At 58.9% G+C, this 57,671-nt stretch carries 24 protein-coding genes and 2 pseudogenes (1 of these 26 running past the window's edge); 19 read left to right on the forward strand and 7 right to left on the reverse strand.

The genetic code is table 11. The features are described from left to right. Window positions 1-42 precede the first annotated feature (42 nt). Window positions 43-477 (reverse strand): hypothetical protein, encoded by a 435-nt coding sequence (locus tag FBZ99_RS23865; RefSeq protein ID WP_246661188.1) that lies wholly within the window; start codon window positions 475-477, stop codon window positions 43-45. Window positions 478-1,637: 1,160 nt separating this feature from the next. Here FBZ99_RS23865 and FBZ99_RS23870 point away from each other — a divergent pair. Genes FBZ99_RS23870 through FBZ99_RS23885 form a run of 4 tightly spaced genes read left to right on the forward strand, consistent with a single transcriptional unit; the run spans window position 1,638 to window position 7,131 of the window. Continuing rightward, window positions 1,638-2,993, forward strand: coding sequence for a TolC family outer membrane protein (locus FBZ99_RS23870; protein WP_246661194.1), 1,356 nt, complete (start codon window positions 1,638-1,640; stop codon window positions 2,991-2,993). A 21-nt stretch (window positions 2,994-3,014) separates the two neighbouring features. Then, window positions 3,015-5,168 carry a type I secretion system permease/ATPase gene (locus FBZ99_RS23875; protein ID WP_113420544.1) on the forward strand — a complete coding sequence of 718 codons (2,154 nt, stop codon included), beginning with the start codon at window positions 3,015-3,017 and terminating at the stop codon, window positions 5,166-5,168. Continuing rightward, window positions 5,168-6,469 carry an HlyD family type I secretion periplasmic adaptor subunit gene (locus tag FBZ99_RS23880; RefSeq protein WP_442966509.1) on the forward strand — a complete coding sequence of 434 codons (1,302 nt, stop codon included), beginning with the start codon at window positions 5,168-5,170 and terminating at the stop codon, window positions 6,467-6,469. The genes FBZ99_RS23875 and FBZ99_RS23880 overlap by 1 nt, the downstream gene beginning before the upstream one ends. A gap of 41 nt (window positions 6,470-6,510) precedes the next feature. Beyond that, window positions 6,511-7,131 (forward strand): ribbon-helix-helix domain-containing protein, encoded by a 621-nt coding sequence (locus FBZ99_RS23885; protein ID WP_246661189.1) that lies wholly within the window; start codon window positions 6,511-6,513, stop codon window positions 7,129-7,131. Between the two features lie 57 nt (window positions 7,132-7,188). Here the strand turns inward: FBZ99_RS23885 and FBZ99_RS23890 are convergent, their stop codons facing one another. Together FBZ99_RS23890 and FBZ99_RS23895 are read right to left on the reverse strand one after the other, a co-directional pair. Next, window positions 7,189-8,139: a transglutaminase-like cysteine peptidase gene (locus FBZ99_RS23890; RefSeq protein WP_145635302.1), complete on the reverse strand. Its 951-nt coding sequence runs from the start codon at window positions 8,137-8,139 to the stop codon at window positions 7,189-7,191. 259 nt (window positions 8,140-8,398) lie between these two features. After that, a complete protein-coding gene (locus tag FBZ99_RS23895; RefSeq protein ID WP_145635304.1) occupies window positions 8,399-9,610 on the reverse strand; it encodes a hypothetical protein in 1,212 nt (403 codons plus the stop codon). Window positions 9,611-9,851: 241 nt separating this feature from the next. Between FBZ99_RS23895 and FBZ99_RS23900 the strand changes: the two genes are divergently transcribed. After that, window positions 9,852-23,234, forward strand: coding sequence for a beta strand repeat-containing protein (locus FBZ99_RS23900; RefSeq protein WP_145635306.1), 13,383 nt, complete (start codon window positions 9,852-9,854; stop codon window positions 23,232-23,234). A gap of 345 nt (window positions 23,235-23,579) precedes the next feature. Here FBZ99_RS23900 and FBZ99_RS23905 read toward each other — a convergent pair whose 3' ends face one another. Next, window positions 23,580-25,835, reverse strand: coding sequence for a bifunctional diguanylate cyclase/phosphodiesterase (locus FBZ99_RS23905; protein WP_145635308.1), 2,256 nt, complete (start codon window positions 25,833-25,835; stop codon window positions 23,580-23,582). An 850-nt stretch (window positions 25,836-26,685) separates the two neighbouring features. On the opposite strand from FBZ99_RS23905, the gene FBZ99_RS23910 reads away from it, so the two are divergent. The 9 genes and pseudogenes from FBZ99_RS23910 to FBZ99_RS23945 form a co-directional block, all read left to right on the forward strand. Continuing rightward, a complete protein-coding gene (locus tag FBZ99_RS23910) occupies window positions 26,686-27,363 on the forward strand; it encodes an invasion associated locus B family protein (protein ID WP_145635310.1) in 678 nt (225 codons plus the stop codon). A 13-nt stretch (window positions 27,364-27,376) separates the two neighbouring features. Continuing rightward, the gene (locus FBZ99_RS23915; RefSeq protein WP_145635313.1) at window positions 27,377-29,122 is read left to right on the forward strand and encodes a ShlB/FhaC/HecB family hemolysin secretion/activation protein; all 1,746 of its coding nucleotides are present in this window, start codon (window positions 27,377-27,379) and stop codon (window positions 29,120-29,122) included. Window position 29,123: 1 nt separating this feature from the next. Then, on the forward strand, window positions 29,124-29,726 hold the full coding sequence (locus FBZ99_RS23920; RefSeq protein WP_246661190.1) for a hypothetical protein: 603 nt from the start codon (window positions 29,124-29,126) through the stop codon (window positions 29,724-29,726). A gap of 48 nt (window positions 29,727-29,774) precedes the next feature. Beyond that, window positions 29,775-42,473 (forward strand): hemagglutinin repeat-containing protein, encoded by a 12,699-nt coding sequence (locus tag FBZ99_RS33625; RefSeq protein WP_145635315.1) that lies wholly within the window; start codon window positions 29,775-29,777, stop codon window positions 42,471-42,473. A gap of 571 nt (window positions 42,474-43,044) precedes the next feature. Next, the gene (locus FBZ99_RS23930) at window positions 43,045-43,392 is read left to right on the forward strand and encodes a DUF7674 family protein (RefSeq protein ID WP_145635318.1); all 348 of its coding nucleotides are present in this window, start codon (window positions 43,045-43,047) and stop codon (window positions 43,390-43,392) included. 64 nt (window positions 43,393-43,456) lie between these two features. Beyond that, window positions 43,457-45,619 (forward strand): annotated as a pseudogene (locus tag FBZ99_RS23935) (hemagglutinin repeat-containing protein); the annotation flags it as partial. A gap of 34 nt (window positions 45,620-45,653) precedes the next feature. Next, a complete protein-coding gene (locus FBZ99_RS23940; protein WP_145635323.1) occupies window positions 45,654-46,148 on the forward strand; it encodes a hypothetical protein in 495 nt (164 codons plus the stop codon). Between the two features lie 25 nt (window positions 46,149-46,173). Then, complete coding sequence (locus FBZ99_RS33810) at window positions 46,174-46,308, forward strand: hypothetical protein (RefSeq protein ID WP_267903983.1); 135 nt, start codon at window positions 46,174-46,176, stop codon at window positions 46,306-46,308. Between the two features lie 148 nt (window positions 46,309-46,456). Next, window positions 46,457-47,236, forward strand: a pseudogene (locus FBZ99_RS23945) (IS5 family transposase); the annotation flags it as partial. A 21-nt stretch (window positions 47,237-47,257) separates the two neighbouring features. On the opposite strand, the gene FBZ99_RS23950 reads toward FBZ99_RS23945, so the two are convergent. Continuing rightward, window positions 47,258-47,485, reverse strand: a complete 228-nt coding sequence (locus FBZ99_RS23950; protein ID WP_145635325.1) for a hypothetical protein — start codon at window positions 47,483-47,485, stop codon at window positions 47,258-47,260. A gap of 224 nt (window positions 47,486-47,709) precedes the next feature. Here FBZ99_RS23950 and FBZ99_RS23955 point away from each other — a divergent pair, with 224 nt between their 5' ends. Next, window positions 47,710-48,048 carry a helix-turn-helix domain-containing protein gene (locus FBZ99_RS23955; protein ID WP_145635327.1) on the forward strand — a complete coding sequence of 113 codons (339 nt, stop codon included), beginning with the start codon at window positions 47,710-47,712 and terminating at the stop codon, window positions 48,046-48,048. A 240-nt stretch (window positions 48,049-48,288) separates the two neighbouring features. On the opposite strand, the gene FBZ99_RS23960 is transcribed toward FBZ99_RS23955, so the two are convergent. Further along, a complete protein-coding gene (locus FBZ99_RS23960; protein ID WP_145635329.1) occupies window positions 48,289-48,552 on the reverse strand; it encodes a sunset domain-containing protein in 264 nt (87 codons plus the stop codon). A gap of 137 nt (window positions 48,553-48,689) precedes the next feature. Further along, window positions 48,690-48,974 (reverse strand): hypothetical protein, encoded by a 285-nt coding sequence (locus tag FBZ99_RS23965; protein WP_145635331.1) that lies wholly within the window; start codon window positions 48,972-48,974, stop codon window positions 48,690-48,692. Between the two features lie 727 nt (window positions 48,975-49,701). Here FBZ99_RS23965 and FBZ99_RS23970 point away from each other — a divergent pair. From FBZ99_RS23970 to FBZ99_RS23990, 4 genes are all read left to right on the forward strand, one after another. After that, on the forward strand, window positions 49,702-54,678 hold the full coding sequence (locus tag FBZ99_RS23970; protein WP_186450344.1) for a fibronectin type III domain-containing protein: 4,977 nt from the start codon (window positions 49,702-49,704) through the stop codon (window positions 54,676-54,678). Between the two features lie 1,276 nt (window positions 54,679-55,954). Then, window positions 55,955-57,253 (forward strand): bifunctional sulfur transferase/dioxygenase Blh, encoded by a 1,299-nt coding sequence (gene blh / locus FBZ99_RS23980; protein ID WP_145635336.1) that lies wholly within the window; start codon window positions 55,955-55,957, stop codon window positions 57,251-57,253. After that, the gene (gene bigR / locus FBZ99_RS23985; RefSeq protein ID WP_145635338.1) at window positions 57,244-57,591 is read left to right on the forward strand and encodes a sulfite-sensing transcriptional repressor BigR; all 348 of its coding nucleotides are present in this window, start codon (window positions 57,244-57,246) and stop codon (window positions 57,589-57,591) included. The genes blh and bigR overlap by 10 nt, the downstream gene beginning before the upstream one ends. Further along, window positions 57,588-57,671: the 5' portion of a YeeE/YedE family protein gene (locus tag FBZ99_RS23990; RefSeq protein WP_145635340.1), read on the forward strand. Its footprint extends 327 nt past the window's final position; the window shows 84 of its 411 coding nt (coding positions 1-84); its start codon is at window positions 57,588-57,590; the stop codon falls past the right edge of the window. Before bigR ends, FBZ99_RS23990 begins: the two co-directional genes overlap by 4 nt.

Here is a 57,671-nt window from a genome sequence, read left to right on the forward strand (position 1 = left end):
CGATCTCCAACCATTCCATTCCGCTCCTATCGATGAAGAAGCTTATCTCGCGGCCTCAATCTCAAAAGGAAAGGTGGGGTCTTCGTCGCGCTCACGGACGATCAAGGCAAGTGATTGCATTACGGTGTCAGCCCATTGTGGCCCGTAGCGGCGGCCAATGTCGTCGAGCGTGTCGACGATGACGGCGATGACAATGCCGCCGGCATCGGTGGCAGCATGCTTGCGCCGGTCGATAAAATGCTCGACGGCCGCGGCAAAGGCAGTTCCGTTCAGCGTCTTCGTCACGCTGTCGTAGCGAGCCGCCTGGGTGACCCTTTCCTGCATCTGGCGGAGGGCGCTGTTGTTGAGCTGCAGGGAAAAAAGCAGCGGAAAGGCCACAAAAGCGGCAATAAGCGCTGCACCGACAAATCCGACCAAAAATGGCCGATCTGGGATCAGTAGGTATAATAGAAGTAAAAGACCAACGGAGCCGACCACGGTGCATAGCGCACCGAGTGTGGCCCTCTGCAGGGCTTTGAAGATGGTGGCAGAGGGATGTCGCTGTTGTAGAATCATGTCGGAGTTATCCCCCTCCTCTAATGCTAGGTCAGCTAAGCAGAGGCTCGAAAAAACCGGCTTAAGAAATTCTGTAAAATTTGTTGCTTTGCACAGTATGTTGATTTGCGCTTAGAGCTGATCGAGGTGAGCTCTCTGCGCAAATAAAAACGCCGGCCCTAAGAGCGGGTTGACCGAGAGTTGTAGCAACAATTTCCAGGAAATATTATTCACACTTCCGAATGCCGGAACACGATAGATCCAAAAATCGTAGTCCGATCAAAAATGGACGGCGACAGTCAACGTCAATGGCCTTAGCCTAGGGCAATCGAAGGATCGCGACGATGAAAGGTGGTAGGACAACTCGGTCTATCCAGTTCTTTCAGTGTCAAAGGAATCTGTACCATGGTTGCCATTCCCCCTGTTGATCGACCTGATCTGGTCCTCAGTAGATGGCATCTCGCTGCAAGTTGTTCACGGAACAGCGCGACCCAGCGCGCTATGAGACAGGTTCGAAGAAACAATGACAGCCCGTGACGGCGCTTCACATTTGCAGACGAGTCTAACCGCAGTAAACCCCGACACCAATTATCATGGATTGTGCTTCGGCACCGCCGCTCCTGCGGACAAGATGGGCCTCCTCAGTCTTCGAAGATTTGTCAATCTCGCTTTAACGTCATCCGTGCTTCCGGAGGGGACTGCCCGCCAGTAAGTTCTTTCTGATATTACTAGTGTTTACGCGTAATCGTGGCGGCGCATGGCTGCAAAAAATTATGTAAATTCTATGTTTGTTGAATAATATGTTTGTTGCGAGCATGCAACACATAAGCTGTGATGGTTAATATCCCAAAAATAGTCAATGACTTTGCAGTGCAAAGGCTTGCGCTCTCCGATATTAACCGTTTCAGGAGAATAAGTATGAATCCGTTTTACAAATAAACGTGATTTCGTCTACATCATGTAGATGAATAAGATTTATAAATGGTATCTACGAAGTATAGTTTGGGGAAGGGATATTAGGCGTGGCTTATAAGACGCGATTGATGGCGGCAATCGGCATTTCGATGGCCATGAATTCTTTATCGAGTGGCTCTGCTGGCGCTATGACATTGCAGCAGGCGATCGACAAGACAATGAAAACCAACCCCCAGATCATGCAGGCCGCGCAGGATCGGGAGGCAACCGAGTTCCAACTGCGTCAGGCGAGAGGGCTTTACCTGCCCTCGGTCGACCTCGAGTCCGGTTATGGTCGACGTAGACTGTCGGATGTCACATCCGGAGCCTTGTCGCGTACTCGCGATTACCTGAATCCTGCTGATGTAAGCTTGACTATTACTCAGACGTTGTTTGACGGCGGTGATCGCAAGGCACAGAAGGACAAGCAGGCAGCTCGTGTCGACGGTGCATCCTTTCGGGTCCAGCAGCGCTCGGAAGCCTTGGCGCTGGAAGTGACCCAGGACTATCTTGAGTATCAGCTGCAAATGGAGATCGTTGCGGCTGCGGAAAAGAATGTCGCCTTCCACAAGCAGATGGTTGGCAACATCGAGGACAGTATCAAGGGTGGCGCGCTCACGGATGCCGATCGTCTTCAAGGTCGCGAGCGCCTGCAGGCGGCCAACGCCCGCCTTCAGGAGGCAAAGAAGGAACTCGACGCGACGAAGATCCGTTTCCTTCAGGTCGTCGGTGAGCCGATTAGCAATGCGAATCGTCCCGCTTCCGTTGCGCGTTACCTGCCTAAGACGTTGGACGACGCAGTCTTCATCGCCCAGAAGAACAATCCGCAGATCTCGTCGGCCAAGGCTGATGTCAATGCTGCCGATGCCGACGTCCGCGGCTCCAAATCTGCGTTTCTGCCGCGGCTCGACCTCGTGGGAAGCGCCCGCATCGGTGACGATGTCGACGGCAACAAGGGTAACACAAGCGACGTCCAGGTCGGTGTCGTCGCCAAGTGGAACCTCTACCATGGCGGCATCGATACCGCCCATCAACAGGAGCTAGTTCGTCGCGCCGCCGAACAGCGCTTCGCACTGAGCCAGACTTACCGCGAGGTCGATGAATCTGTCCGCTCAGCGTGGAGCGAGCGCGCCAACCAGGGACAGCTGGCTCATATCCTGGACGGCCAGGAAAAGACCAATGCTCAGCTCGTAACGTCCTATCGCGAGCAATTCAAGGTCGGTCAGCGCTCGTTGCTGGATCTGCTGGATGCCCAGAACACTCGCTTCAACACGGAGGTGTTGGCCAAGACAGCGGAAGTTGCGTCGCTCTTTGCCGAATACAAGATCCTTGCAGCGTCGGGCAGCCTGTTGTCGACGATGAAGCTGAAGCCGGTTGATCAGGCGACGCCTTATGCCCGTGATCAGTTCGCTGTTTCGTCGAATACGGCTGATCCCGGATATACCAAATACGACTCGCATCAGAAGCCCGGCTTGCCGATGGATCTGCTCGAGCCGATTCGTTAATCGTTACGAATTGGATAGTCCATGTTGAACGTAGCACCTGACGTGTCTGCGAGCGTCTCGCTGCAGACTTTCAAGTCGGCATTCAAATCGGTCGCTGCGTTTTACGGTCGCCCGAACTCGGATACTGTACTGTTTTCAGGCGTTCCGGACGAAATCCTGGAAGCGATGGAGCTGGACGATGTCGAACGGTTATCGGAACGGATCGGTCTGCAAGTCCTGAAGCATACGGAACGAGATTGCCGGCTCGGCAATTTCGACTGTCCCGCCATCGTCACCTTTGCTGATGGTGGCGTTCTGCCATTGCTCGAAATGACCGACGGCGGTTCTTATGTCACCGATATTGTACCGGTCGCCGGCACGGCAACCCGTTTGACGCGGGAGGAGCTTACCGCGCTTAATCCGCAAGCGGCATTTGCCTTCACCCTCTACTATCAGAATTCGTCAGAAGAAGCGCGCGTCGGCCATGCCATGGAGATCGAGAAGCGGCACTGGTTGGCAACGGCGTTGGTACCGTATTGGCGCACCTACGCCCGCGTCATGCTCGCGGCACTGTTCATCAACGTCATCGCGTTGGCCTCACCGCTTTTTACCATGAACGTCTATGATAGGGTCCTGCCGAACAAGGCGTTCCCAACGCTCTGGGTGCTGACCGCCGGCATCTCATTGGCCTATCTCTTCGATTTTCTGTTGAAGACAGCCCGTGCATCTCTGATCGACTATGCCGGTCGAAAGGCGGACCTGCGGCTGTCGCATCTGATCTTCGACAAGATCCTGAATTCGACGCTGGCATCCCGCCCGATGTCGACCGGAGAATATGCCAATCGCGTGACGCAGTATGAATTCGTGCGTGAATTCTTTACCTCGAACACGATCGGCGTGCTAATCGACAGCCTCTTCGTCGTGATCTTCCTGATCGTCATATATTTGATCGCTGGCTGGCTCGTGATCATTCCGGCTGTTGCTTTCGTCCTTTCGGTGACGATCGGTCTTGTCGCCCAGGCCCAAATTGGCAAGCGCATGGCGACGGCGACGAACGAAGCCTCTCGCCGCCAGTCCCTGCTTGTCGAGACCATTTCGACGATCGAGACGCTAAAAAGCTTGCGCGCAGAGGCAACAATGCTGCGCCGCTGGCAGGAGCTAACGAAATATTCGAGCCGGACCAGCGAGGACATTAAGCACATCTCGTCGAATGCCATGAACATGACGATGTTTTTGCAACAGATGGTCAGTGTACTCATCGTGGTGGCAGGCACTTACGAATTCGCCGACGGAAAAATCGCCATGGGCGCGATCGTCGCAACCGTCATGCTGGCGAGTCGCGCGGGAGCGCCCTTCGGACAGATTGCGATGACCCTGGCGCGCTTCCGCCAGGCCACCATGTCGCTGCGGATTCTCGACAAGATCATGGAGCAGCCTGATGATCGACCGTCCACCGTCGGTTTCGTCAACCGGGAGATTCGCAGCGGCGCATTCAGCTTCCAGAACGTTTCCTTCCAATATCCGGGCTCCGATCAGGCTGTCATCAATCAGCTCTCCTTCACCGTTGCGCCCGGCGAAAAGATCGGGATCATCGGCCGCATTGGTTCGGGCAAAACGACTCTCGGCCGGCTTCTCGACGGGCTGTTCCAGCCGGCCAGCGGCCGTGTACTGATCGATGGCGTCGACATCCGCCAGTATCACGTGGCGGAGGTGCGCTCCGCCGTCGCTGTCGCCGGCCAATCGTCGGAGCTGTTTTCCGGTACCGTGAAGGAAAATCTGCTGCTTGGCCGAGCCGATGCCACCGATGATGAGCTTCTGGCCGTATCCCGAATGACCGGCGTAGATGAATTCGTCTCCACGCATCCCCGTGGTTTCGATATGCCAGTTGGCGAGCGCGGCGCGAACCTGTCGAACGGCCAGAAGCAGGCATTGACCATAGCCCGCCTGCTCCTGACCCAGCCGAAGATCGTCTTCCTCGACGAGCCGTCGGGCGCGATGGATTTGGCAAGCGAGCGTCATCTGATCAACAAGCTGACCAATGCATTCGGCCCGCAAACGACACTGCTAGTAGCAACCCATCGCCATAGCATGCTGGAGCTCGTTGACCGGCTGATCGTCATCGACAAGGGACGCATTATCGCCGACGGGCCGAAAAACGCCGTGATCGAGGCGATGCAGCGCAAGGCGGTGCAATGATGCGTGCCTCTCACCGCAATACTCCCGACACTCCTCCGTTATTCGCCCGGCTGATTCTTGGCCTGTGTGCCTCGATGATCGTTGCGTTCGTTGCCTGGGCGGCCTTCGCTGACATTGACGAGATCGCGCGCGGCGAAGGAAAGGTGATCCCGGTATCGAAGACGCAGATCGTGCAATCGTCCGAGCCTGGCATTGTCCAGCAGATCAATGTCAATCTCGGACAGGTCGTCCACAAAGGCGATATTCTGATCCAGCTTGACAATACGACGACGGCATCGACTCTCGGAGAATCGGTTGCCAAAGCTCGAGCGCTCGGTGCCAAAGTCGAGCGTCTGGCCTTGGAGGAGGCGGGCGCTTTCGACGCGCAGTTCGTCTGTCCGGCTGATATTCTTGCTACCGCAAAAAACGTTTGCGACAACGAGGAAAAGCTCTTCGAGGCGGATAGGGCTTCCTACAAGAACAAGCTCGATGTTCTCGATCAGCGCCTGAAGCAACATCAAAACGAGCTGGATGAAGCCCACGCCAACATAGATCGCCTAACGCAGAATATCGCTGGCGCCCAGAAGCAGTATGATCTGCTGAGACCGCTCGGTGAAAAAAAGCTTGTTGCTCAAACGGAGGTTCTCAAGGTCCAGCGAGACCTTGTCGACCTGCAAGGACAGCTCAAAGTCTATGTCGAAAGTCTCGATCGGCTGCAGGCGGCCGTCAAGGAGGCGACATTACAGGCTACCGACCTTGGGCTGCAACTGCGCCAGCAGGCGTTGACCGATAAGGGACAGGCACTGTCGGAACTTTCCGTCGTCGATGAGACGATCCGCGGTGCGTCCGATCGGGTCAAGCATACCGATATCCGGTCTCCGGTCGATGGCATCGTCAATACGTTGGAGGTCAACACGATCGGCGCCTACGTTGATGCCGGAAAGGTCATCGCCGGTGTCGTCCCGACAGCGGACACTCTTCTGATCGAGGCAAAGATTTCGCCGCGCGACGTTGCTTTCGTACGGATCGACCAGCCGGCGGTCATCAAGATCTCGGCTTATGATTTCTCAATCTTCGGGGCCCTGGACGGTAAGGTCGTCAATGTCTCCGCCGACAGCCTTGTCGAAAAGGACAAGAACGAGACTTACTACCTCGTACGCATCAAGACCGACAAATCGGCGCTGGAGCGTGACGGCAAGCACTATCCGATTATTCCCGGCATGGTGGCTTCCGCCGAGATCATGACCGGCCGCAAGACCATCCTGGCCTATCTGATGAAGCCGATCAACAAAGCGCGCTCCGAAGCGCTGACGGAGCGGTGAGGGTGGTCATGCGCAAAGGAGGCGGGAAAGACGAAGCCGCTATGATAACACGAGAGGAGGCGTTGCCATCGGTCGATGGTGATGAACTGGAGCCGCGTTTCCGCGCCGTAACCGGCGGCGGCGAGCGTCGCGGCATTCGTCTGGAGCGTATCTATTGGGATGGTCTCGGGCGGATGTCGGAAGCCGGTGGCATCAGCATCGGTGAACTGGTTTCCAATACGGCGGCTGAAATGCCGGAAACCGGCAATCTCACATCCTTGCTGCGCGTACTGAGCTTCAAATGGGCGCTGAACCGGCTTGATGCCGTCGAGCATGTGGCATCGTTGACCAATCTCAACGCCGTCCTTCAGGCGTCGCCGACACCGGCAGTGGTGTTGACGCAAGAGCGCGGGATCAAGCTCTTCAACGATGCCTTCCTGAAGATGTTACGCCATCGGCTAACGCTGATCGACGATGTTCAGCAGACGGCGCGCACGTTGCGCCTGTCAATTGACACTCAGGTTCAAGAGGTACTCTCCGTCTTATCGATCAATCGCGGCAAGACGCTGAACACTGGCTTCAAGATCGGGTTCGGCTCGCAATCGCTGACGGGCCAGATCAATCTGGCGTTGGCACCGACGCACGAGGCGTTGATGCTGATCGGTTATCTTTCCGTCCACTGAGGCGCCATCCCTTTCGCTATGCGTGACGCTCGGCCCTGCTAAACTGGGTGGACTCGGTTAGTTGACCTCGCCTTCGCCGGGAACCACCTTAGCGAGCGGCATCGCGGCGGCAACCGCCTGCGCATGGGGATCGCGCGAGCCATGCAGATAGCCGCGGCCAGCCACGATCGAATAGAGCGGCAGATATTCTGCAATGCGCTTGTCGGACAAAACCTCATCGCGCATGTTGTCGAGGATGAGGTTGTTTCCGTTGACGGAGACCGACAGGACGGCGTGATAGAAATGCCGCTGCTGATCGAAGAGAACGACCAGCGCCATTTGGTCGAGATCGACGCCAGCATTGTAGAGTGCTGCCATCTTCAATATCGCATAGTCCTCGCAGTCGCCCTGCTGGTGCGACAGGGCCTCGCTCGGTTTCGCCCAGTAATCCGCCACGTGATAGGTTTCCATGTCGCTGGCGTAGCGGATGGCATGGTTGACCGTGTAATTGATGTTATTGATCTTGTCGCGGATCGAGGCGCTAGCAATCTTTGTTTCAGCCGCGGCTATGGCGGTTTCGGCTGCGTTGCATCCACCCGCACCGCAATCAAGCGATTTACCTGACCGGATTTCGGCGAGCGGGGCGGCGAAATTGTTAAGCGCGGCAAGATGTTTGAAGGGAATGGCGACGGTTCCGAATACCGAGTCGCCTAAAGGAACGTTGCTTGGCTTTGCGGGACGTACCGGCTCGGATGCGGTCAGGTCATTATGCGGAAGACCACCTGGCGCAGCGACAAGACTCTGGTTCAGCGTGGCGAGGTCGATGCCACTAATCGCCTTTGCGGCGTTTCCTATGGTGGGCGCAAAGAGATCGATGGCCGTATCCACCAGAGGGCCCTGAAGCAGCTTGACGACTGGGCGCACGGTATCGCCTGTCGCCGCCATGCTAGCGGTCGGTGATGATAGACCGAGAGCGAAGGAGACTGCAGCAAGCGCTGCAAGTATATTTTTTTTGTTCTTGCGTTCCATTGGTGCACTATTTCCCCTGTTTGAGAGAATAGTGCGCGATACTTCTGAATATGGCGTTCGGAAACGTAGATAAATTAAATATAAATTAAGCGATCAAATAAGTATAAAGTTCTACAAGATCCAGTTAGAAAGTATTAAGGCTGATGCAGCCAAGGCTGCCAAGTAAGTTCAGTCCTAAGACCGCATCGGTGAAGTGGCGCCATCGTGATGGTGACCGCGCCGCAACGACGTGCAATGTGCTCTATGGGATTGTCCGGCTTCAGAACGATTGCGAGGGCTGTGTGGAAATCTTCAATTTGCCGCCCTCTATCGTATTGATCACCATCTTGCGCTCCACCATGCCGGAGGCATTAAAGCGGAAAAGTCCGGTGGTGCCGCGAAAGCCAACCTTGTTTGTCAGATTGGCGCTAGTGATGGCTTGCGGCCCCTGGGAACGGACGAGGCCGGAGGCGATCGCCATGGCGTCGTAGCCATAGGAGCCAGAGGTCGTCAGCGGGTGATTGAAATGGCGCTGGTAACGCTCGGCAATGAGCCCGCCGCTCTGCGTATCGTCGGTCGCGACGAATGCGCCTGCAACAGCCGGAGCCGCATATGCTGCTTGCGGCCAGTTGTTGGTGCCGACCAACGTCTGGCCGGGAATGGCGGCGCTGCGCACGGCACTTGCTGCCACGCCAACTTCCGACGTGTTTCCGAGAATGACTACGATTTCGGCTGACTGGATCAACGGCCGGTTCTTGGCCAGGATATCGGCGGCCTGATCGCTTGCGCCGTAACGACCTAGCCCCATGAACGTGTTGCCGCTGTTCCAGATGGCGCTGCCCAATCTCGTTGTTTCGGATTGAGAAAAATCTGCGGGCACCAGCGCCGATACCTTCTTATGACCCCCGGGACCTGCCGCCTTGACGCCCTCGGTCGCGCTGTCGATTTCGCCCGAGGCGAGATTGAAGACGTCGCCGCCCGTTGTCGCCGTCGTACTCGCAAGGTTAAGCAATGGCGGGCGCTGTGCGGGAGGAATGGCGGCAATGGCCGCAGTCTCGGCCGGCGGCAAATAGCTGACGATCAAAGCGGCATTTCGGCCTTTGGCCGCCGCGACCTGTGCGGCAACGCCAGCAAGACCCGGACCAACATCCTTGACGCGCAGCCGAACCTGATTGTTGCCGAGTTCGCCGACGCCAAGCACCGCCCCATCGCGTATGTCGCGGGCTGGACCTTCGTAGAGACCGGCCGCGCCCTTGCGCAGCAGCAATGTGATTTCCGTGCCGCTGTCGCCACCATAGGTCTCTTCAATGGCGGTGGACGGCATTTTTATGTCGTCCTTCTTGCTGTTGTTCTCAAGTCCGACACCGTCCATCTGACAGCCGGCGATGCCGGCACAGAGGATGAGGGCCGCACCGCGTGCTGGTCGCCGATGCAGTCTGCGCGCTAGCCGCTCGGTCAAAAGGTCCAACGAAAGGCTGATCGCAAACGGCACAACTACTCCCCCGATTCTCCATGGCAGGCCGAAACAGCCTATCGGGCCGCATTTGCACACCGCAGCTGACGTAAAGTCAAGCGGTATACTTAACGACTTGTTCTTTGGTTAAGTTAACCATCGGTAAAATAATTCTGCAGTGCTGCATAACCGGCTATATCGATGAGGTTAAGGAAGTATTGCAATCGTCCTGATCCCGTAATTGATTGCGGCAAATTGATAGACACCGGGAGCCAGACCCATGGACGACTTGCGCATTTCGACCGTAGACCACGAAGCTGCTTCGCATGATTTAGCATCAAGCGGTCGGGACGAGGGCATTGCAGCCGATGCTGGCCCCGGTTATTCGCCGACGTTGTCGCAGAATGCTGATGTCGCTGCATTCGAGGTGGCACAAGCCGAGGAACAACAGGCGAATGGCAAAACGGGGCGACTAGCCGCGAACGAGCCGCAAAATGCTCCCGCCACGGCGCCGATCCAGATCGTGCCGGATCAGGGCAACGTCGTTCATCTGCCGCCGAACACTTCTATCGACGACATCCATGTCGAGGGACGCAACCTTGTTCTCATCCAGGCCGACGGAACGCGCATTGTCATCATCAACGGTGCTCTGCATGTTCCGACCTTCCTGATCGGGGAAGTGACGCTGCCGCAGCAGGCCGTCGTCGCGGCATTACAGCAGCAGGGCATCAATGTCGCCGAAGGTCCCGATGGTTCGGTTCACGCCGGCAATGGCGCGGACTCCGGTCACCAGTTCACGGACAGCCAGGCCGGGAATCCGCGCACTCCGCTGAATCTGATCGGCCTTCTCGGTCCTGGTGACTTAATCGGAGGCGGCAACGGCGGCAATCTCTCCGGCACCCAAACCCGTGTTCCCTTCATCGATCCGCAGGCGACTGAAACGGCCTCGTTGGTCGAGCGCGGCAGCAGCACCGGCGCCTTCCTTACCTCAAGCAGCACCGGCCGCTTCGGCTTCGGCGGCAACAATGCCTCGATCACCACTGTCACGCTGGTTGGCGAGGCAGAAATCACCAGCAGCGGCACACAGCAGCTGTCGGGCCTGACCTCCGGCGGCGTTGCGGTTGTTGTCACCCAGAACGGCCAGACCGTCACCGGCGTCGCCAATGGCGTCACGGTCTTCACGCTGGTATTCAACGCCTCGACCGGCGAGTACACCTTCACCCAGCTGGCTGCCCTCGACCATCCACGCGGTGCCAATTCGGCCAGCGATGTGCTTGAACTGCAATTTCGCTACACGGTCTCCGACACGAGCGGCCACACGGTTTCGGCTGTCGCGAGCGTCGACATCACCGATAGCGTGCCGGTTGCGGCCGTCGGTACGGCGGGTTCGGTCACCGAGGCGGCGCTGGCTTCCGGCAACGCAGTCCTGACCCATGATACCGGCGCCGCGACGGCCACCGGCTCGCTCAACATCTCCTGGGGCGCCGACAGCGCAAACACTGACAAGGGCGGTCTCGGCGATCGCTCGGTCGCCTTCACCAATGCCACGGTTGCGGCGACGGGTGAGGACAACGGCGTGCTAACCTCACATGGCCTCGCCGTGCACACAGTGATTTTGGCCAATGGTACGCTGGTGGGTTACACTGGTGAGGTGGCTCCGACGGCAACCTCCGCATCCAACGTCGTCTTCTATGCGACGGTCTCCGACACCGACAACGGCCACTATAATTTCACGTTGGTGCAGTCACTCGACGATGCCAAGGGTTCTAACGCAATCACGCTGACCTTCGGCTATACTGCCACCGATTCCGATGGTGATACGGCCACGAACAGCTTCACAGTCACGGTCGCCGACGACAAGCCCGTCGCCTCGACCGGCGATGTGGGCTCGGTCACCGAGGCGGCGCTGGCTGCCGGCAACGCAGCCCTGACCCATGATACTGGGGCCGCAACGGCCACCGGCTCGCTCAACATCTCCTGGGGTGCTGACAACGCCAATACCGACAAAGGCGGAGCCGGCGACCGCTCGGTCGCCTTCGCCAATGCCACGGTTGCGGCGACGGGTGAGGACAACGGCGTGCTAACCTCACATGGCCTCGCCGTGCACACAGTGATTTTGGCCAATGGTACGCTGGTGGGTTACACTGGTGAGGTGGCTCCGACGGCAACCTCCGCATCCAACGTCGTCTTCTATGCGACGGTCTCCGACACCGACAACGGCCACTATAATTTCACGTTGGTGCAGTCACTCGACGATGCCAAGGGTTCTAACGCAATCACGCTGACCTTCGGCTATACTGCCACCGATTCGGATGGGGACACGGCCACGAACAGCTTCACCATCACGGTCGCCGACGACAAGCCCGTCGCCTCGACCGGCGATGCTGGCTCCGTCACTGAGGCGGTGCTGGCGGCCGGCAACGCAGCCCTGACCCATGATACCGGCGCCGCGATGACCACCGGCTCGCTCAACATCTCCTGGGGTGCTGATAACGCCAATACCGACAAAGGCGGAGCCGGCGACCGCTCGGTCGCCTTCACCAATGCCACGGTTGTGGCGACGGGTGAGAACAACGGCACGCTCAGCTCACACGGTCTTGCAGTGCACACGGCACTGCTCGCTGACGGTACGCTGGTCGGCTACACCGGTGATGTTGCTCCGACCGCTGTCACAGATGCAAAGAGTGTGGTCGGTTCGAATATCGTCTTCTATGCAACGGTTTCCGACACCGACAACGGTCATTATAACTTCACGTTGGTTCAGTCGCTCGACGACGCCAAGGGCTCGGACGCCATCACACTGACCTTCGGTTACACGGCCACCGATTCCGATGGCGATACCGCCACGAACAGCTTCACCATCACCGTTGCCGACGACAAGCCTGTCGCCAGCGACGTCACGGTCGGAACAGGTAGTCTTTACGACACAACACCGACTGAGCAGATGCCGCTCCGCCCACTCGTCGAGTCGAGCGAGGGGTCAACCCCGTCGGAAAGTGCTACCGACAGCGTCAGCGGCGGATCGGGCAGCCTGTTCACTGCCGGTGCTGACGGCTTCCAACAAATCAGCTTCACGGATCCGACCGGCCTCAAGGGCATCTATATTGATGCCAACGGAGTCGCTCACAAGGAGGGCCTGTCCTATAGCACAACGACGGACAATCTGGGCAATACCGTCTACACCGCAACCGGCAAGGAATCGGGCCAGGTTCTCTTCACCCTGAGCGTCGGTGCGGACGGCAGCTATACCTACGTGCAATCTGGCGCGTTCGCCGATGCTAAGGGCTCCGACAACGAGAATTTCAAGATCTCCTTTGAAGTCACCGACGGCGACGGCGACAAGGCGATAGGCTCGCTGACGCTTAACGTCGCCGACAGCCTTCCGGTCGCTAACAACGTGATGGTCGAATCGGGCAGCCTCCATGACACCACGTCGACGTCCTCGGAGACGAATCCATCTCCCGTCCAGCTGCTTGTCGAGCAGCCGAGCGAAGGCTCGCCACCGTCGCATGGCGCCAAAAGCGACTCCGTCAGCGGCGCAGCGGGCAGCCTGTTTACGACCGGCACCGATGGCTTCGCGCGACTGACCTTCACCAATCCAACCGGTCTCAAGGCCATCAACATCGATGAAAACGGTGTCGCTCACAAGGAAGGTCTATCCTACAGCACCTCAAGGGACGACTCCGGCGACACGATCTACACCGCGATCGGCAGGGATTCCGGCCACGTCATCTTCACACTGACCGTCCATGCCGATGGCAGCTATACCTATGTTCAGTCCGGCGCCTTTGCCGACGCCAAGGGCTCTGACAATGAGAACTTCAAGATCGGCTTTGAAGTCACCGACGGTGACGGCGACAAGTCGACGGGCTCGTTGACGCTCAACGTCGCCGACAGCCTTCCGACCGCAAGCACCGTCACAGCCGAGCATCTCCTCAACGACGATATGTTCACGGGCGGCAACCCCGACAAGACCGATGAATATAACAGCGTCAGCGGCGCATCGGGCAGTCTGTTCAACACAGGCGCGGATGGCTTTAAGAAGGTCGCGATTGCTCACTCGGATCTGCCGACGCTGACCACGATCTACACCGATGCGGATGGCGTTGCGCATCAGGAAGCCGTGAGCTGGAGCAAGGCGCAGGTCACTGATGGCAGCACCACCTGGGTTGCGAGCAGCGCACATCATGAGACCGTCGCCACCTTGATCATCAATGCCGATGGTTCCTACACGTTTTCGACCGGTGCGCCGCTTGCGCATCCGACCGCGCAAGCCGATGAAGAGACCTTGTCCCTGACCTTCAATTTCACCGTCACTGATGGCGACGGGGACAAGGCAACGGGCTCGCTGACGGTTGGCGTCAAGGATGACGTGCCGATCGCTCACACGGTTGACAATACGGCCTCATCGGTCAACGACGATGCGCAGACCGGCGGCAACCTGGACCGCAACGGCGCCGACACGAACAGCGTCTCGGGCGCTGCCGGTGCCCTGTTCAGCGCTGGCGCCGACGGTTTTTCCAGCGTCTCGATCGACCAGTCCAGCCTGCCGGCATTGAAGACGATCTATCTCGATGCCAACGGTTTCGCGCAGCAGGAAGACGTGACCTGGGGCAAGCCGACGGTTTCCGGCGGTGCGACGACTTGGGTTGCCTACAGCGCCAATCACGAGACTGTCGCCACGCTGACCATCAATGCAGACGGCTCCTATAGCTTCAGCACCAGTGCGCCGCTCGTGCATCCGACCTCCGGCACGACGGAAGAAAGCTTGCCGCTGACCTTCACCTTCACGGTGACGGACGGCGACAACGACACGTCGACCGGCTCGCTGACCCTGCATGTTACGGACGATGTGCCGCTGGCAAACACCGTCATCGTCACCAACGTGACGTTGAACGACGATGCCCTGAAGGGCGGTAACCCGGACACGGTCGGTGTCGCCGACACCGATAGCGTCAGTGGCACGAGCGGCACGCTCTTTACGGGTGGCGCGGACGGAGTTCATCAGGTAACGCTCGGAGCGACCACGGATTTCAACGCCATCTATACCGGCAAGGACGGCTTTGCCCATGTCGAGTCGGTCGTCTGGGGCAGCCCGACGATGGCGGCGGGCGGCGAGACGATCTGGGTCGCGACGGGCAAGGACAGCGGCCAGACGGTCGCGACGCTGACGATCGGCACGGATGGTTCCTACAGCTTCACGCTGAGTGCACCGATTGCTCATGGCGCGAGCCAGACTGCGGAAAATACGCAGGATCTAACTTTCAATTTCACTGTTACCGATGGCGACAGCGATACGGCCAGCGGCGCGCTCACGGTTACCGTCAAGGACGACGCACCGATCGCCTATAAGGTTGATGTCACCTCGACGCTACTTAACGACGACGCACAGGCACATGGCAACCTCGACGGCGGCAGCGCGGACGTCAACACGATCAACGGCAATGCAGGAGCCCTGTTCTCCGCTGGCGCCGATGGCGTCAAGAGCGTGTCGATGGACAGCCTCCCGACGCTGAAGGCGATCTATCTCGACAGCCATGGCATCGGCCACCAGGAATCCGTGACGTGGGCGTCGTCTTCGACGAACGGCGTGACGACCTGGACGGCAACCGGCGCCTCCAGTCATGCCACCGTTGCAGTTCTGACGATTGGCTCGGACGGTTCCTACAGCTTCACCACGGATGCGCCGCTCGTTCATTCGACATCGTCGACCACCGAAGACAGCTTGACGCTGAATTTCGGCTTCACGGTCACGGATGGTGACGGCGATGCAGCGAAGGGCTCGCTGGCGATTGCCATTACGGACGATGTCCCGGTTGCTTCCGGCACGACCATCTCGGTGAGGGCAGACGAAGGCGACATCTACAACGCCCTGTCGCAGGGCAACAGCCCGCTCGACGGCACGCATGACGGATCGTCCTCGCAGCCCGCTCTGATTGGTCTCGGCTTTGCCGCCACCGTATCTGGCTCCGTTGCGTCCACCGTCTCCTTCGGTGCCGACGGCGCAGCTGTTGGCGGCGGCTTCAGCTTCACCTCCAACGCGACATCGACGCTCGCCGCGCTGCATCTGACTTCGGGTGGCGAAGCGCTCTCCTATGCCGTCGTTAACAATGTGATCATCGGCTATGTCGATAACGATCACCATAGCGGCTTCAATCCGCTTGTCGACCGGCCAGTCCTGTCATTGTCGCTATCTGGCGGCGGCAATTTCACCTTTCAGCAATACGATCAGCTCGACAACGTTGCCGGTCCTGGCAACGATCTGCGTTCGGGCAATGGCTCGATCTCGGCCATCGACTTCGGCTCGGTCATTCAAGCGACTGACGGTGACGGCGACCGCGTGACACTGACCGGTGCTTTGAAAGTCACGATCGTCGATGACACGCCGAGGGTCGATCTGGCCCTCACGGGCTCGATCACGATCGATGAGAGCGGCAGCGGCGACAACGACGTCAGCGCCAGCAATGCGGTCAAGAGCCTGTTTGCCGGCATCACCGGCGGCACCGATCCCTATATGTCGACGGTCTACGCTCAGCACAACGTCGTCTCGCCGTCGATCTCCATGGGCGCTGACGATGCGCCGGGTACGTCGAGCAGCCTGACGCTTCATATCGACAATGCCGACTCCGGCTTGAAGACGAGTGCTGGTCAGCCGATCACGCTCTCGCAGCTCGCGGACGGTACGGTTGTCGGCAAGATCGGCGACGGCGAAATCGCCTTTGCGATCCGCATCGATGACAGCGGCAAGGTCAGCATCGCACAGTACATGTCGCTCGCCAACCCGAACACGTCTAAGTCGGACGGCGATATGGTCGATCTTACCGGCAAGCTCTCGGCGGTGCTGAGCGCGACAGACAGCGACGGCGACACTGTCGCCAAGTCTGTTTCCATCGGCAGCAGCATTCGTTTCGATGATGACGGCCCGTCGATTGGCGGTGCCGTCTCGACGAAGACGCTCGCCGAGCATGATCTTGTGACGAATTCGGGCTCGCTGTCGCCTTCCGGCGTCAGCACCGGCGCGGTTGCGCTCAATTTCGCCTTCGGCGCCGATGGCCCGGCTGCTCATGCCATTACCTTTGTTGCCCGTTCGAATGGCAGCTATTTCACCGCGAGCTACGGCAACAATCAGAGCCTCGATGCGACCAAGCTCAGCTCCGGCGGCCATGCGCTGTCCTACTCGGTCAGCAGTGACGGTATGACGCTGATCGCCTATACGGGCAGCAACGCCGCCGACCAGTCGAGCTGGGTCTTTAAGGTTGCCCTGTCTCAGGACAGCGGCCACGCCACCGGCGCCTACGACTTCACGCTTTACAAGTCGCTCGACGACGTCAACGATCAAACCAACCTCTCGGATATCAAGCTGACCTTCCAGGTTGCTGGACATGACGGCGACGGCGACACCACGACCGGCACGCAGAGCTTCTCCGTCGATGTGATCGATGATGTGCCGGCGCTAGCTGATCATGCCTCGGTTTCCGCGACCGTCTCGGAAACGGCCATTAATGCTCCCGCAGTGACGACGGCATCTTACGCGATCGATTTCGACACGGTGAACCCTGCGGCTGCCAAACTGACGGTCAGCGAGGGCAGTGTCAGCGACGGCCATGTGGAATCGTCGTCCAAGGGGGGCGATATCGTGCTCGTGTCCAATACGGGAACGACCTTTGTCCTCACCCAGATGGATATAGGTGTGTTTGACCACAAAGGTGCGTCGTCCAAGACGGTCACGATCATCGGCACCGATGCCAATGGCAACACCTATTCAGTGACGACTACTGGTACGACCTTCTCTGCCACCGGCACCGCCCTCGAAGGCAAACAACTGACGTCACTCGAGATCGATCCGCATGACAATTCGCTGACGATCACGCTCGACAACATTCATGTTATCGACACGACGACGACGCCCACCAATGCCCCCGCTGAGACAACGCTGGATCTGACCTCGCTGGTTCACGCTGGCGCCGATAGTCCCCTGATCTGGTCGGTGAACGCCATCACCACTGGAACGTCGTCCGGCAGCCTGACGGGCGGTACCGGATTGACCTACAACGGCGCGGCCATCACGCTTGCCAGCGCGGATGGGCACACGATCACCGGCTCGGCCGCAGGCGTCACGGTCTTCACGTTGACCGTCGATCCTGCGACCGGTCACGCCATATTCGATCTCTACCATCCGATCGACGGCGGCAAGACGCTGCCGCTCGACTTCTCGAAATATCTGACAGCGACGGATTTCGACGGCGATTCCGTCACCTTGAGCGGCGGTTCCGCAACCATTGTCGTTCAGTCGGCGACGGACAGCCTTCCGACAATCTCTTCGGCGAGCCTGGTGTCAAGTGTCAGCGAAAGCGGCTTGCCAGGTGGCACGGGGACAGCCGGCGTCGCCAACGTCCATTCCGGCAGCATCGCGATCACCGCAGGCGATGCGCCCTCGATCGTGACGATCAATGGCCATACGTTCAACGTCGGCACCGCTATCGCCAACGGCGATACCAATGCCACCATTCAGGGCGCCCATGGAACGCTGCATATCCTCAGCGTCACTACCACGGCTATCAACTATACTTATACGCTGACCGGCGCGACCAGCGGCGCGAGCAATCATGACGACTTCGCGGTCAAAATCAGCGATGCGCCGATTGACGGTGAAAGCCAGACCGCGACACTGACCTTCAACATCAGCGACGACAAGCCGATCGCAAGCACCGTTTCGCTTGGGTCTATGCTTGAGAACGACAATCCAACCTTTACTCTTGCTGCTGGCACCATCGCTTTCGGCGCCGATGGGGCGGCTGCGAACGGTGCGATCCATGTCGATAGCGTCAAGGCCACGGGTGATCTCGCCGGCTTAACGCTGAGCCCGTCGATGATCTCGATCGACGCCGGCCATGTGACCATTACGCCGGGAACTGCGTTCGATGCCCTGTCAGTGGGTCACACATCGATCCTGTCGATCGGCTATACCTTGACTGATGGTGACGGCAGCAAAAGCAGCGGCACGTTCAACATCACGATCAACGGCGCAAACGATGCTGCGGTGATCACCGGTGACGTATCTGCCAGTGTCACGGAAGCCGGTGGCGTCAACAACGGGGCGGCTGGGGTGCCCGTCGCGAGCGGAATACTTTCGGCGACGGATGTCGATAGCGATCCTTCGTTTACCGCTCAAAGCAACGTGGCGACGAGCTACGGTCACTTCACGATCGGCGCTGACGGTCACTGGAGTTACCTGCTGGATAACAGTAATAGTGCCGTCCAGGCGCTGAACAGCACCGGCAATAACACGACGCTGCACGACATCGTCACAGTGACGACGGCGGACGGCACGTCCCAACAGATCGACATCACGATCAACGGCACGAACGATGCTCCGACGATTACCCTTGTCGACAGCGACAGCGCCGCCGGCAGTGTGACTGAGGCGGGCGTCAATATTCCCAATGACGGGTTTCACAATACAGCGACCGGCCATCTGACGGGTGCAGATGTGGACGGCCCGGGGCTTAACTGGTCGCTGGTCGTTGGCAACGGCCAGACCGGCAATATCGACGGCTCCGTGACCGGTGCTTACGGCACGCTGAGCGTCGGCGCGAACGGTACCTGGACCTACGTGCTGGATCAGTCGAAGGCTGATCCGCTGAATATCTCCAATCATCCGCAGGAGAGTTTCACCGTTCAGCTGAGCGATGGCCAGGGTGGCGTCACGACGCAGACGGTCGTGGTCACGGTCAACGGTACGAACGATGCGCCGACGATTGCGCTTGTCGACAGCGACAGCGCCGCCGGCAGTGTGACCGAGGCAGGCGTCAATGTATCTGACGAAGCGGCTCACAACATGGCGACCGGCCATTTGACGGGTGCTGATGTGGACGGCCCGTCGCTCACCTGGTCGCTGATCTCCGGCAACGGCCAGACCGCCAATGTCGACGGCTCGGTAACAGGTGCCTACGGCACGCTGAGCGTCGGCGCGAACGGTACCTGGACCTACGTGCTGGATCAGTCGAAGGCCGATCCGCTGAATGCCTCCGATCATCCGCAGGAAAGCTTCACGGTTCAGCTGAGCGACGGCCTGGGCGGGGTGACGACGCAGACGGTCGTGGTGACGGTCAACGGCACCAACGATGCGCCGACGATCTCGATCGCCAACGGCGACATCGTCAGCGGTGCCGTGACCGAGGCCGGCATTGGCATTGCCAACGACAGCGCTCACAACACGGTTTCCGGTCATCTGACTGGGGCTGATGTCGACAGCTCGACCCTGACGTGGTCGGTGGTTGCGGGCAGCGGCCAGACTGCCAATGGTGGGTCGGTCACCGGCACTTACGGCACGCTGAGCGTTGGTGCGGACGGCACTTGGAGCTATGTCCTGGATCAGTCGAAGGCTGATACGCTGACGGCCTCGGACCATCGGCAGGAAAGCTTCACGGTTCAGTTGAGCGACGGCCAAGGTGGCGTTACGACACAAACGGTCGTGGTGACGGTCAACGGTACGAACGACGCACCGACGATCACGATCGCCAATGGCGATAGCGCCAGCGGCGCCGTGACCGAGGCCGGCATTGGTATTGCCGATGACAGCGCTCACAACACGATCTCGGGCCATCTGACCGGGGCTGATGTCGACAGCACCTTACTGGCGTGGTCGATAGTCGCCGGCAGCGGCCAGACTGCCAATGGGGGTGGATCGGTCACCGGCACTTACGGCACGCTGAACGTCAATGCGAACGGCATCTGGACCTATGTTCTGGACCAGTCGAAGGCCGATCCGCTGAATGTCTTTGATCATCCGAAGGAAAACTTCACAGTTCAGCTGAGTGACGGCCAGGGCGGTCTCACGACGCAGACGGTCGTGGTGACAGTTAACGGCACGAATGATGCAGCGTCGATCTCCGGCACGGCGACCGGCTCGGTCACCGAGGATGGCCAGTTGACGGCGAATGGCGTGCTGACGGTTGCCGACGTCGACAACGGTCAGAGCCATTTCCAGACGCCGGCATCGTTGACTGGCACCTACGGCACGTTCACCTTCAATGCGACGACCGGTATATGGGGCTACACGCTCAACAACTCTGCATCGAATGTTCAGGCGTTGAATGGAGGGCAGACGGTTACGGATAAGCTGACTGTAGCGTCCGCGGATGGAACAGCTTCGCAGGATATTGTTGTAACCATCCACGGCGCCAACGAGGCGGTGGCGGCACCAAGCATCAGCAGGGTCACGGACAACGTTGGATCGATCAAAGGCAGCTTGGCTGACGGTGCGGTTACGGATGACACCAATCTTGATATCCGGGTGAGCCTGGCCGGCACGGGTGCCGTCAGTGGTGATACGGTGCAGCTTTATAATGGCACGACCGTACTCGGCTCCGCGGTGACGCTGACGGCGATCGACATCAGCAATGGATATGTCGATATCACTACACCAACGCTGACGAACGGATCGACTTATAACTTCAGGGCTTCGCTTACGGATGCGGGTACCACCAGCCCGCTATCGCAGAGTGGCGCCTATGACATCAAGATCGATACCGCGCCGCCGACAGTCGCGATAACGCAAACCCATGGGAGCGGAGTCGGCACCTTCACCTTCACTTTCAGCCAGGCGGTATCTGGATTTACGGCTGCGGACATCACAGCTTTTAACATTCTCAGTCTTTTCAACTTCCAGCACCTTGGCCTAAACGGCTCAGGCCAGGACGTTTATACGGTGAATTTCACCTACAACTCCAACAACAACGGCTGGAAGTATGTGACGGTCGACGCGAATAGTTATACCGATCTGGCCGGCAATTCGGGAATCGGCGGCTCTTCGGACGCCTTCAAGCCTGCCGGCGTCTCTGGTGAGGCCATCAACCTCGCGGTCACAGATCCGTCGCATCACGTCGGCGCGGTCACGTTGAGCGTTGCCGGCCTTCCCGCCGGCTGGATGCTCAACGAAGGCACGCATAATGCCGACGGCACCTGGACCGTGGTGACGAACAATCCGTCCTCGCTGACGGTGACTTCGCCCGATGGCGTAACCGGTGCGGTGGTTCTCCAGGTCACTGAGACTTGGACCAATGCCGATGGTTCGACTGGAATGGCCACCGTGGCCGATAATGTCGAAGCCTATGCCAAGGGTTCGCCGATCTTTGCCTGGTCGGGCGACGACACGCTGACAGCATCGAGCGGCAGCGACGTACTGGTCTTTGCAAACACCATTGGCACAGACGTCGTGCACAAGTTCGATGTGGCGCATGACAAGATCGACCTTATCGGCTTTGCGGGCTTCAACAGCTTCGCCGATGTTCTGGCCCATCTGTCCAGCGATGCCTCCGGCAATGCCGTCATCACGCTCGGCAATGGCGAGACCATCACGTTGGCAGGTGTCAGTGCTGCGGCGCTGACCGCAGACGACTTCCTCTTCAACGAAGCGGTCGTCACGCACAATAGCGGAGACATGGTGATTGCCGACGGTGCGTTGATGCCCTTCAGCGGTACGCTCGACAACACCGGCAGCATCCATATCTCTTCGGCCGGCAGCGAGACGGACTTCGAAATCGTTCAACAAGGTCTCACGCTGACCGGCGGCGGCAAGGTGACACTGTCAGATAGCGCATCCAATGTCATTTTCGGAAGCGATGACCATGTCACGCTGACGAATGTCGACAACACCATCTCCGGCGCCGGCCAGATCGGCGACGGTCACCTGACGCTGGTCAACGAGGGCACGATCATTGCCGACGGCAGCCACGCGCTCGTCATCGACACCGGCGTGAATGCGGTGAGCAACACCGGCACGCTGGAGGCGACCGGGGCGGGTGGTCTCCATATCCACAGCGATGTCGTCAATAACGGCCTGCTGTGGGCGAATGGCGGCGACGTCAATCTCGACGGCAATGTTAGCGGCACCGGCACCGTGCTGGTGTCGGGTCACGCAGGCCTTGAAATCGGCGGCTCGTTCAACGAGGCGATCACACTTGGCAAGGACGCTCAGGCTACGATCACGATCGACCACGCGGCCGCCTTCACCGGCACGATCGCCGGTCTCGACGGCAACGACGCCTTGCGGTTCGGCGACATCTCCGCCGCGACCGCCAGCTTCTCCTATACGGAGAACGCAGCGAAGACCGGCGGCGTGCTGACCGTCACCGATGGCACCCATACCGCCTCGGTCGGTCTTACGGGCGAGTATTCGGCCAGTGACTTCTCGCTGGGTCACGACGGTACATCTGCCGAGATCGACTTCAGCGGGATCGGCCATCTCTACGGGACAGACGGCAACGACACCCTGACAAGCGGCGGCGGCTACACCATGACCGGCGGCGGCGGTGCGGATACCTTCGTTCTCGATGCCAAGGCCCTGCACAACCTCAACATGGCGGATGTCATCACCGACTTCAGCCCGAAGGGAGACGGCGACAAGCTGGATGTATCGAACCTGCTCAATGCGCTGGTCGGCGAACATCCGGGCATGACCGAGGCGAGTGCGGTCGCGTCGATGACCGCCGAGGTCGATACTGCAGCGAATTCGACGAAGATCAGCGTCAACACTGGTTCGGAGACCCATGTGGTCGCCACGCTGCAGAACTACGCGCCGACGGGCCACGATGCGGTCCACGTGCTGTTTAACAACCATGAGGAGCAGCTTGCGACCCATGCCCAGACCGCCGGCGCCTGACGGCTTTGTGTCGGATCTGTATCTGGAAGCAACCCTTTTCATCGATGGCGCTGTCGTGCATTCTTTCCTCCGTCCCGGACAGGATCGAAGGCGCGGCGGCGGTCAACGTCTCGAAAAGGACCGTCTCGTTTAAGGAGGGAGGCACGGGCAGTTTCGAAGTCTTTCGAAACTCGCCGGATGGAAACCGGCTTTTGGACAGGAGGCCAGCACACCAAAGTCAGGAAGTCAGGCCCTGATATCGTTCCGATGTCGCTGTGCTTGATGAAGGTCTTCCGGCCTGCGGAGTGGGAATGGAAGCCCGTCCATCGCCATGTCGATATGCTGAAGTCTTCCTGATGGCCGGGACTATCCCACCAGCTTGAGCTTCTTATCCTTCGTGCGGCAAAATTCGATTAACCGCTTTGAGGACATTGGTCTTGCCAGAGCATAGCCTTGCAGCAAATGGCAGCCAAGCTCTTTCAAGATCTTCGCATGCTCCATCGTCTCCACGCCTTCGGCGACGATGTCGATGTTCTGCGATCGGCCGATTTCGATAATCGAAGAGACCAGGCGGCGCTGAGATGGAGATGTCACGATCGGCTTGACAATCTCCCGATCGATTTTAAGCCGTCGTGGCTCAAATCTAAGCAAACTGACGATACTGGCATGTCCGGTGCCGAAATCATCGATCTCGATTTCGATACCGAGCTCTTTGACGGCCGGAATTATCTCGTCGAGAGCTGGTTGAAGATCGTCAAAAGAGATTGTTTCAAGCAGCTCAAAACATAGGCGACCCTTGACTAAAGGAAGCTCAGCCAGTTCAGCAAGCAGATTTGGCTGGGCCAGTCGACGCGCGGAAATATTGACCGAGACGCGGGGGATGCGCATTCCCAAGCTGTCCCATCTTGTAAGCTCGAACAGCGCCTTTTGGAGGATCAGCCGATCCATGTCGCCGGAGCGTCCCAAATTTTCCGCGACCGCGAGAAATTTATCCGGGGTGAGCAGACCTTTTTGCGGGTGATCCCAACGCGCAAGTGTTTCGACGCCCGCAATATCCAATGTGTCTGCATGAAACTGCGGTTGGAAGAACGCAACCAGTTCATCGCAATCGAGCGCATGATTGAATTCGTCCGCCAATTCCTTCGTATGGATGGCAGCACTGCGAAGCTCCTCGGTGAATATGGCGGCCCGGCCCCGACCCCTCTTCTTGGCTTCGTATAGAGCCAAATCGGCGTTGAGACGCAGCTGACTGAGATCTCGCTGTGCACGTTCAGTCTCCCAGGCCACGCCGACGCTTGCTCCGACCACACACTCTAAACCGTCAACGAACAAGGGCAGCTTGAGTGTATCGACGATCTGTTGAGCCAATTTAGTTGCCCTCGGCGCGGGATCGGCGCTCCAGCTCGCGAAGATGAACTCATCTCCGCCGATCCGAGCCGCCACGTCGTTTGGGCCGGCCAAGTCGACAAGGCGCGAAGCTGCCGCCTGCAAGACCGTATCACCTCCGGCATGTCCCTTGGTGTCGTTGATCTCCTTAAATCGATCCAGGTCGATATGAATCAGTATCAGACAATCTTTCGGACCCGGCCTCGGCGGCTGCGAGATCATCTGGTCAATAAATCGGCGATTGGGAAGGCCCGTTAGCGCGTCGTGCAAAGACAGGTGCTCGAGCCGTTGCCGTGCTCGAACAAGCTTTTTCTTGTGAAGGCGAAGCTTTTCGATGGTCCTTTGGCGTGATTTGGTCAGAAAGCCTATCCAGACAATCGGTGCAAGGACACACACGGACAATAAGCAAGCATAGAGCTCGAAAGTGGCCAATCCCCTGTTTTGACCCCATCCGTCCCGAGGTACTGCGGCAAGTGTCCATCGGCCATAAGTCATATCAACGGATCCTACGACCGGATTCTTCGAAAAAGTATCGAGGTCGCCGAGAAAAACTTGTTTGGGTACCGTTGGTTCCGGTGTGTCGCTGATGGCAATCTCGAGATCGGTAGATACCAGACCGCTATCTTGGTAGAGCCTCGGTATGTCTACGATTCCGGAAACAAGACCCCAGAAGATCTGGCTTGTTCCGTCCGTGATATAAACTGGGCATCTGACAACGAAAGCCCTTCCGCCTTGAAGGAGGTCCACAGGGCCTGTCAGGACAATATTATGAGTATTGCGCGCCAGCATTGCGCTATCGCGTTGCTTTTCGTTCGTTCGATAGTCGAGACCGATCGCTTTTTGGTTTGGTTTTTCTGGATAAACCCACTTGACCACCATGCCGGGGGCTGCTGCGAAGCTTCGCAACTGTGAATCTGGCTGCAAAATCTCCGCGGCGAGTTTCGAAAAGGCACTTTGGTCCATTGCCGGGTTGACTGTTATACCGGCCGCCAGTCCTTGCAGCAGCTTCACATTGCTGTTGAGGTTCGTCTGAAGCCGAGATGATATGGTAGCAAGTTCGCCGGCAACCAGCGAGCGCTCGTCGGCGAGTGATCGTTCCAGCCGCCAGTTGGTTGCAACATAGACGACGATTACTGCGATGATCGTCGCAAATATTGCCGGAGCAAATGCGCTAGTATGGTTTACTGCAGAACTCGCGAAGCCACGCAATATCTTTGGATTTTTTCGAAACTTCATCAGGTTGCCGGTATATCAGACGCACCTGCATCCTTGCACAGCTTCTTTAAAGCAACGCTAAGGTCCACCACTAACCTACTGTCGAGGAAAGCTGTCCGCTTTTCTTAAATTGGAAGTCTGAATATTGTTATCACAGAGATCCGAGCTGTCACGAATACCACTTCCAGAAAAGGCACCCGATTGCCAAAGATCCTTACCCCAAGTTTTTCCCGCTCCCGACTTGGGAACGGTTACATTTGTTTCAAACCATGCGCTCTAATGGTCGGAACGTATCATCATTGCGGTTGTTTTGCTGTTGGTTCGACGCGGAACTGAGCCGGTTTTGGAGTGCCTGCGCCCGACCAAGTCGCTGTCACACCAAAATTCCTTGCCAAGGAAGGCCGTCCATTCATGAGCCCCTCGCGCTGGACCATCGAAACGCTTTAAACTAAGCCGCCTGCTGGGGTGAGTTGGGTTTAAAATCCGCGCTGAATGGCAGCTCATAATCGGTGATGCGCTCTTAAACAGCAAAAGCAGGTGGATGATTGGCATCATTCCAAACGATCTAGGATTCCTCGGGCGCGCTCCGCCCATCGGCCGGAGAGGTGCCTTCAAGAGCAAACAACAATTTTATTCAATTGTTGAACGTCGGTGTTGCAGATTTTACACGCATATCTAAAAACGAGCGTGTGAATCGCTCATGTGCTTGCTACTTTTTGCTGTACTTTTTTAGAAATCTGCTATTGAGCGGATTAGGCCCATGATCGGCTACGCCACCCTGTGGTGAACCTTCCTGATTTTCGACCGACATGCCGATTGAGCAAGGTACGTGCGCCTTGCGCAAGCGGATGGCTTTGACCTGGTAGTTTGTATGCCCCCCGCAATTAAGTCTTTCTCCTTCAAGAGCTTCACCGCTATCGCGTTCCTTTCCTCGGCGCTGGTTGCATTTTCGGCGGCCGCGCAGGAACAGCCTGCTCCGGCTGCAGCTAATACGTCGTCCAACACCGGTTCTGCTCAGGCCTCCCCTGCCGCGGCAAGTGAGCAGCAGCCCGCGCCGCAGGCACGCGTTCAGAAATTCGATGATTGGTACTATCGCTGCATTGACGGCAAGGCGGCGGACGGTTCAGCGACGACGAACTGCGAAGTCGCGCAGATTGCGACGGTGAAGCAGGGTGACCAGGACGTCAACGTTTTGACGCTGGCGATCGCCAAGGTTGCGGCGCCCGCCACGACGGACAAGAAGGCGGCAAAGCAACCGGCCAGTGAATTGGTGCTGACGACGCTCGTGCCGCTCAATATGTTTCTGCCAGCGGGCATCGGCATCGATGCAAGCGACAAGCCCGTCGTGCAGCTTGCCTACCGCAACTGCAATCAGGCGGGTTGCTGGGCGCAGCAGAAGCTGGACGGCAAGATGGTTGCAGCCCTTTCCAAGGCCGCGGATGGCACCGGCCATGTCCAGATGATGAATGGCCAGAAGGTCAACATCAAATTCTCGCTGAAGGGATTGTCGGCGGCGCTCGATGCGCTCCAGAAGGCCGCCTCCAACTGATCCGAGCGAGCCTATGACCTCAATCTCGCGCGCGGCGACCGCCATCGGTGGGCTTTTGGCAGCGGTCCTCATGGTGTCGACCGCGGCCGCCCAAACTCCGAACGACGACTTCGCGCGCCGTCAGGCGCAGGAGGCCGAGCAGCAGCGGCTGCAGAGCTTGGGTCAGATGACGCCAAGGCCGTCTCCGGCCGAAGTTCAGCAGCCGGAGAAGGCCGGTGGCGGCAAGTCTGGCCCGTGCTTTGCCATCACCCGCATCGAGGTCGAGGGCGTCAAGCAGTTTTCGGCCGGTGCGATCGACAAGGTCACTGGGCCTTACGCAAATCGCTGCGTTGGCGTCGGCGAGATCAATGCGCTCCTGCGCGATCTGACGCATCTCTATCTCGACAAAGGTTTTGTCAGCTCCCGTGTCTATGTGCCGGCGCAGGATATCGCCAAGACCAAGGTGCTGCGCCTCGTTGCCGTCGAGGGCGCGCTTGCCGACATCTACCTCAACGGCAAGCCGGTTTCGGGCTTCGGTGCGGCGGGCTCCGGCGTGATCGCCACGGCCTTTCCCGGCATGAAGGGTAAGATCACCAATCTGCGCGATATCGAGCAGGGTCTCGACCAGATCAATCGTCTGACCTCCAACAATGCCAAGACGGCGATGCTGCCCGGCAAGACGGACGGCACCTCCATCCTTAATATCGAGAACAAGCCCAGCCATCCCTGGCATCTGTCATTCGGCAACAGCAATCTCGGTGAGGCACAGACCGGCTATTCCAAGAGCTCGGCCTCCATCGGCTACGACAATCTTTTCGGCATCAACGATCAGTGGAATTTCGGCTACGAGCATACCGGCCCCGATTACCCCTGGCGCGATGATGGTCACGGCAAGAGCAATAGCTATTCCGGCAATGTCAGCGTGCCCTATGGCTACTGGACCTTCTCGGCGAACGGCTCCTGGTATGAGTACGACAGTTCCGTTCCGGGTAATTTCGGGCCGCTCAATACGTCGGGCGACAGCAAGCAGGTCGGCATCGGCGCCGATCGGGTGATCTTCCGCGACAAGGATTCGATCACCACCTTCAACAGCGGCCTGACCTACAAGGAAACCAACAATTTCCTGCTCGGCAACAGGATCGAGGTCGGCAGCCGCAAATACACCGTCGGCGATCTCGGCATCTCGCATTCGCGCCGCATGCTCGGCAGCCTTTGGGTCTTCGACCTCTCCTACAGCCAGGGGCTCAATCTCTTTGACGCGGTCGCCCCCGGTGATGCCGGTGCGGGCAACGCCGATCCCCGCTTCTCGAAATTCACCGGCACGATCACCCTGACGCGGCCGTTCGAGGTGGCAGATCAACATCTTGAGATCAATTCCATCGTCACCGGGCAATATTCTCCCGACAATCTGTTCGGGGCGGAGCAGATCTCGGTCGGTGGTTATTCCTCCGTGCGCGGCACGCGTGAGACCATGCTTTACGGCAATAACGGCGTCTTCATCCGCAACGATCTCGTCTGGCGGACACAGCCCTTTGCCGACAATGCCGAGCTGGCAAAGATGCTTGGAGAGTTCAGACCCTATGTCGGCCTCGATTACGGGCGCATCGCACGCCAGGCCCGCTACCAGATCGCCGGCGGCGACATGCTCGGCTGGACGGTCGGGGCCAAGCTCGCCGGCGGCAATCTCAATTTCGATATGGGTTATTCGGATGTCTTTGGCGGCACGGTCGACCGCCGCGACTCCGGGCTTCTTTTCGTAAGTACTTCAGTGAGGTGGTGAAATGGGTGAGCAGATGAAGGAAAATAGCAAAAAATGGCATCGCGGCGTGACCAGAGTTCTGTTTGCCGCTGTGCTTGTGGGTTCGACGGTAGTGGCCGGATGCACGACACAAGATCCACGCCTCACCGCAGCACTTAGCACAGCCAGTATCGCTGATGTCCGCATAGAATCGGCGCCCGATCTGCGGATGGGATCACCTCTATTGAACGGTGACACGCGGGAATCTCAGGTCGCGCTTGTGTCGCGTGTCCTGCAGCAAAGACTTGCAAAGGATCTGAAGGGCTATCCAGGGGGTAATGTTCCCGCGCGGTTGATTGTCACCCTTCATGATCTGGATGTGGCCTCGGCTCCCGGCAGAATTATCGCAGGCAACAACAGCTTTATCGATGGAACCGTCCGCCTCGAGGACATGCGCACAGGAAAACTGATCGCGCAGGCCCAGGAGATCCGCGCCAACGACATGACGGTCCGCGGGGATGGGCTAGCACTCATTCCCGCGATGGTCATCAACGCGGCCGTCACCCCCAATCAGACCGCAGTGGCGACCCAACTGGCCGAAACATTCATGAAGCAGGTGAAGACGTGGCTGACGCCACGGAAGTAGTCCATCGGAAATCCGAAGCGGGCAGAAAGCGTTTAACGGGGAAGGGCGATGACCAGGACGTCAGCAGGTATTTCAAGTGGCGAAAATGGCAAGGCAAGTGTCAGACGCCTGGGCAGTGCCCTGCGTCAACTGTCTGCGACACTTTTAAGCTGCCTGCTTATCTTCCAGCCAATGCTGGCGAATGCGCAATCCGTTTCTGCGGCCGGATCGGCACCCGCAGCCAATCAGCCCAGCGTCGGCGCTGCCCCGAACGGCGTTCCGCTGATCGATATCGTCACGCCGAACGCCGCCGGCCTCTCGCATAACAAGTACGACAATTTCAATGTCGGCACCCAGGGTCTGATCCTCAATAACTTCAAAGGCGAGCAAGGCATCTCAAACCTCGGCGGAGTGACACCGGGCAATCCAAACCTCAATGCCTCGAACCCGGCCTCGGTCATCCTCAACGAGGTTACCAGCGGCAACCGCTCGGCTCTGAATGGCCCGACGGAAGTGTTCGGCGGCCGAGCTGACGTAATCATCGCGAATCCTAACGGGATCACCTGCGCGGGCTGCGGCTTCATCAACACGCCGCATGCGACGCTGACGACGGGCGTGCCCAACATCGGCGCCGACGGCAGCCTGACAGGCTTCACCGTCAATGGCGGCGATGTGACCTTCGAAGGGGCAGGCGGCAATTTCGCGGCTGCTCCTGGCGCTGTCGATCTGTTCGACGTGGTTTCCCGCCAGATCCATGTCAACGCGCCGATCTATGGCAAGACCGTCCGCCTGACTGGTGGCGCCAGCCAATACAACTATGCCACCGGCGAGGCGACGGCGCTGACCGCCACCTCGGGCACGCCGGAATATGCGATCGATGGCACGGCGCTCGGCGCGATGCAGGCTGACCGCATCAAGGTCGTCGTCACCGAGAAGGGTGCTGGCGTCAAGATGAGCGGCGACATGGCCGCCAATGCCGGCGAACTGTCACTGTCAGCCGACGGCAAGATCTCGATCGGCAATGCGTCCGCACGCGATGGCGTGACCATCACCTCGAAGCAGAAGGTCACAGCCGCCAAGGTCACGTCGAGACAGAAGGTCAAGGTTCAGGCCGACCAGGGCATTACCCTGCAATCGGTCGCCGCCGATAGCGATATTGTGCTCGCGAACGGTGCCGGCCTGCTCAGCGTCTCTGGCGACGTGAACAGCGGCACGACCGCGCTGATGAGTTCGGGCGGCGGCATTGCCGCCGGTAGCGTCACCGCTGGCAACGGCGCAGCGACGCTTGTCGCCACTTCCGGCGATATCGCGATCGCTGGTGCTGCCAATAGCACCGGCGACCTCACTCTGACCGCTTCGGCCGGCTCGATCTCGGCCGCCTCGCTATTGAGCTACAACAATCTCGTTCTTACCGCTGGTAATAGACTTGCCGTTTCCGGCAATGTCCTGGCGCAAGGCAATGTCAGCGCCACTGCGCAGTCAATCTCCACCGGCATGGTTGTTTCCGGCATCAATATTGCTGCCACCAGTGCCGATCCTGGCGGGAATGTCGTTCTCTCAGCGCAATCGCCCGCGATTGTCGCGGGCTCGGCAGGCAACTTAAGCCTGACGGCAACCAGCGGCGCTATAGCCACCGGCAATCTGCAGTCGGCTGGAAGCCTGAACACCAGTGCGACCGGCAATATCACGGCGGGGAATATTCAATCAGCCGGCAATCTTACCGCGACCGCGACCTCGCTCACGGCCGCCAATGTTACCTCGCATGGTGGGCTCACTGTTAACGCTGCGATAAACGCGAGCGGTCAGATTCTTGGAGCGGGCAATATCTTGATCTCCGGGGCTGGCATTCAGGCGACCGCTATCGCGTCCGGTGTCGACTTTGCCTCAACCAACGCCGCTGGTGGCAACATCGTCCTAGGTTCGGCCGGCGCACTCGATCTGACAGCTGCCGCCGGAACCATCACGGTCGATACGTTGCTGTCGGCCGGCAATCTGACTGCCCAGGCTTCCTTGCTGCAGTCCAACAATCTCACCAGTCACGGCAACGTTGGTATCGACGGCGGCATGCGCGTCACCAACCAATTGCTCAGCGCCAGCGATATCACCATCAACGCCAACGCCAATGGTGTCAGCGCTGGTCTGCTCGCGTCTGGGGTCAATTTTGCCGCGACCAAGGCCGCCGGCGGCAATATCGTGCTTGCGGATAACGGCGATCTGACGATCAACGACGTTGCTGGCGCCATCCAGGCGGGAACCGTGCTTTCAGCCGGTGCAATCAACGTCACCGGTCAGACGATCACTGCCGATGCGATCACCGGCAGCAAGACCGTCGCGCTGTCCGGCGCCGCAAGTGTGACCGCCGGAAGCGGCAGCGTGAAGATCAGAGGTCAGGTCCTCGGCGGCGGCAATGTCGGCATCAACGGCTCCAACATTGCAGCCGACGCCATTGTCTCAGGCGTCGATATTAGCGCCACCAATGCGGCAGGTGGGCGCATCACCCTTGGCCCGACGGTCACGGGAACTGGCAATCTGACATTGACGAGCGCAGGCGCGATCAGTGCCGGAACGCTAATGTCCGCAGGCGATCTCATCGCAAACGGCGCATCGATCACGTCAGGCAATATTTCCGCGCATCACGACATGACGCTTGGCGGCGTGATCAGCGTCAGTGGCCAGATCCTGGGCGCCGGCAACGTGCTGATCTCAGGCCAGAGCCTATCGGCGCAGACGCTTGTCGCCGGCATTGACTTCAATGCCACCAATGCAGCCGGCGGCAATATCGTCCTTGGCCAGACCGGGGATTTGACGGTGAACGTCAATGGCGCCGTTGCGGCATCGACCATACAGGCCGCGGGTGCCATCGACATCAGCGGTGCATCCGTCGCCGCAGCTTCAATCACTGGTCATCAGGATATCAGCCTTTCAGGCACGGCAGTCGGAGGTGTGAATGTCGCGAACCAAGTGCTTGGCGGGGGTAACGTTGGCATCTCCGGCTCGAGCATTAAGGCGGGGACTGTCGTCTCGGGTATCGATTTCTCGGCAACTGCAGCGGCCAGTGGCAACATCGTCCAGACAACAAGCGGCAATCTGACGCTCGCCTCTGCCGGCAACATCGATGCTGGCACACTGCTCTCGGCAGGCAGCCTTAATGCGGCCGGGTCTACCATCACAGCCGGCACCGTCACGGCGCATGGCGATGTGACACTTGGGGGTGCCACTAGCGTTACCGGCCAGATCCTAGGCGCCGGAAACGTGCTGATCACTGGCCAAAGTCTGTCAGCGCGGACCGTCGTTGCGGGCATCGACTTCGGTGCAACTAACGCCGGCGGCGGCAATATCGTTGTTGGACAGTTCGGGGACCTGACGGCTCGGTTGAGCGGCGGGTTCTCGGCATCGACGATGCAAGCCGCCGGTGCCATTAACGTCAACGCCGCGACTGTGACGGCCGATACCATCACCGGTCATCATGACATCATCCTTTCCGGGGCAACGACCGTCAATCAGCAGATTCTGGGCGGCGGCAACATCGGTATCTCCGGCTCGAACATCAAAGCCGGCGCCATTGTGTCAGGCGTCGATTTCACTGCGACGGCAGCCGCCAATGGGAACATCGTCCAGACGACCAGCGGCAATCTGATGCTCGCTTCGACCGGTGCGACCAAGACCGGTACATTGCTCTCAGCCGGTACTTTTTCCGCCAGCGGTGCGACTGTGACCGCGGATGCTGTCACAGCGCACGGCGATATCACGCTTAATGGCGTCACCAGCATTGCTGGGCAAGTTCTCGGCGCCGGCAACATCCTGATCACTGGCCAGAGCCTTTCAGCCCAATCTGTCGTCACCGGTATCGACTTCGACGCGACCAACAGGTCAGGCGGCAATATCGTTCTTGGTCCAGCCGCGACGATTGCAGGCAGTCGCGCAGGGGATCTTACCGCCCGGCTCAATGGCGGATTCTCTGCATCGACGATACAGGCCGCGGGCGCCATTGACGTCAATGCCGCGACCGTGGCGGCCGATACCGTCACCGGCCACCAGGATATCACACTTGCCGGCGCAACCACGGTCCATGGCCAAATCCTTGGTGGCGAAAACATCAGCATCTCAGGCCCGAGCATCGCTGCAGGCGCGATCATCTCCGGTATAGACTTTACGGGCACGGCTGCTGCCAACGGCAATATCGTTCAGAATTCGAGCGGCGATGTATCCCTGGTTTCTAGCGGTAATCTCACCATCGGCACGCTGTCGTCGGCAGGCAATTTGACCGCGCAGGCGAGCGATCTGAGCGCGAATAGCATCACAAGCCATGGCGCCACCGATCTGGCGACCAGCGGTCGTGTCGACGTCAGTGCCCAGGTACTATCGACCGGCAATCTCTCGATCGATGGTGCTGGCCTTAACGCCGGACTTCTGGTCTCCGGCGTGGATTTTGCGGCGACCGCGGCCAACGGTGGAAGCATCGTGCTTGGAGGGGCCGGTAAGACGGACCTCACCGTTTCAGGCAATGCCACGGCCGGCACGATCCTGTCGGCAGGTGATGTCACGGCAAAGACGGCCAATCTCCAGGTGGGTAGCGTCACAAGTCACGGCAATGTCGGCATTGCCGGCAACGTTGACATTGCTAGCCAGATTCTTGCCGGCGGCGATCTCACGATCAACGGCGGCAGCATCAGCGCACCGACCTTGATCTCGGGCATCGACTTTGATGCTACCAACCGCGCCGGCGGCAACATCGTACTGGCATCGTCTGGCAGCACCAATCTTACGGCCTCCGGCAATATCACGGCTGGCACGATCCTTTCCGCCGGCGATCTTGTGGCAAGAGCCACAAATCTGACTGCTGCCACCATTACCAGTCATGGCAAAGTCGATATTTTCGGCAATCTCGCAGCCACCAATCAGGTGATTTCCGCGGGCGATCTCATAATAAGCGGCGGCAGCATCAGTGCGCCCGTCTTGATTTCGGGTGTTGATTTCGCCGCCACCAATGCCAGCGGCGGCGGTATAGTGCTCGGAACTGCCGGCAATATGAATTTGACCGCGTCCGCGAGCATCACGACGCAGACCATGCTATCGGCTGGCGCTATCAATGCCAGAGGGTCTGCGATTACGGCCAATGCCGTGACCGGGCATGGCGATGTCACCCTCACCGCCAGCAACAGTGTAAATGTCTCGGGTCAGCTCCTCGGCGCTGGCGACGTCTTGCTCTCCGGTTCGACCGTCCAACTCGGTCAGGCAGTTACCGGCGTCGATTTCGCTGCTACCGCGCGATCGTCAAACGGTGCCATCGCTCTCGGATCAAGCGGCGATCTGACCATTAACGCCGGAAGCGCGTCAGCCAGCATGCTGATAGTCGCAGGCAATCTCAATGTGGGCGCGAGCGCGTTTACGGGCGGCAACATTACGGGCCATGGTGCGGTCGCGATCGGCTCTTCTAGCGGTCCCGGCACAGTGAGGATCAACGGCCAACTCCTGGGCGCCAGCAACGTTTCGATGACCGGATCTGCCGTCAGCGGCAACGTTATCGCGGCCGGGGTCGATTTCGCGGCGATGGACCAATCGGGCGCCGGTAATGTCATTCTTGGCCAGAGCGGTAATCTGACGCTCACCGCCACGGCAGGCGACATCTCTTTCAACAGCCTCCTTGCTGCCGGAACGATTACGGCCAATGCGGCGAACAATATCGGCGCCAATGCCGTCGCCCATGGCGACCTGGCGCTGACCGCAGGCAACGCCATCACGCTGACCGGCCAATCGCTTGCAAGCCGTAACGCCAATCTGTCCGCCCGATCGATGACGATCGATACATTGGTCTCCGGCGTCGACTTCGCGGCGACCCATGCTGCGGCTGGCGGTAGCCTGATGTTGCAGCGTGCGGGCGCGATGACGCTGTCGGCCTTGAGCGGTAGTATCAGCGCCAATTCGCTGCTTTCGGGCGGCAATCTTGCCGCTACGGCGACGCGGAACATCGGTTACAACAGCCTGCAGAGCCTGGGGAATGCCTCGCTTACAGGCCCTGGCGCCATTGCTTATACCAGCACCACCCGCGTCGGAGGCAATCTGACGCTCAATAGCGGGGCACTCGATCTCTCGGGTAGTAGGGGCAGCCGGATTGCCACGGGCGGCACGTTGATCGTCAACGCCTCATCCGCCAATCTCTCGGGAAGCAATCTCGTCTTCGGAGGCCTGTCGCTCAATCTGTCGGGTGGTGCCGATCTTTCCAATGCGCAAGTCAGCACCGTTACCAATGCTGGCGGTTCCGGCGACATCACCATCTCGGCCGCGGGCCTTGCCACCACCGCCGGTACTTCGCTGCTCGCCGCCCATGACCTGACCCTGAACCTGCCATCGCTTGGTAATACTGGCCAATTGGCGGCCGGCAACAATCTGACCTTCAACGTCGCTGGCGATTTCTACAACAGCCCGTCCGGTCTCGTCTTTGCCGGCAACAACGCAAACCTCTTCGTCGGCGGCATGCTCACCAATGACCAGGGCGCTATCCTCGCAGATGGCGGGATGACTATCCAGGGAGCGACCACCGGCCAGCGCAATGCGGCAGTCACCAACGTGTCCGGCCTCATTCAAGCCGGTGGTGACATGTCGATGCTCACCAGCAATCTTACCAACCGGCGATCGACGACGCCGACCTGGGTGACGGGTCAGTTGGTCTCCTCCGGTGCCGTTGTCGGGACCTTTGTGCTCAATCCAGCAGTCGCAGGTCAACCTTTCGCCTATCTGGAATCGACCGATCAGAATATGTTCCAGCTTTATGCAGGGGTGGATCCGGGGCAGTTTTCCGATTACCAGCCGCTGCTGTATTCGGTCGCAACCCTTGCTGACGGCACGTCCTATCACGCCTGGACCTGGGTCAGCGATAGTGGGCCGACCGAAGTTCGGCCGATCTTCGACTGGATCAAGGCTCGCGTGCCTAAGGATGCCAACGGCAATCCGATCCTCGATCCCAACAATCCCTCGCGTTATTTCATTGTTGACGAGGTCGTTCGCAATGGCTCGGATACGAGCACGACCTACACATGGGATCCAACATCCAACATATCGCAGTCGGTTTATGAAGACCGCTTCACCAGTGCGCTCAGTCCTGAGGCCGTGATCCGCGCTGGCGGCAATCTCACCGTCGATGCGACCAATCTCACCAATTCCTACAGTCGGATCGAAGCCGGCGGTGATGCGACGCTCAAGGGATCGACGCTCACCAACGAAGGCGTCGTCCTCAATCGCACCACGATGCTGACCTGTAGCGCTCAGAGTGCCTGTACGGCCTACAACGCCGATGGCACGGCCGATCCTTCCCGCAATATCGCCAACGGCACGTCGATCGTGTCGGGATCGCAGGTTATCGGTGGCGCGGCCGGCACGCTCAAAGCGGCCCACGCCTTGAGCCTCAATTTTGGGACGATCAACAATACGTCGCTCGGTTCGACGGGCGGCGGCGCCGCCGTTAGCGCGCCTTCGACATCGAGTGACCCTCTGTCCGCCCTGAACGGCATGACCGCCGGGGGCGCCTTGTTCAATGTCAATGCCGCGCTCGGCAGTTTCGCTTCAAATGGCGGCGCCAGCGTCGGTAGCGGCCCATCGCTGGCAGCTGTCGGCACGACGATCGCCGGCGGTCCGACGGTCAACGGCAGCGGCTTGACGGCAGCCGTCGGTGCTTCGGTGAGCAGCGGTGGTGTAACGCTCGCCAGCGGCCCATCGATCGCCTCGAGCACCCTGACAGCTGGTGGTGCTGCGATCAATCCCAACAGCTTGATGGGCAAGCTCACCGCAGCGGTCGGCAATAGCGGCAACCTGGCCCAGGTCCTGGAGGTCAACGGCGCGAAACTCGCCTCGCTTGCCAAGCCGCAATCGGGTGGCGTCGGCGGCACGGTGCCGGGCCAAGTCTTCCTGTTCGAGACACGGGCGGCCTTCCTCGACGTATCGAAGTTCTACGGCTCGAGTTATTTCATCGACCGGGTTGGCTATACGCCGGAGACCAAGGTTCCCTTCCTCGGCGACGCTTATTTCGACAATCAACTCGTGGACGAACAGATGCGGCAACTGGTGGGCGATGGCCTTGGCGCGGGATCCTTCATCCCCGGCAACAATGCCACCGACCAGATGAAGACGCTGCTCGACAATGGCGTCGCTTACGCCGAGGCGAACGGGCTTGCTCTCGGGCAAGCACTGACGCCCGAGCAGGCTGCATCGCTGACGCAGTCTATGGTGATCTACCAGACGCAGATCGTCGACGGCGCGCAGGTGCTGGTGCCCGTCGTCTATCTCTCTGCCGCGGATAAGGCGAAGGTCAACGCGGGCGGTGCGGTCATCGCCGGCAACAGCGTCAGCATCGATGCCGGCTCCGTCAACAATTCCGGTGCGATCGCTGCTGCAGATGGCATGACCATCAATGCGACCGAGATCAAGGCCAATGGCGGCACCTTCCTGGCCGGCGGCAACATGAACCTCAATGCCACCAATGGTCTCACGCTCGCCGCCCAGACGATGACCCTCGGCGGTCAGAATGTCGTCAACACCAATGCCGGCGTGTCGGCTGGCGGCAATCTGCAGATCGCCGCGGGCGGTACGCTGAGCTTAGAGGGCACCAAGATCGCCGCAGGCGGCAATGCTCAGCTTTCCGGCAACAATGTCAACCTCGCCGCAGTCAAGGTCGACAATGGCAGTCAGCAAAATGCGACGGGTGCCCGTGTCGACGCTGGCGGTAATCTTAATATTGTTGGCACCAACGACGTCGACATCATCGGCTCCTCCGCCAAGGCCGGTGGCGATCTCAAGGTCAAGGCCACGGATGGTGCGGTCAACATCGTGTCCACCGATGTCGCCCGCCGCACCGACGACGGCTACACCAAGACGACCAGTACCGATCAGCAGGCCTCGCAGCTCTCGGCCGGCGGCAACCTGCAGGTCAATGCCAATACTGGTGTTCTGATCTCCGGTTCGGACCTGACAGCCAAGGATGATGTCGGTCTGACGTCCAACGGTGACATCAACATCACCACGTCTCAGAGCCAGTCCAACTCGACGTTCGGCAAAAACTCCTCGTCCGAGGTGACGCATAATGGCTCGACCATTACGGCGGGCGGCGATCTGGTCGCGAAGTCGAACAGCGACATCAACGTCATCGGCTCGACGATGGCGGCCGACGGCATGCTCGGTCTGCAGGCAAAGAACAACGTTACCATCGCCGAGGCGACCGACAGCGCGACCCTCGATGTCAAAAGCTCCAGCAAGAAGAGTGGTTTCCTCGGTTCAACGAAGGAGAATGCTTCCGGTCATCTGGAGACCACGGAGGCTGCTGGCTCGTCACTCTCCGGCAAGGACGGCGTGACGATCAAATCCAGCGGCGACACTACGGTCTCCGCCTCGAAGGTGACGGCGGGTGATGACACTCATACCGCTGATCTCAATGTCCAGACTGGTGGCAATCTGATCGTCACGGCCGGCAAGGACACCGAGACCGAACACGACAGCGCCAAGCGCAAGGGATTCCTGCGCAGCGGCAGCTCGAGCTATGACGGCTACAACGAGACGACCATCGGGTCGCAGCTTTCAGCCTCGGGCGATGTCAATCTGGATGCAGGCAAGGCGGCAGCCATTGTCGGCTCGAAGGTCAATGCCGATGGCTCGCTGAATATCTCCGGTGAGAGCGTCTCGATCATCGGGGCACAGGAAAACCACCAGTCTGACAGCAAGCGCAAGGATTCCGGCCTCTTCGTTGGCTCCGGCGGCGGCTTCATTTCGCTCTATGGCAAGAATGAAAAGCAGGGTCAGCAAAGCTCCACCGATAATGTCGGCTCAGAGCTTACAGCCGGCAAGGATGTCAATTTGACGGCCAGGGCGACCGATCTCAACATCATGGGATCGTCGGTCAGTGCCGACCAGGACATCAAACTCTCGGCCGCTCGTGACGTCAACGTCACGCCGGGCGCCGAAAGCTCGTCTCAGTCCGAGCAGCAGAAGAAGTCAGGCTTCGGTCTTGCATTTTCCGCCGCCAATGGCGGCTTCTCGATCGGCATCGGCGCGCAGTCAACGAAGGACAGCAAGGCGCAGCAGGCCGACACTAATGCGGTTTCCAAGCTTTCGGCCGGGCGGGATCTCATCATCTCGGCGGGCAATAACGTCAACCTACAAGCGACCAGCGCCTCGGCCGAGCGCGACGTCGATCTCTTCGCTGGTCAAGACATCAATCTGCTCTCGGCCAACGACGTCACCAATTACGAGGAGGTGCATGAGAAGAGATTTGCCGGTGTGACGCTCACGGTGTCGAGCCGTCTGGCTGCTGCGGCAAGCAGTACAATGGATGCAGCCTCCAGAGTCGGTGGCTCCAACGGAACTTATGCTATCGCTCCGACGATTCTTGCCGGGATAAAAACCAATCAAGAACTCGCAAACGCCCTCAATGGCGATACGCCTTTGGTGTCACTTGGTATCGGGGTCGGCTTTAACGCTCAGAAGTCCCAACAAAGTGCATCGTCTTCTGTCCCCGTTGTAACCCAGATACGCAGTGGTGGTTCGACGGGTATCTACGCCGGAGGTAGCATCACGGGCCACGGTGTTCAAATCGCTGCCGGCATAGACAAGGACGGAAGACCGAACACACAAGCGGGTGCTGCAGCGGGTAATATCCTCCTATCTGCCGGCAACGTCATCGATCTGACGAGCACTGCATCCAGCTTCGATTCGAAATCCACGTCGAAGAACTCCGGCGCAAATGTCGGCATCGGCATCGATGTCGGCGTCAACGGCATTGCCGTGGGGCCAAAGGCCGAGGTTTCGGCAAGCCGGGGCAAGTCATCCGAAACGGCCGTCAACCAGCTCAACAGCCATGTCACTGGCACCGGCACAGTTGCGCTTAATTCCGGCGGCGACACCAATCTCAAGGGAGCGGTCGTTTCCGGCAATACGGTCATTGCGAATGTCGGTGGCGATCTCAACGTCGAAAGCCGGCCGGATATCGCCACTTACTCTGAGAAAATGACTGGCGGAAGCCTAAGTATTTCCGCCTCCGGCTTGTCTGGCGGCTTGAATCAAAGCACTGCGAAGGGGAATTATTCAAATGTCTCCGAACAGAGCGGGATCCTTGCTGGCGAGGGTGGTTATCACATTGCTGTCGGCGGCGGCGTGGACCTTAAAGGCGGCGTCATTGCCTCGAAAGCGGAGCAAGACAAGAACGCGCTTTCCGCCGATCATCTGACTTATTCGGACATTGAGAACGAGTCGAAGGCATCCTCTTCCAATATCGGCGTTGGCCTGACACCTTCCGGCTTGCCCGTTCCGTATGTCGGCCAGCCGTCCAAGGAAGAGGTTCGCGGCGGGGCGAAGGCAACGCTCACGCCCGGCAAACTCACGCTGACAAATCAGACGCAGGATCTCTCCGGTCTGAATGCCGATCTCTCGAATGCCAATACGCAGGTTGAGAAATACGATATCGACCGCCTGAAGGCCAAGCAGGAAAGTGCGGCGGCGTTCTCCGAACTCATGAACATGGCCGTCGGTGAAATATCCTCGCGGCTTGGCTTTGCCGAAGGCAGCGCCGAAAAAGTGGCTATGCATGCCGCAGTCGGCGCATTGACGGCTACGCTTGCTGGAGGCGATGCTGGCAGAGGTGCACTTGCGGGTGGTACGCAGGAACTCATCGGGGCCGTGATCAATAAAGCCCTGATGGACAACCCCAATATGACGCAGGAAGAGCGCAATGCGCTCGGCCAATGGGCAGCAGTCGTGGTTGGAAGCATTGTCGGCGGCGAAGCGGGAGCTGCAACCGCGCTGGACGCGGAGACGTTCAATCGCCAGCTTCATATCAAGGAAGCGCAACTCATCGCCTCCAGTGCTGCGCAATATGCCGTTGAACGCCGCTATTGCGTCAATGTTGACACTTGTGACCAGTCCAAGATCGATATGGCGATCTCCGAGTTGATCACGCAGGCTGTCAAGCAAACGGATATCACCGGCAAGGATTACCAGCAGAACGATGCGGCTGCTGCCTTCCTCGATAAGATCGCTCCGAAAGGTTCGATTCCTGAACTGAATTGCCCGGCGGGAGCGAGTTACTGCGGCCAGACTTGGTTCCATGCGACCGGCGACCAATACCGGGATTCCAGCATCAATGCCGACTTCTTCAAGCAGACCGCCCAATATTATAACATCGCCTCGCAGATCTATAACAAGGAGCACCTCAATCAGGTCGATATCGGCGGCAACCTGTACCAGAACGCCCAAACCATCATCGGAGTCAATCAGTCCGTCTCCGCAGTCGATCAGGGCATGCTGCCCTGGGACGTCTTCAATGGGATCTTCGCCGGAGTTGGCGGGCCGTTTGCTGTTGACGTAAAATCACCGGGGAAACCGGAAGCGACCACGGGCGGATCGACAGGTGGAGTGGTTGCCGAATATGGGCCTTTGAATAAAGGGCCACTGCCTAATGATATTGCCTTGACTTTCCGCAGCGCAACCTATCACGAAGTGATCACCACGCAGCCAACGACGCTGTATCGTGTCATAGGAGACAATGGAAATCCTGCCGGAGGATACTGGAGCCGGACCAAGCCCGCAGGGCCTCTTCAGTCAGTAATCGATAGTGCACTTGATCAGATCTGGGGCAACAGCGCGACCAAGGTTGTTCAGATGGAAGTGCCAGTCGGAACTAGACTCTTTGAGGGGGCTGCGGCATCGCAGCGAGGCTTGGTTGGTGGCGGCAATCAAGTCTATTTTGATAAAAATCTAAATCCGTTAAACCCGAATTGGATCAAGTAATGTCCGATTGCGACTGGGAAGAAATCCACGCATTTAGTTCTCCTGGAGAGTTTCGCCGCTTTGTTCGCTGGATTGAAACTCAAGTACAGGAAGGCCGTTGCGAGGAAATTCCGAATAGGGGCGGTACTGCCCGTCCGTGGGATGACCGAAGGTTCAGGTGCAAATCGTCAAACGAGATATGGAAATTAACCAGTCCTGATCCGGGGTATTTTGCGGGGTCGTGGTTGCCCGAAGCGCCTTCGGATCCTAGGGGATGACATATGGCTGGCGTACCGAAAGGCAGCGGCAACTAAACCTTAAGTAGTCGATCCTAAACTTAAGAATTTAGTTGATAATGTTTATATGGGAGTCACAAACTCGAACAGAGTTGGCGATGGCACATTGGGTGATGCCGTTCGTTATGAACTTGCGTCAGGCGAGCAAGTTCGTGCGCGGTCGCATGTAATTAAAACACAAGAAACGATTAAGGGTCTCGAGAATTGGATCAAAAATACTCCTAATGCTCTCGCGATTGATCGAAAAATCGCGCTAGCCATAATCGGAGATCTCCAAAATGGATTAAAAGCAGGCGATGACCTTAGCTATATGTGTTGCCTTTACGGCTGGGCTGGCTTTTACGTTTAAGCCACTCGAAGGCATATTGTCTGAGCATTTGCGCGACAACAGTGGTGAAATTTTACCCCATTTGTTGATGGCGGATTATTGCCGTCTTGTTGAGAAAACTCCTGAAAGCCATTGGATCAAAAGCTTTCTCGCATATTTGGAAGAGAATTTTTCGAGCCAAAATGATCCATTGAGCGAGTTGATATCAGTTTCGTTTATCGAGCACCTGTCTCCCGGTGAGCGTTTACCAAACCCTGTGGTAAAGTTGCTTGGTAAGCGAATGAGGGATGAGTATCGGCGCATATTTTCAGAATAGAATACCCTAAATAACACGGGATGGTTTGGGATCATATTATCCCGGCCCAAGGCGCATACCCCATATCAACTTCGGCTGCAGTACAAAAAATGGCTGCGCGGAGACGGACGTCGGGCTCAACGCTTCCTACGGCAAGGGTGGTTTGGAAACCTCCGGCACCAGCCATACGAACACGCATGTGAACGGCACCGGTGATGTCACCATCGTTACCAACGATCTCGCGCTGAAGGGGGCGACGGTCGCCGGCAATTCGGTTGCGATCGACGTCAAGAACCTGACGATCGAAAGCCAGCTGGATACGCGGAAGGCCAAGGCCGATCAGTTTAATGTCTTTGGCCAGATCGGCTTTGGCAACACCGGCGTCTCCGGCACCGTGCAGAAGGCCAAGGGCGATGCGGTGCTCGTGTCCGAACAATCGGGCATCCATGCAGGCACCGGCGGCCTCGACATCGATGTCAGCGGCCAGACCTCGCTTGTCGGCGGGCTGATTACCAGCCAGGCGACGGCGGACAAGAACTCCTTCTCCACCGGCACGTTGACGGTTGCGGGTATCGACACGCATTCGACCTGGAAGGCCGAAACCTATGGCGGAGGGATCGGCACTGGCGGGCTTATCATCGCTCCGCCCGTTAAGGCCGGCGAAAACGAGACCGGCAAGGCCTATTCGGCCATCGGCGGCAATATCGGCATCGCGATCACCGATCCGGCGCATCAGGTGCAGGACATCTCCACGATCCGCCGCGATACCGAGAACACCAATAGCTCGCTGCCCGGTCTGCCGGACCTGCAGAACATCCTGCGCCAGCAGTATAAGACGCAGGCCGATCTGCAGGCGGCGCAAGCGACAATGGCGGGGCTGGTGGGCGATATTGCCAGTGAGTTCTACCGGCAGGCCGCGGAAGGCCGCGACCAGGCTGGAATGGACTATTGGAAGGAGGGTGGAGCCGGCCGCGTGCTGCTGCACACGATCGGCGCCGGCATTCTCGGCGGCGTCAATGGCTGGGAGGGTGCGCTCAAGGGGGCTGCCGGTGCTGCAACTTCAGCGCTGCTGACACCAGCCATTGCCGATCTGGTCAAGGGCATGCTGAAGGACAGCACCTTGTCCGATCAGGACAAGCAGGCGCTTGCAGCAGCTATCGGTTCTAGCCTTAGTGGTCTCGCGGGAGCAATCGGTGGTGGTGAAGGTGCCTCGTATGGCGTCGCGCAGTATCAGTATAATTATCTCGACCATGCCGACAACGATGCGTTGAATGCGGCAAAGGCAGCGTGCAAAGGCGGGGATGATGACGCCTGCAAGGAGAAGGCACGGCTGGAGGCCAAGGATAAGCAGCAGCAGGACGCGATGATTGCGTGCAAACCAAGTGGTTATCAGGCTGAAGGATGCGGTGCAGTTTTCGCTAGCGTGGTAGCTGCGTTGTCGAGTTACAGTGGTACGGCATCATCTTGGTTTATATCCGCAGATGAATACCGCTCAGAACTCGATGAGCTCAACAGGAGCGGCGGGTTCGAGCAAATATTGAAGATCATGGCTCCAGAAGGATTTGATAAACTCTCCCCACAAGAAAGGAGCGACGCCGTCAAGCTTATTACGGTGCTTACCGGGGATCCATTTGGCGTGACCGCCATCCCATCGCTTATTGCAAAGGCCAGCAACGGCGATCCGCTTGCACTTGTTCAAGTGTTGACGTTTTTGTCAAAGTTTAAGACGAACAATGTGCTCAAAAACCTAGGTAACGAGGAACGAACAGGATCTGGTGAGGGAATTTTCCCCGGAATTGCACGTGGAGAGTATGTGCCCGAAAATCCTGCCGTTGGCCAAAATCAGTTGTCTTCGTGCGTTTCTGCCTGCGTTAGAATGGGTAGTAACATCGAATTGCCGGAAGCATACATTCGACAAGCTCTTGGCGATTCTGGCGACGGTGCCTTCCTATCTAGTGTACCTCAAGCGCTCGAACAGCTTGGGTTCCGCGGAAATGCGACTTTTGCCAGCGAGACGACGGCCAACGCTATCTCAGATGCCTTGGCCAAAGGTAATGGAGTAATAGTTACCGTAAAGGTGCCTGGAAGCGTTCAACCACACGCAATAATTGTTGATTCCATTTCGAACAATACCGCCTATATACGTGATCCTTGGCCTCTCGGCGCAGGTTCTAGTTACTCTGTACCCAAAAGCGCGCTGGAGAAAGAAATGACCGGTAGAGCAGTTTTTATACAATCGGCCGACTAACTTGGATTAAGCAAAATCTAACAAAGGCGTAGTCATGATGCTGAAATTGAAACAAATCTGTGATATATATCTCGCGTCTTCCGTCGGCGGAGATCATGGCTGTCTTCAAGGATTGAATTTGTTTACAATTGCTGGGTTTATCGACCGGCAGAAGGTTTATCGTGAATATCTGCGGGTAGATCTGCAACGATTGCACGCTGTTTCGACCGTCACGTGTTTACGTCAAAGTAATATCGTTTCCTTCAGCGTTCCTATTGAGTACCGAGATAGCGAGAACATTCCACAGGAGAAGGCAAGAGCGATTGCTGCTGACTTCTTGAAGGATAGCGATGAACAGCTCACTCATAGTGCGGCCACGGAGTTGTGTCCTCCTGTTTTCTGGGCATTTCAGATCAGCAAGAGAGCTGTTGATCCAGATGTCGAGGAACGAGTCGGATCAAAGCATATCTATATTGATAGAATTGATGGCAGAATTTGGAGCTATCAGGAGGTTTTGGAATACAATTATGACTATAACAATCTGCTATGAATGTTGTTTTTCCGCGGGTTAAATATTGAGTCAGTTGAATGTCTCCGACCTGACCTGGGCCCTTGCCTCCATGGCCGCTGACGGACATCAGGTCAGACCGGAACTCGCCACCGCCCTCAGCACCTACAACGTCGGCCGTGAAGTATCTGCAAGCTGTTGATATTCATTGTATATTTTAGGATTCGGAGTAATCGATATCGCAAGAAAGGGCAGGTTTTCGATCTGTTTTCTTGCGATTTCAGATTTCGGTTTCGCGATGGGCCGAAGCGTGATTCAATCCACCATCGGCGATGCATCGGAGCCCATAAATGTCGAGACCTGATGAACGGCGCGAGACGGGAGAGCAGGATCTGTTCCGATCTCGCCTTGATCAGATCATCGATTTGAAGCACGAACTTGTCCGGCTGGCGCAGACGATCGATTGGCCGTTCCTGGAAGAGCGCTTCGGTGAGGTTTATCGGGACGGCGGCGGCATGCCGCCGCTGCCGACGCGGTTGATGGCGGGGCTTGCGATCCTCAAGCATACGTTCAACCTGTCGGATGATGGGGTTTGCGCCCGTTACCTCGACAGCCCGTATTGCCAGTATTTCTGCGGCGAGACATTCTTCCAACACACATTGCCGTTCGACCGTTCATCGCTGACCCGCTGGCGGCAACGCATGGGTGAGACGCGGATAAAGGCTCTTCTGCAGGAGAGCCTCTCGGTGGCGGTCAAGACCGGTGCGATGAAGCCCTCGGACACGCGGCAGGTGATCGTGGACACGACCGTTCAGCCCAAGAACGTGATGTTTCCGACCGATGCCAAGCTGATCCACCGGGCACGGGAACGGCTGGTGCGACTGGCCAAAAAGACCGGCCTGGAACTGCGCCAAACCTATGTGCGGGTCGGCAAGTTCGCCCTGATCCAGCACCAGCGATATGCCCATGCAAAACAGTTCAAGCGGGCGGGCAAGGCACTGCGCAAGCTGAGGACCTATCTCGGGCGAACTATCCGCGACATTGAGCGCCAGATTGCCGGCGATGAGCAGCTCCGAGCGATCTTCATATGGCCGCTCTACCAGGCGAAGACCGTCATGGACATGAAGCGCCTTCCGGCCGAGTGAAACGCCTTACTTTCGGCGCTGCCATTCGGCTTCCATTTTCGTGAGATCCGATTCCAGCATGGCGCGCATCAGGATGTGCATGTCGACCAGTCGCCGATGGTCGCTCTCATCCGGGGACTCGACGGCTGCGGCAACAAGCTTGGCAACCATCTGCTTCTGCCCCTCGATCTCGACCCTGGTTCGATCGATCGCAAGTAATAGATCCACATCCGCCAACCTTTTGTATTTCGGCATCAGGCGCGCCCTCGCTATTCATGCGGGAGGACAGTAGCATGCGCTGAAAAGACCACCAATTGGTTGCAGGCAGGTCCTCGATCAAAAGAATGCGAGACCTCACGAAAAGGCGAGGATTTTGAAAGAACGCCGGGATTTTGAAAGTCCCGACAGCCAAGTCACGCAAGCATAGCTTCTTTGCAACCGGGAGGTCATGAAGATGAGAGCCAGTCCACGAAGGATCCTTGTGCCACCGGGATATCCACCCCGTCGATCGTCACGTCGAACGCCAGATCCGGCTCCTGCGCATTCAATGGAACTTATCGCTAAGGGACGTGGGCCGACAAATCGGCCTCAGCCACTGGCAGATGCATAATTATGAAACCGGCAAGAACCGCGCCGATGCCTCCTTGCTCTATGAGATCGCACGCTTCTTTCGGATTTCGCCGACACGGTTTTTTGAGGGTCTGCCGGAACCCGGCGCCAAAGATGTCCACGCCGCGGCTGCCGAGCTCGACGAGCGTCTTGCCTACATCGCGACCATGTTGCGGCTTTCCCCCGGCTTCGGAACCGTATCGTTGTGATCGTCAGTATTCTCGCCAATCAGCAATCCGAAGTGCGAACGCCCGACACGTGACGGCAAGAAAAAGATAGTTGGGCGTGTGGATTGTCTGCTATGGTTTTTATGCCCAGTCGCCGGCGCACATGCCCTTGTGTCGGCGACGTGCCCTGCTGCCGCCTGCCTAACGGTGGTGGCAGGGCTCCCTGGGATGCGAACCCTCATCCACCTCAGTTGACCCAAGCCGCTTTAAATTCTCGGGCGCCTACCTTCCGGCTTTCCGCCATCCGGCGGCCCTGGCATCGGCTTCGGAGCAGAACCACCGCTCGCCTTTGCTGTAGGTAATCACGGTCTCGGCGTAATACTCTTGACCCGGCATATGATAGATCTTCTGTCCGCCGTTGTAGGAGATGTTGCCCTTGATGGTGCAGGCCGGATCATAGAGTTCACGTGGCACCAGCGTGTACCCGCCCGAGGCGAGGAAGATAGCGGTCGAACTGCCGATGACGAGGAATGTGAACTTGCTCATGACGCCACGATAGCCGGACACAATTGCAGATTGCTTCCCGCGATCGCTAGAATTCGAACAAAGAGTGTGCGATGGCCGGCATTAGATCTTTAAGGGGCGCGCAACGTCTCCAATCGTGCATGTCACCGCGTTTAGGGCTATGCCACCAGCGTGCCCCATTCTGATCGCCACATGGAAACGTCATCTATAATAACCGCTACATGGGTAAATGGCGTTTGAGGCAGAATTGATTGCGCTTGCGAAAGTGCAACAGATACCGGGGAATCATGCTTCGGGTTGGCTTTGTAGAATTTTCCATCTGGATGCTGGAACGTTGGAAAATCGATTGATGCTCGTAGCTCGTCGCCAACGCTAAGGATGCGGACAGTAATGCCATCGTCCGCCAGCGCCTTAACATGATTAAATGTGTTCCCGGTCCTCATCTCCGCTCTCGCAATTTTTAGAGTTCCTCTATCGCCACCGGAGCTTTTCGACGGATGCACTGAAGTGAATGTCTGTCGTTCCCACAAGGCTAGCCATGCCAATCCTGAAAAACACCCGCCATGAGAGTGGCCGATCTTTGAATGACAATCAATGAAATTCCGTGGACGCTCACTTGCCAAAAGACATGCCTCGGTTACGAGCACGTTCGCGAGGCAAACGCAGCGCTTGCGAAGATTGAGAAGGGTTTCGTGTGCACCAGAAGTGACGTCCAGATCTCAAGATATTGCTAGGGCTTGAGAAAATTCAACTTATGGCCGAGAGGTTCAATCCCTTCGAGACCGAGATCTTAATCATTTCCCTGATCCTCCATGGGTCCTCCGCAGATCGCTAAGCTGCCACACCGAGTGAATTTAGCAACACCATCGAATAAATGGGGCGAATACTTCTTTGGTCGCCTAGTCGTCGTTGACAATAGTCGATGAATCCGAGACTGAAACAGAATATCTCTATTTTAAGATCGGATCCCTTTACTTGATCTAGAGAGGTTATGGGCGGATAGCGTACAGGTCGCTTGAGACATGCGGTCTGTCGGCAGTATGGCGGGTCGCTGGCATGGCGGGGATTTCGGTGCGTTGGGCTTGGGCGCGTCTTTGTGCCCTGCGGTTGTCATTTTTGTGTAACTGGGCGTTGCGCCTCGTCGGGGGCAGTCTCGCTACGTTTGTAAGCTTGTTTGGGCTCCTAATCCTGCTGGACTCGTCGCCCGCGCTCGCCAACATCGCCTGCCCCTACAACCTGACTTTTACGACGACCGGCGCGGGTGCTGCTCAGACTATACAGACCTACAACAACGGCACCGGTTGCGATGGGCAGAGAGCGGGTCTCTTCCGGAGTTCGTCCGCCGATTGGAACGGATCGGCCACCCCGGTCGGCTTTAGCGGCTTTGAGGCCGTCACCTCGACCCAGGGCAATACCTTTTATTTTCGCTGGAACGATCTGCAGGGCGACGGGAATGACGGCTACACCATCTATCTCGGCACCCAGACGGCGAACGGCCCGGACAGCATAACCCTGTATGCCGCCAGCGGCAGCGACATCAGCAGCGCTCCCGATACGACCGTCACGTTCAGTTTCACCATTCCGAACGTCGCTGGGCCGACCGTATCGGCGATCAGCCCGAACCATGGCTCGACTGGCGGCGGTACGGCGGTAACGATAACCGGTACGGGCTTCGTCGCGGGATCGACCACAGTCACCATCGGCGGCAACGCGGCGACCAGCGTGTCGGTCGCGAGCCCGACCTCGCTCACGGCCGTCACGCCGGCCGGTACGGCCGGCGCGGCGAGCGTGATCGTCACCACCTCCGGCGCCAGCAATAGCGCCAACTCGCTCTATACCTACGTCACCCCACCCACTGCGAGCTCGTTCAGCTACGGCACAACGGTTCCCTACAATTCCGGTAGCGCGTCTGCGACGAGCATCGACGTCAGCGGCCATGTTACCAACAGCCCGTCCAGCTATGCGGTCGGTTCGGCGACCACGGCACAGGGCGGCTCGGTCTCGATCAACAGCTTGGGCAGCGCCAGCTACACCCCGCCCATAGGCTTTCGGGGCAACGACAGTTTCACCTATGTCGCGACCAACAGCGGCGGCACCTCGTCGCCGGCGACGGTTACGGTCACGGTCGGCAATCCCACCATCACGGTCACGCCGACGACCCTTACCACCGCGACCTATGGCTCTTCATACAGCCAGTCGCTGACGGCGAGCGGCGGCAAGGCCCCCTACACGTTCAGCACCGCACTTGCTTCCGGCGCCCTGCCGGCTGGCCTGACCCTTAGCAGCAGCGGCACGATCTCGGGCACGCCAACAGCGGCTGGTCATTTCACCTTCACGGTGACTGGAACCGATAGTTCGGACGGCACCGGCCCTGCCACGTTCACCAGCAGCACGATCTCGCTGACGGTAAACGCGGTCGTCCCAGGCGCGCCGTCGATCGGGTCGGTGACCGCCGGCAATGGCCAGGCGACGGTCAGCTTCTCCGCACCCGCCTCGAATGGCGGTGCCGCGATCACCGGCTATACGGTGACCTCCAGCCCCGGCGGCTTCGCGGCCACCGGGACAGGCTCGCCGATCACCTTGACGGGCCTCACGAACGGCACTTCCTATACCTTCACGGTGAAAGCAACGAATTCGGTTGGTACCGGCAGCGCCTCCCCGGCATCCAGCGCGGTAACGCCCTCGACCGTGCCGGGCGCGCCGACAATCGGATCGGCGACCGCCAGCAACGGCCAGGTAACGGTCGGCTTCTCCGCACCTGCCTCGGACGGCGGCGCTGCGATCACCGGTTATACCGTGACCTCCAGCCCCGGTGGCTTTACCGCCACCAGTACGGGTTCACCGATCACCGTAACGGGTCTTACGAACGGGACATCGTACACTTTCACGGTGACCGCGACGAACGTGAACGGCACCGGCGCAGCGTCTTCGGCATCCAATGCGGTGACGCCCGCGACCGTGCCGGGCGCGCCGACGATCGGATCGGTCACGGCGGGCAATGGTCAGGCGCTGATCGCCTTCTCTGCCCCCGCCTCGAATGGCGGCGCCGCGATCACAAGCTATACCGTGACCTCAAGTCCTGGCGGTTTGACAGGAACTGGCAGCGCTTCGCCGATCGTGGTGGGAAGCCTGACCAACGGCACCGCCTATACCTTCACGGTGACTGCCACCAACAGCGTCGGCACCGGCAGCGCGTCCTCGGCATCCAGTGCGGTGACACCCTTGACAATGCCGGGCGCGCCGACGATCAGTTCGGTGACGGCGGGCAATGGCCAGGCGACAGTCGCATTCACGCCACCGGTCTCGAACGGCGGCGCCACGATCACCAGCTATACCGTGACGTCCAATCCTGGTGGCTTCACGGCCACCGGTACCGGCTCGCCGCTGACGGTGACGGGCCTCTCCAACGGTACCAGTTATACCTTCACGGTGACCGCGACCAATGCTTCTGGCACCGGCAGCGCCTCCCTAGCGTCGAGCGCGGTGACGCCCGCCACGCTTCCGGGCGCCCCGACGATCGGGTCGGTGACTGCCGACAACGGTCAGGCGACGGTTGCATTCACGCCCCCCGCTTCGAACGGCGGCGCTGCGATTACAAGCTATACCGTCACTTCAAGTCCTGGCGGTTTGACAGGAACTGGCGGCACTTCGCCGATCGTGGTGGCCGGCCTGACGAACGGCACCGCCTATACCTTCACGGTTACCGCGACCAATACCATCGGGACGGGTGCTGCCTCTTCGGCATCGAGCGCGGTAACGCCCTCGACCGTGCCGGGCGCGCCGACGATCAGTTCGGTGACGGCCGGCAATGGCCAGGCGACGGTCGCATTCACGCCACCGGCATCGAATGGCGGCGCCGCGATCACCAGCTATACCGTGACGTCCAATCCCGCCGGCCTGACCGCAAGTGGTAGCGGCTCGCCGTTGACGGTGACGGGCCTCTCCAACGGCACCAGCTATACCTTCACGGTAACGGCGACCAATGCCTCCGGCACCGGTGCGGCCTCGGCCTCGTCCAGTTCGGTGACGCCCGTGGCCGCGCCGACGGCGGGGGCGGTTAGCATGACCGTTGCGGCCAACAGTAGCGCGAACCCCGTCACGCTTGCTTTGTCCGGCGGCACCGCCACAGCGGTTGCCGTGGCAACGGCGCCGGCCCATGGCACCGCCACGGCCTCGGGCACCGCGATCACCTATACGCCGACATCAGGCTACAGCGGATCGGACAGTTTCACCTATACTGCCACGAATGCCACCGGCACCTCCGCGCCTGCAACGGTCAGCGTGACGATCTCGGCGCCGACACTGACCTTCTCGCCGCCAGGCAGCACCTTGCCGGCCGGTGTCGTCAACGTAGCCTACAGCCAGACGGTCACAGCATCGGGGGGCACCAGCCCCTATGGCTACGCTGTCGTCGGCACGCTGCCCCCGGGTCTTTCGCTCAACCATGCCACAGGCGCCATCACCGGCACGCCGACGGCGGCGGGGAACTACAGCTTCTCCATCAGCGCCACTGACGCCAACAATGCCACAAGCTCGGCCGCCTATACGATCGCGGTTGCACCGCCGGCAGCTACCTTCACCTTCTCGCCGTCAGGCGGCGCGCTGCCGCAGGCCATGGCCGGCGAGGCCTACAGCCAGCAGATCACCGCCACCGGCGGGGTCGGAACCACGATCTACAGCCTGGCTTCCGGCACGCTGCCGAACGGTCTGATCCTCAATATCTCCACCGGCCAGCTCACCGGACCGCTCGCTGCCGGCACGCAAGGGGACTACAGCTTCTCCATCCAGGCCAGGGACAGCAATGGCTCGACGGCGACGGTGGCATTCACGCTCAAGGTCATCCAACGCGCCGTCAGTGCGACGGATCAGGTCATCAACGTGCCGGAAGGGTCGACACCGCCGGATGTGTATCTGAACCGTGGCGCCACGGGTGGGCCGTTCACATCCGCGGATCTGGCGTTTGTCACGCCGCCGAATGCGGGCACGGTGACGATCATCCAGGGTCAGCTGGCGCAAGCGGGGCCGGCAACCGCCCCGGTCGGTTGGTACCTGCACTATACGCCAGACCCGGCCTATTCCGGCCAGGTCCGCGTCGGCTTCAAGCTCGTCAGCGCGCTTGGAACCTCCAATGTCGGCACCATCACCTACAATGTCCGATATGACGCCGCAAAGGTCGCCGAGGACATCGACGGCCTTGTCCGCGGCTTCGTCCAATCCAGGCAGAACATGATCGCCAACACGATCGAGGTGCCCGGTCTCCTGCAACGCCGGCAGATGCAGAAGGCGACCGATCCGATCACCGCGCTCGCGTCACCCTCCGAGCAGGGCATGAAGCTCGGCTTCTCCACCAGCCTGGCGCAGATGCGGGCCGCCCGCGGTGACGACGATGCCGGCTCCGCGCCGTTCAACGTCTGGATCGGAGGCGCGTTCCTGATGCATGACGACAAGAGCAAGAAGGATAGCACCAGCAAGTGGGGTAGCTTCGGCATGGTCAACATGGGCGTCGACTATCTGCTGTCGGAAAAGGCGCTGGTCGGTGTGTCCTTCCACTACGACCGTATGACCGATCCGACCGATCAGGATGCCAAGCTGACCGGCAATGGCTGGCTGGCCGGTCCCTATGCTTCGCTGGAGCTGGGCAAGGGTGTGTTCTGGAACGGTAGCCTGCGCTATGGCGGATCGAGCAACACCATCAACACCCAGTTCTGGGACGGCGGCTTCAAGACGACACGCTGGATGGCCGACACCTCGATCGAGGGGCAATGGGACCTCGACGAGGCCACGACGATCTCGCCCAAGCTCAGGGCCGTCTACTTCTCCGAAAAGGTCGACGACTACACGGTCAAGAACAGTTCAGGCGATGCCATTACCATTGACGGGTTCAACGAGGACCAGTTCCGCGTTAGCCTGGGTGCCGAGATCGCCCGCTCGTTCACGATGGAGGACGGCACGAAGCTCACGCCTAAGCTCGGTGTCACCGGCGGCTTTTCCGGGCTTGACGGTTCGGGTGCGTTCGGAGCTGTGACCGCCGGCATGAGCCTGGAGACCGCAAGCTTCTGGATGCTCGACACAAGCATCCTCTTCAACATCGAAGGCGACGGACAGAAATCCGTCGGCGCGAAAGTCGCGGCATCCAAGAAGTTTTGAGGAGAATTTTGAACGAAGTCGAGGAAAGTGAAGTTGAGGGCGCTGCCGACGCTCTCTCCAACGGTATCGACCGGAGGGTTGGCATAGTTATTTCTCAAAAGATGATTTCGCCCTGATTATGACATTATTTGACTCATTAAAAGTCGCGCCGGAGGGTCTTCAGCGCTCTTTGGGCGATTAGCCGCATCTTGCCAACAAAGCCTTTTCGGCCGAAACAGGCCCGGGCGAGCAGGTATTTACTTGCCGACATCGGCCCCGCCGATCATCAGCTCTAGCCCTGCTACAAGGCTTCATGGTCCTTGGCGGCCGCAACGGCTCCCTTTCGTGCCGCCCATCGCACAACGACACTAGCTTGAATAATGAGGGGACGACCTGGCGTTTGTTTCCCATCTTCCAAGTCTTGCCAAGCCGTTGCTTGTCGTGAGCCCGAGCCGCGCGGCAAAACCCTCCAGCGTTCTAACGTCTCGGCTCTGGCGCCAGTGCTGTCGGAGCCGTTGCGATGATCGGGCCAATCCCAAGAACGGTTATCAAGCGCCGCGTAACGTTATCTTCTTTGGCACGGGGACTACCTCCGTAAGCGCCCGATCCGCGAACCACGAAAGCCAGTCATCTATGGTGAGCGTGGTGCTCGCCGCCTCCAGCATTGGGTAATAGTCCTTGGCGATGCTTCAGCAACGATATCGACAATGCGCTGAAGGTAGCGTGGAGATCGCTCGTGCAAGCACGCTTTCGGCGATCGCCCGGCCGATACGGCTGACCTGCCGTCCTCAAAAGGATGGATGCTCCTAAATCACAGACGGGCAATGCCGGCACGGGTGAGGGCGGCAAGCGGTTTGGGTCCTTCGGGTGAGGTTTGTTCGAACCATTCGAGAAGTCTGTCCATCTCCGCTGCCAGGCGATTGGATGCAGGTGCTTCGAAGTGCATGCGCCGGCGCCCCAAAGTACCTGAGACGATCTGCATCGGTTCGTCATGACGGCGATGGCTGCCGATAGCTGCGATATCCAGGCGCCATCATGATCATTCGCTGCCATTCGAATAGCCGCGCCTCGGTTATAGGATCAAGCGGGTGGCGGTAGAGGCCCGCCATCATTTCGGCGATGCCAGCTTCGGCCGGCCGGCTGTGGAGAGGCGCCGCCGCAAGCCATTTTTCTAGGTCTGCGTGCTGCCTCTTCGCTCTGTAGTCTGCCGCGGCAATAAAACTCCTCGAGAGGCTTGAGGTGTCTACATTATACAATATATTATAATGTATATTGTTCATGGACTACGGAGCCAGTCATGTCTGCCATCAAGGTTTCCGAGAGGCTATCGGTCTCGCCGCAGCCGAGCGTCGACGATATCAGATCACTGCATGGCTGGGGATTCACGACGCTGATCAACAACCGCCCGGACGGCGAGGACGCCGCCCAGCCCGGCACGGACGTCGAAAGCCGGGAGGCCGAGCAATGCGGCCTGTCCTACGCGTACATCCCGATCACCCTCGCCACGATCACCGAAGCCGACGTGCGTGCATTCCAGAAGGCGCTCGACGCCTCCGAAGGCCCGGTCTTGGCGCACTGCAAGTCGGGCACGAGGTCACTCAGCCTCTATCTGATCGGCGAGGTCCTCGACGGGCGAATGGCAACGGAAGACGTCGCCGAGTTTGGACGCGCCAGCGGCTTCGACACCAGTGCCGCTGCCTCCTGGCTCAAGCAGAACGCCGCGCGTCGGCCGCAGGTGAAGGGTTTCTTCGACAAGCGCACCTGGAGCGTGCAGTATGTCGTTTCCGATCCCGAGACGTCCAAGTGCGCCATCATCGATCCAGTGCTCGACTTCGATGAGAAGTCCGGAGCCACCGCAACCATCAATGCTGATGCGATCCTCGACTATGTCCACGACAGCGGTCTAACCGTCGAGTGGATCCTCGACACTCATCCGCACGCCGACCATTTCTCCGCAGCCCATTATCTTAAGGAGAAGACCGGCGCCCGGACGGCGATCGGCGAACGCGTCGTCGATGTTCAGAAGTTGTGGAAGGGCATCTACAATTGGCCGGACCTTGCCACCGACGGTTCGCAATGGGACCGGCTGTTCGCCCACGCAGAGATCTTCAAGATAGGCTCCATCGATGGGAAGGTTATGTTCTCGCCAGGCCATACACTTGCCTCAATCACCTATGTGATCGGCGATGCGGCGTTCGTTCACGACACGCTGTTCATGCCCGACAGCGGCACGGCGCGCGCGGACTTCCCTGGAGGCGACGCCCTCGTCCTTTGGAAATCAATTCAGGGCATTCTCGCTCTTCCGGAAGAAACACGCATCTTTACCGGACACGACTACCAGCCGTACGGTCGTGCCCCGCGCTGGGAAAGCACGGTGGCCGAACAGAAGAAGACCAACCAGCATCTTGCCGGTATGACGGAAGAGCAGTTCGTGGCGCTCCGGACCAAGCGGGACTGGACGCTGCCCATGCCGAAGCTCATCCTGCATGCCCTGCAGGTTAACATCCGCGGCGGGCGCCTTCCAAAGCCGGAAGCCAATGGCAAGCGCTACCTTAAATTTCCCCTCGATGCGTTGCAGCGAGCCGCATGGGAATGAGGACCGAATCGAAGGCGGTGATGAAGGCGGGGCTCTCCCCCGTGGAGATGGCCGGCCGGGCCGGAGAGGTCGCCGATCTCCTAAAGACCTTGTCGCATCAGGCGCGTCTGATGATTGTCTGCTCGCTCGTCGAGGGAGAGTTCTCCGTCAGCGAGCTCGAAGAAAAACTCGACATCCATCAGCCGCATCTTTCCCAGCATCTGACGGTACTGCGCAGCTCGGGAATTGTCGAAACACGGCGTGAGGGAAAGCAGATCTTCTACAGCCTAACCGAGGAGAAGGCCGCGCAACTCGTCTCCGCCCTCCATAACATCTTCTGCGTAAAGGACGAGACATGAACATCTATGCCCGGTCTCTGGCTGGCGGCATGCTGATCGGTGCATCCGCGGCTATGCTCCTGCTTCTGAACGGCCGGATC

Source organism: Rhizobium sp. ERR 1071 (assembly GCF_007828675.1).
Classification (GTDB): Bacteria; Pseudomonadota; Alphaproteobacteria; order Rhizobiales; family Rhizobiaceae; genus Rhizobium; species Rhizobium dioscoreae.

Coding starts and splice junctions, on each gene's coding strand:
- FBZ99_RS23870 (WP_246661194.1), top strand. CDS start 1,638: ATGACATTGCAGCAGGCGATCGACAAGACAATGAAAACCAACCCCCAG.
- FBZ99_RS23875 (WP_113420544.1), top strand. CDS start 3,015: ATGTTGAACGTAGCACCTGACGTGTCTGCGAGCGTCTCGCTGCAGACT.
- FBZ99_RS23880 (WP_442966509.1), top strand. CDS start 5,168: ATGCGTGCCTCTCACCGCAATACTCCCGACACTCCTCCGTTATTCGCC.
- FBZ99_RS23885 (WP_246661189.1), top strand. CDS start 6,511: ATGATAACACGAGAGGAGGCGTTGCCATCGGTCGATGGTGATGAACTG.
- FBZ99_RS23890 (WP_145635302.1), bottom strand. CDS start 8,139: ATGGAACGCAAGAACAAAAAAAATATACTTGCAGCGCTTGCTGCAGTC.
- FBZ99_RS23900 (WP_145635306.1), top strand. CDS start 9,852: ATGGACGACTTGCGCATTTCGACCGTAGACCACGAAGCTGCTTCGCAT.
- FBZ99_RS23905 (WP_145635308.1), bottom strand. CDS start 25,835: ATGAAGTTTCGAAAAAATCCAAAGATATTGCGTGGCTTCGCGAGTTCT.
- FBZ99_RS23910 (WP_145635310.1), top strand. CDS start 26,686: ATGCCCCCCGCAATTAAGTCTTTCTCCTTCAAGAGCTTCACCGCTATC.
- FBZ99_RS23915 (WP_145635313.1), top strand. CDS start 27,377: ATGACCTCAATCTCGCGCGCGGCGACCGCCATCGGTGGGCTTTTGGCA.
- FBZ99_RS23920 (WP_246661190.1), top strand. CDS start 29,124: ATGGGTGAGCAGATGAAGGAAAATAGCAAAAAATGGCATCGCGGCGTG.
- FBZ99_RS33625 (WP_145635315.1), top strand. CDS start 29,775: ATGACCAGGACGTCAGCAGGTATTTCAAGTGGCGAAAATGGCAAGGCA.
- FBZ99_RS23930 (WP_145635318.1), top strand. CDS start 43,045: ATGACCTTAGCTATATGTGTTGCCTTTACGGCTGGGCTGGCTTTTACG.
- FBZ99_RS23940 (WP_145635323.1), top strand. CDS start 45,654: ATGATGCTGAAATTGAAACAAATCTGTGATATATATCTCGCGTCTTCC.
- FBZ99_RS23950 (WP_145635325.1), bottom strand. CDS start 47,485: ATGCCGAAATACAAAAGGTTGGCGGATGTGGATCTATTACTTGCGATC.
- FBZ99_RS23960 (WP_145635329.1), bottom strand. CDS start 48,552: ATGAGCAAGTTCACATTCCTCGTCATCGGCAGTTCGACCGCTATCTTC.
- FBZ99_RS23965 (WP_145635331.1), bottom strand. CDS start 48,974: ATGAGGACCGGGAACACATTTAATCATGTTAAGGCGCTGGCGGACGAT.
- blh (WP_145635336.1), top strand. CDS start 55,955: ATGTCTGCCATCAAGGTTTCCGAGAGGCTATCGGTCTCGCCGCAGCCG.
- bigR (WP_145635338.1), top strand. CDS start 57,244: ATGGGAATGAGGACCGAATCGAAGGCGGTGATGAAGGCGGGGCTCTCC.